This window comes from Streptomyces sp. NPDC052114 (assembly GCF_040680155.1).
In the GTDB taxonomy this organism is placed as follows: domain Bacteria; phylum Actinomycetota; class Actinomycetes; order Streptomycetales; family Streptomycetaceae; genus Streptomyces.
Genome location: NZ_JBFAWC010000016.1, coordinates 113,752 through 171,422, shown reverse-complemented (window position 1 = coordinate 171,422; position 57,671 = coordinate 113,752). Strand labels below are relative to the sequence as shown.

Here is a 57,671-nt window from a genome sequence, read left to right as displayed (position 1 = left end):
CGCCGACGCTCGCCTGCGTGGCCCTGCGCTCCCCGGCGGAGGCGTTCCCCGAGCTGCCGGGCCTCGACGACGACGTCCTCACCATGACCCGCGGCGGCGAGCTGCACCTCGTCGTCCCCGGACCCGCAGGCGACGACGACGGCGAGGGCCGCCTGAGCAGGCTGCGTGCCGTCCTCCGCGACCGGGGCGCGGTCATGGGGCCCGCCGTCCCGCCGGAGAAGGCCTGGGTCTCCCTGTACTGCGCGCGCCTCGCCCTGCACCGGCTGCCAGGCGCCACGGGCGCCGGGCCGCTCATGGCCGCGGACCATCTGAGCGAACTGCATCTGCTGGGCGGGGCACACATCGGCGAGCTTCTCGCCGAGCAGGTCCTGGCCCCGCTGCGCGCGCTGCCGGAGGGCAAGGCGGAGCGCCTGGCGGACACCCTCGACGCCCTGCTCATGTCCGCGGGGCGCACCGCCCCGGAGGTCGCGTCCGCGCTGGGCATCCATCCGCAGACGGCCCGCAACCGGCTGCGCCGCCTCTCCTCCCTGTTCGGCAAGGATCTCACCGACCCGCGCTTCCGCCTGGAGGCACTGATCGCGTTACGGACCCGCGCGTTACGGGGGACCTGAGGCGGTCGAATGCCGTCGCCCGAAGCCTCGTTCAGGCCTCGGGGGCGGGATCCCCGAGCCGGAGCCCGTTCGCCCAGATCGTGTTGAGCGTCGTGACCAGCCGCTCGTAGGGGATGCGCTGGCCGAGCACGAACACCATGTACGCCATGCGGCTCACCATCACGGACAGGGCGTGCGCGGTCACCAGCGGGTCCAGGTCCGTGTCGGCCTGGCCGTTCTCCTGGAGGGCGCGGATCAGTTTGGCGTTGCGCCGGGCGAACGCGTTGCCGCGCTCGATGCGCAGCGCCATGAACTGCTCGTCGATCTGGGCGACTTGCTCGAACAGCGCCATCAGGCGGGCGTTCTTCTTGTACGCGCGCAGGTACTCGCGGTTCGAGGCGTCGATCAGCTCGCGGGGATCGGTGATGCCGGTCCGCTCGCGCAGGTGCGGGTGGAGCATCTCCTCCTGCACCTGCGCGACGAGCGCCTGGAAGATCTCTTCCTTGCTGTTGAAGTACGTGTAGAACGACCCGGAGGCCACGTGCGCGGCCTTCGAGATGTCCGTGATGCGGGCGTCCAGATATCCGTCGCGCTCGAAGACCTCGCGGGCGGCGGCGATCAGGGCGTTGCGCGTCCGGACACCACGCGCGCTGCGGGGCGTGATCGGTTGCTTGTGGCCGCCGTCGGCGGCCGCGGCCTGGGCAGCCACTGCGATCCATTCGCTGGAGTTGAACCTGTACGTATCCGGTGGCAGCGGATGCTATCAGCCGACCGAGGAGAGGAAATCGAGGAGCACGGCGTTCACTTCGTCGGCGCGCTGCTGCTGGACCCAGTGGCCCGCGCCGTCGAGGACGACGTGCCCGCGCAGGTCGGTGAGCGTCCGGTCGAGGTCCTTGGCCGGCATGAACTGCCCGACGGGGTCCCTGGAACCGGTGAGGTACAGCGACGGCTGGGTGACGCGGCGGCCCGCCAGGTGCTCGGTGAGCGTCCAGTTGCGGTCCATGTTGCGGTAGTAGTTGAGGCCACCGGTGAATCCGGTCGCCTCGAACAGATCGACGTAGTAGGCGAGTTCCTCTTCGTCCAGCCACGGGAGGAGCGTCAACTGCTCGTCGGCGTGCTCGGGCCACGAGGCGGAGTACATCTCCCTGGTGACGAGCGTCCTGCGGACGTCGTGGCTCAGGGCGGCCTCGGCGACGCCCGGCTCCTGGAACCACACGATGTAGAAGTCGTCGCCGAGGCGCTTGCGCAGGATCGGCAGCGGCGGCGCGGGCGCCCGCGGTGTCACGGGCACGCTCATCCCGGCCACGGCCCGCACCCGCTCCGGATGGGCCAGGGCCAGCTGCCACACCACGGCGGCGCCCCAGTCGTGCCCGACGAAGACGGCGTCGTCCGCGCCCACCGCGTCCAGCACCCCGGCCAGGTCGCCGCAGAGCGTCAGGACGTCGTACGCGTCGACGTCGGCGGGCCGGGAACTGCCGCCATAGCCGCGCATGTCGGGGACCAGGACGCGGTGCCCCGCCTCGGCCAGCGCGAAGAGCTGATGGCGCCAGGAGAACGCCAGCTCGGGAAAGCCGTGGCAGAGCACCACCGGGGGCCTGCCCGGCCGCTCCTCGCCGTGGTCGAAGACCCGCAGCGTCACGCCGCCCGTCGTGATCTCGCGCGTCGCGACGCGTTCCCAGTCGGCGGTCCTGATGTGCCTCGTCATGTGCGACTCCTCTGGTCTGCGAGTACCGTCGCGACGAACTCGCGCTGGTCCAGGCGGTGTTCGAAGTATTGAACTTGACGTTGGGTTCAAATATACAGGGTCGGCCGGAGCCATCCAGGGCCGGACCGCAACCGAGGGAGGACCCGTGTTCGACCTGACCGACAGGGCCGAGGAGTACCGGACGAGGCTGCTCGCCTACATGGACGCGCACGTCTATCCCGCCGAGGCGGTGTACGAGGCGCAGATGGCGGAGTCCGGCGATCCGCACTTCCACCCGCCGGTCCTGGAGGAGCTGAAGACCGAGGCGAGGAAACAGGGCCTGTGGAACCTCTTCCACCCGCACCCGCAGTGGGGTCCGGGCCTGACCAACCTGGAGTACGCGCCCCTCGCCGAAGTCATGGGCCGCAGCGCCCACCTCGCCCCCGAGGCCACCAACTGCAACGCCCCGGACACCGGAAACATGGAGGTCCTCACGCTCTTCGGCACCGAGGAGCACAAGGAGAAGTGGCTGAAGCCGCTCCTCGCCGGGGAGATCGCGTCGGCGTTCGCGATGACCGAGCCCGCCGTCGCCAGTTCCGACGCCCGCAACATCGAGCTGCGGATGGTGCGCGACGGCGACGACTACGTCCTCAACGGCCGCAAATGGTGGACCTCCAACGCCCTGCACAAGAACTGCCGGGTGCTCGTCGTCATGGGCAAGACCGACCCCGAAGGACCGAGCCACCGGCAGCAGAGCATGATGGTCGTCCCGCTGGACACCCCCGGCGTCACCGTCCTGCGCGGCCTGCCCGTCTTCGGCTACCAGGACCGCGAGGGCCACGCGGAGGTCCTCTTCGAGGACGTACGCGTCCCGCGCACCGCCCTCCTCGCCGGCGAGGGCGACGGCTTCATGATCAGCCAGGCCCGGCTCGGCCCCGGCCGCATCCACCACTGCATGCGCACCATCGGCATGGCCGAACGCGCCCTGGACCTGCTGATCGACCGCGCCCGGTCCCGCAGCACCTTCGGCGCCCCGCTCGCCGACCGGTCCAACATCCAGGACTGGATCGCCGAGTCCCGCATCGAGATCGACATGGCCCGCCTGCTCACCCTCAAGGCCGCGCACCTGATGGACACCGTCGGCAACAAGGCGGCCCGCACGGAGATCGCCGCGATCAAGGTCGCCGCGCCCGAGGCCGCGCTCAAGGTCATCGACCGCGCGATCCAGGTGCACGGGGGTGCGGGTGTGAGCGACGACTTCCCGCTGGCTTCCATGTACGCCCATCTGCGCACCCTGCGCCTGGCCGACGGCCCCGACGAGGTGCACAAGCGGACCATCGCGCTGCGCGAGCTGCGCCGCCGCGAGACCGAGCGGAACGCCCGGTGAGCGGCCCGCTGGACGGCAGGGTCGCCGTCGTCACGGGCGCCTCGCGCGGCATCGGCCTCGCGGCGGCTGCGGCCCTGCGGGACCGCGGCGCACAGGTCGTCGTCACCTCGCGCAGCGAGGAGCGCGCCAAGGAGGCGGCCGCCGAACTGGGTCCCGGCGTCGCCGGTTTCGGCGCCCACGCCACCGACGAGAGCGCCGCACGCGCCTGCGTCGACCACGTCGTCACGACGTACGGCAGCCTCGACATCCTGGTCAACAACGCCGGTACGAACCCCGCGTACGGCCCGGTCGTCGACCAAGACCACGGGCGCTTCGCCAAGACGATGGACGTCAACCTGTGGGCGCCGATCCTGTGGACGTCGCTGGCGGTGAAGGCGTGGATGGGCGAACACGGCGGGGCCGTCGTCAACACCGCCTCGATCGGCGGCCTCTCGGTCGCCCACGACGTGGGCATCTACCACGTCTCCAAGGCCGCCCTCATCCACCTCACCAAACAGCTCGCCCTGGAACTGGGCCCGAAGGTCCGCGTGAACGCCATCGCGCCGGGCGTCGTCCGCACGAGACTGGCCGAGGCGCTCTGGCAGGAGAACGAGCAGCGGGTCGCCGCCGCCACCCCACTGGGCCGCATCGGCGAACCGGAGGACCTGGCGGAGGCGGTGGCGTTCCTGGCGGGGGACGGGGCGCGCTGGATCACGGGCGAGACGCTGGTCGTCGACGGGGGGCAGTTGCTGGGGGGTGGGCCGTTGTGAGGCGCAGGCAGGGCCGTGCGCGACGCGGCCGCCCGGTCACATGTTCCTCGCCCCCTCCCTGATCGCGTCCCGGATGCGGTTGTACGTCCCGCAGCGGCAGATGTTGCGGATCTGGTCGAGGTCGGCGTCGGTGATCTCGCGGCCTTCGGACGCGGCCTGGCGGACCTTGGCGACCGCGGTCATGATCTGGCCGGGCTGGCAGTAGCCGCACTGGGCGACGTCCAGGTCCAGCCAGGCCTCCTGCATGGGGTGGAGGTCCTTGCCGACCGTGGCGGGCAGGCCCTCGATCGTGGTGATCTCGTCGTCCGGCGCGATCCTGGAGACGGGCACCGAGCACGGGTTGAACGCCTTGCCGTTGATGTGCGACGTGCAGGCCTGGCAGACGCCGAGGCCGCAGCCGTACTTGGGGCCCGTGACGCCCAGGAGGTCCCGCAGGACCCACAGGAGGCGTACGTCGTCGTCGGCCTCGACGGTGATCTGCTCGCCGTTGAGCTGGAAGGTGTGGCGTGCCATGGCGGGGTCAGGGCTCCTCAGAAGGCGCGGTCGAGGCCGTCGGTGGGGGACTGGGGCGTGGAGGGCTCGCGGGGGAGCGGGTCGAAGCTCAGCGTCCCGTGGTTGATCGGGAAGCTCGTCGGCAGGGTGTCCGTGGCGCGCGCGTACGCGCAGGCGATCGCGGCGAACGACGGCGCGACCCCCAGCTCTCCCGCCCCGGCGGGCTTGTCGCTGTCGCTCGGCATGACGACGACCCGCAGTTCGAGGGGCGTGTTCCACTGCCGCGTATAGAAGTAGTTGTCCCAGCTGCCCTCCAGCGGGAGGCCGTCCTCGATGTGCAGGCTGGAGGTGAGGGCCATCGCCAGCGCGTCGTTGAAGCCGCCCATCATCTGGGCCTCCAGACCGCGGGGGTTGATGGCGAAGCCCGCGTCGACGACGATCAGCGCCCTGGTGACGCGCGGTCCCGTCACCGCGTCGCGGATCTTCCGGTTGACGGTCTCGGGGCGGCAGTCGATCTCGACGAGCGTGGCGACCGCGCCCCGGTACTCCGCGTGCAGCCCGATGCCCTGGGCCATTCCGGCGGGCAGCTTCCTGCCCCACTCGCCCTCCTCGACGGCCCGGTCCAGGACGGCCCGCAGCCGCTTGTCCTTGAGGAAGGCGCGGCGGAACTCCACCGGGTCCCGGTCCATCCTCGCGGCCAACTGGTCGACGACCAGTTCGCGCGCGCACGCCACGTTCGGGGAGTAGATGTTGCGCATGCTGCCCGTGTTGAACTTCAGCGGGACCTCGTTGAGGAGCTGGGTCGTGGCCCCGAAGTCGTACGGCGTGGACTGCGTCAGCTGGAAGATCGTCTCGGCGAACGTCAGGTTGCCCGCGACCGGCAGCTTGGCCGCCGTCGACGTGATCATCTCGCCGAGGCCGTGGCCGAAGTCCGTCTGCGAGCCGGTGTGCCGCTGCTCGTAGCTGAGGACGTTGCCGAGTCCGTACGTCGCGCGGATCCGGGAGACGCACATCGGATGCGTCCTGCCCTGGCGGAAGTTGTCCGTGCGCGACCACGACAGCTTGACCGGCTTGCCCATCGTCCGGGAGATCTCCGCGGCCTCGGCGGCCACGTCGTGGAAGAGGTGCCGGCCGAAGGAGCCCCCTCCCTCCACCACGTGCACGGTGACCGCCTGCTGAGGCAGGCCCAGACGCGCGGCGATGTCCTGCTGCGCGACGATCGGCACCTTCAGGCTCGACCAGATCTCGGCGCGGTCGGCCCGCACGTCGGCGATCGCGTTGTCCGGCTCCAGCGGGCTGTTGCTGGCGAACGCGAAGGTGAACTCGGCGTCGAGCTTCTTGGTGAGCAGGGGCGGCACGATCATGGGCAGCGCCGCCGCCTTGATCTTGCGCAGCACGGTGTCGTCGGACTCGCCGTCCACGGTGCCCCGCCCCCAGGTCACCTCCAGCGCCCGCAGCGCGTCGATGCACTGCCCGAACGTCTCGCCGCGCACGGCGACCCCGTGCGTGATCGTCGCGACATCGGTGATGCCGGGCATCTTCAGGACCGTCTCGCGGTTGTGGACGGCCCGCACCGTGCCGTTGATCGTCGGTGGCCTGCGCACCATCGTCGGCTTCGCGTCGGGCACGTCGTGGTCCATGCCGAACTTCTTGCGGCCGGTGACGATCTCCAGGGCGTCGACGCGGTTGCGGGGCGTGCCGAGGACCGTGAAGTCGGTACGTGACTTGAGGGTGGCCGTGGCCGCGCGGACCTTCGTGCTCGCGGCCCGCTCGGCCAGGGAGCCGTACGTCGCGCTGCGCGTGGACCCGTGCCGGATCACGCCGTCCGCGACGGTCAGTTCGGACGCCTCGACGCCCCACTGCCCGGCCGCCGTCGCGAGGAGCCGGTGCCGGGCGACGGCCGCCGCGGTGCGCACCGGCAGATACATGCTGCGCATCGAGTTGGAGCCGCCCGTGAACTGGTTCATCAGCAACTCGGGCCGCGCGTCGGCCAGATCGACCCGGACCTTGTCCAGGGGCAGGTCCATCTCCTCGGCGATCATCATGGCGACGGCCGTCGTCATGCCCTGGCCCACCTCGGCGCGGGGCACCGCGAAGGAGGCGGTGCCGTCGGTGTGCACGCGGACCGTGATCAGCCCCGCGGTCGGCGCCGCCGCCAGGTTCTGCAGATCACCGAGGTCGAAGAGGTTCTCGGGCTGCGGCGGCGACGGCACCGCCGCTTCGGCCTGCGACCCCGCGACCGCGTCGGAACCGGTGCGGACACCGACGGCGAGGGTCGGCGCGGCGAGCAGATACGCGAGCACTCGGCGCCGGCCGGGCCCTTCGTGCGCCGTCGCTGGCTCTTCGTACGCCGTCGCGGGCTCTTCCGGCGGACGGCTGGGTTCTGCCATGGGGGTCCTTTCCTCCCGAACTGGAGAGGCAAGTGTGTCGTGTTGAGCCTCCCGGGACACCCCCGAGGCCGAGAAACGTCCTTGTCAGACCGGCAGCCGCCGCCCCATGCGCGCCAGTGGGGACAGCGCCATGCAGAGCGGGGACAGCGCCAGACCGGCCGCCGCCACCAGCAGCCCGGCGCGCAGCCCCAGCGCTTCGGCCAGGACACCGCCGAGCAGGGAGCCGAGCGGGGTGAGCCCCATGCCGACGAAGTTGATCGTGGCCACGACCCGGCCCTGGACGTGGACGGGGGTGAGGGCCTGCCGCACGCTCATGACGGTCACGTTGACCAGCTGGCTGAAGACGCCGAACACGAAGTTGATGCCCATGAGCAGACAGACCGTCACGGCACCGGACCCGCGCAGCGCGGGCACGCACAGCAGCACGCCGTCGGCGAGGGCCGCCGCGGCCACGAGCACCCTGCCGTACCCGAGCCTGCCCGGCAGCCGGGCGGCGAGCAGCGACCCCACGACCGCGCCCGGTCCCGTCGCCGCGAGCGCGAGCCCCACCGCCGCCCCCGACAGGTGCAGCCCGCGCGGCAGGAAGAGCAGATACACGGTCATGACGGCCGCGAAGGAGAACTGGAAGGTGGCGGAGGCGATCCCCACGGCCCGCAGCGCGGGATCGCGGACGACCAGGCGCAGGCCCTCCTGGATCCGCCGCCCCGTGCCCGCGGCCCGCTCCGGCGCGGCGGGCAGCCGCTCCGGCCGGCGGATGCGCGCGATCGACAGGGCCGACAGCGCGAAGAAGACCGCGCTGGCCAGGGCGGCGACCGGGGCCGAGAGCAGCGACACCAGCGCGCCGCCGAGCGCGGGCCCGCCGGTCTGCGCGGCGGACCTGCTGCCCTCCAGCGCGCTGTTGGCTTGCGCCAGCCGCTCCCGCTCCACCAGGCGTACGAGGCATGCCTGGTAGGCCACGTCGAAGTACACGCCGAGCACGCCGACGAGGAAGGCGACGACCAGGAGCACCGGGAGGCCGAGCACACCCAGCAGGGACGCGAGGGCGACGGCCGCCAGGGCGAGGACCCGGCCGAGGTCGGCGAGGACCAGCACGTCGCGGGTGCGCCTGCGGTCCACCCACGCGCCGGCGAACAGGGAGAACAGCAGGATCGGGGCCTGTTCCAGCGCGCGCAGCGCGCCGAGCAGCCCGGTGGACGCGTCGAGGGAGAGGACGGCGATGAGCGGCAGGACGACCTGACCGGCCTGCGCCCCGAACTGGGAGGCGGTCTGGCCCGCCCAGAGCAGACGGACGTCACGGTCGCCGAGCACGGTGCCGGAGTAACGGGAGGAGGAAGCGGAGGCGATGCCCGGGGCATCCGGAGAGCTGGTGCGTGAAACACGCGCGCGGAACGGCACGACAACCCCTTGAAGGAGTCGGGAAAGCGGAGAAGGGCTCGCTGTGCCGCGTCCATGGGCAGCACGCGATGACGGGTCGATCGACCTACGACGTCAGCGCGTGCTCGTGCGACCGGGCATTCCGACTCCCTGAGGGGTGTGAGGTCCCGGCAGGCTACCCGGGCGGGGCCGTCAGCGTCTCGGATTTTCCGGACCGGCGCAGTGCCCGGGCGACGAAGCCCGTCGCCTTGAGCTCCTCGACGAGCCCGCGCAGGAAGGCCACGGTCTCCGGCGCGCGGTCCTTGGTCGTGCCCACCGCCTGCCGGATCTGCATGAACCGGTCCTCGATCAGCCGGAGTTCGGGGTGGGACGCGACGTACTGCGTCAGCGGCTGCCGGATGCCCGCCGCGACGTCGAGGCCCTCGGCGCGGAACACCTCGACCCCCTCGTCGCCCCGCACGACGCTCGCGTGCCGCAGCGTGCGGGTGAGGAAGAGGTCGTACGCGGAGCCACGCTTCACGCCGATGCGCACGCCCGCGCGGTCGACGTCGGCGGGCGTCGTGAAGGGCGCGTCCCGCGGCACGGCGTACACGCCCTCGATCACGACGTACGGCGCGGTGAAGGCGACCTCGGCCTCGCGGGCGGGTTCGACGGCGAGGAAGCACAGATCGGCGCGGCCGGACGCCATCGCCTCGTACGACGAGCGGGCCGCGTCGAAGCAGAGGAACTCCACGGGGACGCCGAGCCGCGCGCCGACCTCGCGCGCCAGGTCGACCGTGATCCCGGCGGGCGCCGCCGGTGTGCCCTGGGCCAGGACCGGGTTGCCGAGGTTGATGGAGGCCCGCAGCACGCCTGTTGGCGCCAGGTCCTGGACGACGGCCGTGCTCGCGATCTTCATGGGGCGGAGTCTAGGACACCCTTGCGAACGGCCCGCCGTCCCTCACGCTGTGCTGGGCGACGCCTACCCCTCCGCCGCCGTACGTCAGTACGTTCCCGAGTGTTCGCCTGGTGGTCACCTGCCGTCGTCGTGGATCGGCGATCATCTGAGGCCTGTCGACGAGAACCTCCGCGATCCGTTCGCGGTACCCCGAGGGGACGAACGTGCAACGCCCACGTCCAGGACGTACGTACCGACGCGGGCGCGTGCTCGCCGCTTCCGTGACGGCCCTGCTGTCCCTGTCCCTCGCGGGGTGCGGGCTGGTGGGCCCCGGAGAGGACGACGACCGGGCGGCGGCGGAGCCCGCCGCCGTCACGGGGATCGACTGTGCCGCCTCGGGCAAGGTCCAGGGGACCGGGTCGAGCGCCCAGCAGAACGCGATGAAGCACTGGATCAAGCAGTACCAGAGCGCCTGCCCCGGAGTGCGGATCGCCTACAACCCCATCGGATCGGGGGCGGGCGCCGCGCAGTTCCTGCGGGGCGCGACCGCGTTCGGCGGCTCCGACGGCGCGCTGAGGTCCGCGGAGGTCGAGCGGTCGAAGGACGTCTGCCGCGGCGGACGGGCGATAGACCTGCCGATGGTCGGTGGACCCATCGCGATCGGCTACGACCTGCCCGGCGTGGACGACCTGGTCCTCGACGCCCCGACGCTGGCCGAGATCTTCGACCGTCGGATCACCGTATGGGACGCCCCGGAGATCCAGCGGCTCAACCCCGGCGCGGAGCTGCCGTCCCTGCCGATCCGGCCCGTGCACCGGTCGGACGACTCCGGCACCACGCAGAACTTCCAGGCCTACCTCGCGGGCGCCGCCCCGGAGGCCTGGCCCCACCCGGTCGGCAAGGCCTGGCAGGGCAGGGCAGGGGCCTCCGCGAGCGGATCGAGCGGCGTCGCCACGGAGGTGACCTCGGGCTTCGGCGCGATCGGCTACTTCGAGCTGTCCTTCGCGCGGGCCCGCGACATCAAGACCGTCGCCGTCGACACGGGCGCGCCCGCCCCCGTCGAACCGACGCCCACGACGGCGTCGGCCGGAATCGCCGAGGCCCACGTCGCGGGCAGGGGCCAGGACCTGACGCTGAAGTTCCGCTACGGGGCCTCCACCCCGGGCGCGTACCCGATCGTCCAGGTCACCTACGAGATCGTCTGCGACCGGGGCAACCAGAAGGAGATCCTGCCGGCGCTCAAGTCGTTCCTCGCCTACACCGCGAGTGAGCAGGGGCAGAAGAACCTGTCCCGACTGCACTACGCGCCGCTGCCGGAGTCCGTCGCCGGTCGGGTGCGGGACGTGGTGCGCACGCTCGCCTGACGTGCTGCCGCCCCGGGGTACGGCTCCGGGCGTCCCCTTGACGTACGACGCCACGGGCAGGCGAGTGATCGCGCACCGAATCGCTCACAGATAGTTGCATACGACGATCAAATTGTGACCCTCTGTAGTGATCCATTCGCAGAGTGCCCGGAGTGATGTCGTTGCGCAGCTTCTTCGTTCCCCCTCGCTGGAGACGGCCGCTGCGCCGCCTCACGGCGCATCTCGTGGCACTCGCCCTCGTGGTGCCGGGCGTGGTCCTCGCGGGCGCCGTCCCGGCGGCCGCGCAGACCTGGACGGTCGAGGGGGAGGACGATCCCTCGACCTTCGGCTGCGACGGGCTGTATTACAGCAACTACCGCTCCGGCATGGAGTTCCAGAACGACGCCTCCGGCAACGCGCGGATCACCAACACGGTGATCACCAAGCGGAAGCCGACGAGCAACGGCCTGCCCGACTACTGGTCGTCGAGCATGGCGGCGGGCACGGACCCGGACACCGGGCGACCCACCGCCTTCTACGCGGACTACCGTTCCGGCAATACCAAGCTCTACAAGCACGTCTCCGGCACGAACACCGTGACCGACGAGATCTACGCCGGGCAGACCAGGAACCTGGTCGGCGGGACCAACTGGGGAGGGCTCGGCTACGACTCGGCGCGCTCGAAGCTGTACGGCGCGCAGAACCTGTCGTACCTGAAGCTGATGCAGCTCGACCTGAAGACCGGCGCCTCCCGGGTCTGGGACCGCGCCGATCTGACCACGTCCATTCCCAACGACCCGGTGATCCAGTACGGCACCACGATCCCCGACCTGTTCGTCGACTCGTCGGGCGGCGCCTACTTCGGGATGAGCTACAGCGGCACGTACATCTACCGCCTCGACCCCGACACGTCCACCGTCACCCGGGTCGTGCAGGTCAGCGGCCCCGGCGCGATCGGCGGCAACGCGTACGGCATGGCCTTCCACGACGGTGCCATCTACTTCGGGCAGTACGACGGCACCCTCTTCCGCGTCGATCCGCGCACCGGCGCCTCCACGCAGGTCGGCGGCGGCACGGCGCACACCAACCAGGTGGGCACGGTGAAGTCGGAGTCCGGCGGCAGCTGGCCGATCACCGACCTCGCCAGCTGCGCGATCGCGCCGAACCTGGCGAGCAACGTCGAGATCGAGAAGAAGGCCGACAAGCAGAGCGCCGGGCCCGGCGAGAAGGTCACCTACACCGTCACCGTGCGCAACACCGGCGCGGGCACGGCGAGCGGCGTGCGCGTCGGCGACGACCTGAGCGGCGTCGTGGACGACGCGACGTACAACCGGGACGCCCGCGCGCGGACGGACGGCAGCGACACCAGTACGCAGCCCAGCTACGACAGCGCCGCGAAGAAGCTCTCGTGGACCGGTGACATCGCGGCGGGCAAGACGGTCACGCTCACCTACTCGGTGACGGTCAAGAGCCCGCCGACGGGCGACAAGAAGCTGAAGAACGCCGTCACCTCGCCGGACAGCAACTGCGAGAGCGGCTCCGACGACGACAAGTGCGGCACCGAGACGCCGGTCGCCACCCTGAAGATCAAGAAGGTGGGCGCGCCGAAGGACCCCAAGCCCGGCGACAAGGTCACCTACACGCTGACCCTCACCAACGACGGCACGGCCGCCTGGAAGGGCGCGCAGGTCACCGACGACCTCACGGACGTCGTCGACGACGCGACGTACAACCTGGACGCGGTGGCGAAGAAGGCGGACGGCTCGCGCGCGGTGGGCTCGCTGAACTACAGCGGCGCCGACAAGAAGCTGCGCTGGGTCGGCGACGTCCCGGCGGGGCAGACGATCACCATCACGTACTCGGTGAAGGTCGACGAACCGCCGCGCGGCAACAAGCGGCTGAAGAACGCGGTCACCGGACCCGACGGCTCCACCTGCGCGCCCGGTACGGACGACCCGGACTGCTCCACCGACGAGCCCGTCAGCGGCCTGGTCATCAAGAAGACGTCCACGCCGAAGAAGGCCGGGCCCGGAGACGTCGTGACGTACACCGTCACCGCGGAGAACGTCGGCGGCGGCCGCGCCCCCGGCGTCACGGTGACGGACGACCTGAGCGGCGTCGTGGACGACGCGACGTACAACGACGACGCGACGGCGCGCACGGACGGAGCCGATACCGGTACCCAGCCGTCCTACGACCGCGGCACCAAGAAGCTGACGTGGACCGGGGGCATCGCCGCCGGCAAGAAGGTGACCATCACCTACACGGTGAAGGTCGGCGCCCCGCCCGCCGGGGACAAGAAGCTCACCAACACCGTCACCGGGCCGGACAACTCGACCTGCCCGCCCGGCGCCACCGACCCCGACTGCGGCACCGACGCCGGCGTCGGCACCCTGGAGATCAAGAAGAAGGCCGACAAGAAGGAGGTCAAGCCGGGTGGCACCGTGACCTACACGGTGACGGTGCGGAACACCGGACAGGGCGACTACCCCGGCGCCACGTTCACCGACGACCTCACCGGCGTCCTCGACGACGCCACCTGGGACGACGTGGTCACCCGCACCTCCGGCACGACCTCCTTCGACGCCGGTACCAAGAAGCTGACGTGGACCGGCGACGTCGCCAAGGGCGCCACGGTGACCGTCACCTACCGCGTCACGGTGGGCGATCCGCCGCGCGGCGACAAGTCGCTCAAGAACGCGGTGACGGGCCCCGACGGCTCGACCTGTGAGCCGGGCGGCACCGACCCCGACTGCGGCACCGAGACCGGCGTCAAGTCCCTGAAGCTGAGGAAGACGGCCACCCCGGCGAACCCGAAGGCGGGCGACAAGGTCACCTACACCGTCACCGTGCGCAACACGGGCGGCATCGCCTACCAGGACGCCTCCTTCGAGGACGACCTGAGCGACGTCCTGGACGACGCGCGGTGGAACGACGAGGTCACCAAGACCTCGGGCACCACCTCGTACGACGCGGGCGCGAAGACGTTCTCGTGGACCGGCGACCTCGCCGTCGGCGCCACCGCGACCGTCACCTACACGGTCACCGTCACCAACAACGGCGACAAGTACCTGCGCAACGCGGTCACCGGCACGGACTCCAACTGCGAGGACGACTCGCGGGACCCGGACTGCCGGACCGTGCTCCCGAAGCCGTCCCTGCAGATCAGGAAGACCGCCACGCCGGCCGTGCCCAAGCCCGGTGACGTCGTCACCTACAAGGTCACGGTGACCAACACGAGCGCGGACGCCGACTACAGCGGGGCGCGTTTCACGGACGACCTCTCCGGCGTCCTGGACGACGCGACGTGGAACGACGAGATCACCACGGCCTCGGGCACCACCTCGTACGACGCGGATACGAAGAAGCTGACGTGGCGCGGCGACGTGACCCGGGGCACCAGCGTGACGGTCACCTACACGGTCACCGTCGACAGCCCGCCCCAGGGCGACAAGAAGCTGTCGAACGCGGTCGTCGGCCCCGAGGACTCCACCTGCCCGCCCGGCGGCGACATCCCCGGCTGCGCCACCGAACCCCCCGTAGCCGTCCTGGAGATCAAGAAGACCGCGACGCCGAAGACCGCCAGGCCCGGCGACAAGGTCACCTACACCGTCACCCTGCGCAACACCGGTGAGGCCGACTACACCGGCGCCTCCTTCGAGGACGACCTGAGCGGTGCCCTGGACGACGCGACGTACGGCGACGACCACCGGGCCACCTCGGGCACCGTCACCTACGCCCGGCCCACCGTCTCCTGGAGCGGCACGGTCGCCGAGGGCGCCACGGTGACCGTCACCTACTCCGTCACCGTGGGCACCCCGCCGGCGGGCGACAAGAAGCTCAAGAACGCCGTGACCGGGCCGGACGGTTCGGGGTGCGAGGCGGGCAGCACCGACCCCGACTGCTCGACCGAGACCCCCGTCGCCGCCCTGGAGATCAAGAAGACCGCGAGCCCGAAGACCGCCAGGCCCGGCCAGAAGGTCACCTACACCGTCACCGTCCGCAACACCGGCACCGGGACGTACGCCGACGCCCGGTTCGAGGACGACCTCACGCAGGCACTCACGGCCGCGAAGTACAACGGCGATCACGCCGTGCGCGGCGGCGGCACCGTCACCTACTCCGCGCCGAAGGTGACCTGGAAGCACGACCTGCCCGCCGGGCGGACCGCGACCATCACCTACTCCGTGACCGTCGACAAGAAGGTCACCGGCGCGGCGAAGCTCACCAACCTCGTCGTCGGCCCGGACGGGTCGACCTGTGAGAAGGGCAGCAGCGACCCCGACTGCGCCACGGAGGTCGACGTCGCGCACCTCACGGTGAAGAAGCGGTCGACACCGGCCGCGCCGAAGCCGGGCGAGACCGTCACGTACACCGTCGAGCTCACCAACTCCGGCGCCGCCGACTACACCGGGGCCACCGTCACCGACGACCTCACCGGCCTCCTCGACGACGCCGTCTACAACGACGACGCCACCGCGGCCGGCGGCGGCACCCTCTCCTACCGCAAGCCCCGGCTGACCTGGACCGGAGACGTGGCGGCCGGTTCGAAGGTCACCATCCGCTACACCGCCACGGTGGACAGCCCGCCGAAGGGCGACAGGAAGCTCAAGAACGCCGTCACCGGACCCGACGACACCAACTGCCCGAGCGGCGGCACGGATCCCGACTGCGCGACCGAGACGCCGCTGCCCGCCCTGAAGATCGTCAAGCGGGGCACGCCCAAGGACGCCAAGACCGGTGACAAGGTCACGTACACCGTCTCCGTGCGCAACGTGGGCGAGGCCGCCTACCGGGGCGCCACCTTCAGGGACAACCTCGTCGACGTCCTGGACGACGCCACCTGGAACGACGACGCCACCGCGAGCACCGGGACGGTCGCCTTCACCGCGCCGACCCTGACCTGGACCGGGGACCTCGCCAAGGGCGCCGAGGCGACCGTCCGCTACTCCGTCACCGTCACGAACGACGGCGACAAGAAGCTCCGCAACGTCGTCACGGCCACCGGGTCCAACTGCGAGGCGGACTCCACCGACCCCGACTGCCGCACCGAACTTCCCACCCCCCGACTGGAGATCGAGAAGAAGCCGGCACCCGCCGTCGCCCTGCCGGGCGGCAAGGTCGCGTACACCGTCACGATCCGCAACACCGGTCAGGGCGACGCGAAGAACGCCGCCTTCACCGACGACCTCGGCGGCGTCCTCGACGACGCCGTCTACAACGGCGACGGCACGGCGGACTCCGGCACCGTCACCTACCGGCGGCCCCGCCTCCAGTGGCGGGGCGACGTCCCCGCCGGGGCGACCGTCACCGTCACCTACTCCGTGACCGTCGGCACGCCCCCGGCCGGCGACCGGCTGCTGCGCAACCTCGTCACCAGCCCCGACAACACCAACTGCCCGCTGCCGATGCCCGACAGGGCGCGGCGCGCGGTCATCGACCCCCGCTGCACGACCACGACCCCCGTCCAGTCCCTGGTCCTGCGCAAGACCGCCGCACCGCGCGGCAAGGTCAAGCCGGGCGGCAAGGTCACCTACAAGGTGACCGCCACCAACACCGGCACCGCCGTCCTGGACCCGGCCACCTTCACCGACGACCTCTACGGCGTGCTCGACGACGCCACGTACAACGGCGACGCCACCGCCGACCGGGGCACCGTCACCCGCACCGGGGCGACGCTGAACTGGACCGGCCGCCTCGGCGCCGGACAGCGCGCGACCGTCACCTACTCCGTGACGGTCAAGAAGCGCGGTGACAAGAAGGGCGGTGACAAGAAGCGCGGCGACAAGCTGCTCCGCAACGCCGTCACCACCTCGACCCGCGGCGGCAACTGCGTCACCGGCACCGAGCCCGGCTGCACGACGACCACGGAGATCACGTGGCCCGTCCTGCCGCCCACCGGCAACGACACCGCCTGGTGGGCCTCGGGTCTCGCGGCCCTGCTCGTCCTGACCGGCGGCCTTCTGTTCGGCCTGGCACGCCGCCACAGGCACTGACCTGACGGACGCCCCGAGCCCCGCCGGATCGACGACGATCCGGTGGGGCTCTCGCACGTCTTCCTTACTTCTCGCCCCAGGTGACGGGGAGTTCGTGCACCCCGTAGATGTTCATGCCGGTGCGCAGCGGTACGTCCTCGGAATCGACGGCGAGCCGCAGGGTCGGGAAGCGGGTGAGCAGCGCGGGGAAGGCGACCCGCATCTCGACGCGCGCCAACTGCTGGCCCAGGCACTGGTGGACGCCGTGGCCGAAGCCCAGATGGCCGGAGGCCCTGCGGCGCAGGTCGAGCACGTCGGGGTCGGGGAACTTGGCGGGGTCGCGGTTGGCGGTCTCCATCGAGAGGGCGACGCTCTCGCCCGCCCTGATGAGCACGCCCTCGACCTCGACGTCCTCCAGCGCGGCGCGGATCCCGGTCTGGGCGATGGTCGCGTACCGCATCAGCTCCTCGACGGCGCCGTCGGCGAGGTCCGGCTCGGCGCGCAGGGCGGCGAACTGGTCGGGGTTCCGCAGCAGCGCGAAGGTGCCGAGCGCGATCATGTTGGCGGTGGTGTCGAGCCCGGCGCCGAGCAGGAAGCCGCCGATCCCGGTGAGTTCGTCGTCGGTGAGGTCGCTCCCCGTCAGGTCGCTCAGGAGGTCGTCGGTGGGGGCGGCACGCTTGTCGCGGACCAGCTTCTCCATGAACTCCTGGATCGCGCCCATGGCGGCGGTCCGTTCCGCCTCGGTGGCGCTCAGCGTCATCATCGTCGCGGTGTGCCGCTGGAACATGTCCTCCTCGCTGGCGGGTACGCCGAGGAGCTCGCAGATCATCAGCGCGGGTATGGGGCGCGCGTACGCCTCCACCAGGTCGAGGACGGGACCGCGCCGCTCCATGGCGTCGAGGCGGTCGGCGGTGATCTGCTCGACGCGCTCGGTCAGCAGCCTCATGCGGCGCACGGTGAACTTGCCGGTGAGCAGCCGCCGGTAGCGCGTGTGCTCGGGGGCGTCGATGCCGGTCATGTCGCCGAGGGGAGCGGGCGGCAGGGGGCCGGTGAAGCCCGTCTCCATCGGCATGTGCTGGAGCTCGTAGCGCGAGGTGAAGCGGGAGTCGGCGAGGACCGAGCGGACCGCGGCGTGTCCGGTCGCCAGCCACCCCAAGTGCCCGTCGGGGAAGCGCAGTCGGGTGAGCGGCTCCCGCTCGCGGATCTGCCCCAGCTCGGTCGGCGGAGAGAAGGGGCAGCCCGAGGGCCGCTCGATGGGCAGGCGGTCCAGGGGTTCGGTCGACGGATCGTGCTGCATGGGTGAAGTCCCTCCGGTGCGGGAAGTGCCGTGACGCCAGCATGGCACACAAGTGACGCCACGCCGAGCCAAGTTGGCCCGGTATGGCGTCAAAGTGCTGCCGTGCTGGCGCTATTGATGCTGTTGGCGTCACGGGAATCACGGAGTCACGGCGTCACGGCGCCCCGTCATCACGGCGACACGGAGGGGCTGCCGGTCCGCCCTGACCGGCCGGGGGCCTCAGCCGGCGGCGCGGCCGACCAGGAGGTCGGCGAGCCTGCCGAGGCGCTTGACCGTGCGGTCCTCGGTCGCGACGGGCGCCGGGGCGACGCGCTCGGCGCGGTCGTAGTAGGCGCCGTTGACGATCTCGACGGCCGGGTCGCACAGCCGCACCACGTGCGCCGCGCCCTCCGTCGCCGTCAGACCCTCGTTGGCGTACAGCGGAAGCAGCGCCGTGTCGCACGCGCCCGGGTGCACGGAGACCGCGGTGACCCGTGGGTCGGCGGCGAAGACCGTCAGGGCGAGCTGCGACTGGGCGTACGCGGCGAGCCGGGAGTAGCGGCGGGCGCGCTGGGGGTCGCTCCACCGGATCGACGCCGTGCGGTGCAGCGAGGAGGAGACGTTGACGACGCGGCCGCCCGGCTCGCTGGTGAGGGCCGGTTCCAGGAGGCAGGTCAGCAGGTAGTGGGCGAGGAAGTTGACCTGGAAGGCGATCTCGTTGCCGTCGGCCGTGACGGTGTGCCGCTCGGGGGCGGCCGTCGCGGCGTTGTTGACGAGGACGTCCAGGTGCGGGTGTTCGCGTGCGACGCGGTGGGCCAGCGACTCGACCTCTTCGAGGTGCGCGAAGTCGGCCGCGCAGAAGCACAGTCGGGCCGTGTCGACGCCGGTGGTCGCGACGATCCGGTCGGCTGCCGCGCGGGCCTCCTCGGGGGTGCGCCCGTGCAGCAGTACGGTGGCGCCGCGCTCGGCGAGCTGTCGCGCGGTCTCGAAGCCGATCCCGGAGGTGGCGCCGGTGACCAGGACGGTGCGGCCGGACAGGTCGGCGGGGATCGGGGCGGGGGAGGGCAGGGCGGATGCGGGCATGGGGCTTCCAGGGGTAGGGGTGCGCGGCATCGCGAAGGGCCTGACGGCCGATCACGTCGCGTACGGGGGTGAGGTGGTGACCGGTGTGACACAGGGGCGCCGGTTCAGGTCACGGCGCCCCTGAGCTCGGCGGGAAGACGCGTCGGCGCGCGGCGGACGCTCCCGTCAGAGGGCAGCGGGGCAGGCGACGGACGCCCGATGAGGGGGCCGGTCGAGAAGGAGCCACTCGCTGTTCACGCCCTCCATGGAATCGGCCCCGAGGAACGTGTTCAAGGCCGGTGGCGGTTTCCATATGGGGCCCTGACACGTGCGGCCCTGACACGTGCGCCCCTGACACGTGCGCCCCTGACGCGCATGGCCCTCGGACGTGCGGCCCTGACACGTATGCCTCTGAGGCTCCCGTACCGTGCGACTCGGGTAGGTCGGCCATGCCCGTCTGAGTACCCGTACTCATGAACGCGCCGCGCGTCCGCCGCAGGCTGGGTGTGTCGGACGGGACGAGGGAGATGAGGGAGTCAATGGTGAGCAAGGCCGGTCGAGTCGGTGCGGTGGCCGTCGGCGGTGGGCGTCGGACGAGGGGGCTGCTGGGGCTCGCGCTCGCGGGAGCGGTCGTCGCGGGGCTGACCACGGGCTGCTCGATGGCGGACGCCACCTGCGGTGGGGAGGAGTATCCGGTCCTCGCGGTGGGCAGCAGCGGCAGCGCGTGCGTACCCAAGGGGGAAGAGCCGCCGAAGGGGTACGCGCGCTATCCGGAGGGGAAGGTCCCTGAGCACGTCGGGGACAAGTGGGACGAGTACTGGAGCACCCGGACCGTCGACAAGGGCGGCAGGATCGTCAAGCTGAAGGACGTCGAGTGAGGGCGTAGAGCCCCGAGGCCACGACGACGCCGACGGGCAGGGCGAGATCCACGCCGCCCAGGGCGTGCGCGACCGGGCCGGTGTACAGGGTGTTCACGCACAGCGCCGCCGCGGCCGTGCCGCCGGTCAGGGCGAGGGCGCCCGGCCAGTTCACGCCCGCCGTGTACCAGTACCGGCCACCGGGGGACTCGTCGGTGAGGGCCGGGCCGTCGTACCGGTTCCGGCGCAGCACGATGTCCGTCGCGTACACGGCCATGCTCGGGCCGAGCAGGACGACGGTCAGTTCGAGGACGTCGCTGACGGCGTCGAGGAAGTCGGAGACGAGCAGCGCGTACAGGGTCAGCGCCACCGCGAACGCGCCGTCGACGAGCACGCTCAGCGAGCGGCGGATGCGGACGCCCACGGCTTGCAGGGCCAGGCCCGCGCTGTACGCGGTCATGGCGTTGATGGAGATCGTGCCGAGCACGAGCGCGAGCAGGAAGAAGGGCGTGAACCAGCCCGGCAGGATCCCTTCGAGGGCGGTCTGCGGGTCGCTCATGTCGAGGGCGGTCGCCGCGAACGCGCCCAGGGAACAGACGGCGATGCTGGGCAGGAACCCGCCGAGCGCGGTCCAGCCCACGATCGCCTTCGGCGAGGTCGCCGCGGGCAGATAGCGCGAGAAGTCGGCGCTGTTGGTGTACGAGAGCGGGCCGGACGCGATGAGCGTGACGCCACCCGCGAGGGCCGCCCACAGGGCGCCGCCGGTGAGCGGCTCGGCGGGCGCGTAGCCGAAGTCGGCGCGGCCGATGACGTAGCACGCCACGACGGCGAAGGCCAGGGTGAGGGCGACCGTGATCGGGCGGTAGAGCCGCAGGATGGTGGCGTGCCCGTAGACGCTGATGGCGAGGGTCAGCGCGGCGATGACGGCCACGACGGCGATCTTGACGCCGGTGGTGAGCGGGATCCCGGCCCGGCCGACCAGGGAGAAGGCGGCGAGCGCGGCCGCGGCGAGGTTGAGCGCGATGTAGCAGACGCAGATCGCCCAGCCGGTGATCGCGATGTTCACGCGGTTGCCGCGGACGCCGTACATCGCCCGCATGACCACCTCGCTCGGTGTCCCGGAGGCGGGCCCCGAGACGGCGAGCAGCCCCACCGGCACCCAGAACAGATTGCCCACGACGATCACGGCGAGGGCCTGCCACAGGGTGAGGCCCATGAGGATCAGGGCGCCGCCGACGACCAGGCTCAGATAGTTGACGTTCGCCGCGGCCCACACGGCGAACAGGTCCCGGGGTCTGCCGTGGCGTTCCCGCTCGGGAATGTGGTCGATCCCGTGCACCTCGATGCGGCCCGCGGCGTCCGAGGGGCGGGTCGCCGCGTCCGGCGCCGGAGCGGCCGCGGGCACGCCGTCCCTGCCTGGACACGGGTCGGGGATCGTGGACGCCATGGGGCCCTCCGGGGTGGGTGCCGTGCTCGCCTGCTTGCTTATTGGTCGCACACTCAATAACGTTGCGGGCATGTCGTCAAGCGTTGAGCGCAAGCGAATTCGGAAATCTCCGGCCGCCCGACGTGCGGAAATCGTCGCCGCGGCCGCCGCCGTCGCCCTGTCCGAGGGGCTGGAGTGCGTCACCCTGCGGCGGATCGCCGAGGAGCTGGACGTACGGCCGGGATTGATCAGTCACTACTTCCCCTCCGCCGAGGACCTCGTCGCGGAGGCGTTCGGCAGCGCTGCGAGCGCCGAGCTCGACGGCCTCCTGCCGGCCGAGCGGGCCGACGGAACCCCGGTTCGGCACCTCGCGCGGTTCTTCGCGCGTGCGACGGGCGAGGCGTACGACGACATCAGCCGCCTCTGGATCAACGCCCGGCACCTGAGCCGCTATCGACCCGTCCTGCGCGACCGCGTGGCCGAGCAGGAGGCCGCCTGGCGCGGGCGCCTCGCCGACCTCATCCGGGAGGGCGTCGAGCGCGACGAATTCCGCACCGAGGAACCGTATGTGACGACCATTCAGATCCTGGTGGTACTCGACGGCCTCGGCGCCCACGCCAACACCGACACCGGCGACCGCCCCGCGGCGGTGACGCGGATGGCGCTCACCACGGCCGAGCGCGAACTCGGCCTCGAACACGGCACGTTGAGTGCCGACCCCGACCCTTCCGCCTCCCGCTGACTCCACCCCCCTGTACCGAGGAGCCCTCTGGTGTCCACCCCGCTCGTCCTGCTCTCCGCCCGCCTGCTCGACCCGGTCACCGGCGCGCTGCTGCCCCACACCGCGCTGGCCGTGTCCGACGGGCGGATCTCCGCACTGGGCGACGACCGTGACGTACGCGCCCTCGCGGACCCCTCGACGACGGTCATCGACCTCAAGGGCGCCGTCGTCACCCCGGGCCTGGTCGACGCACACCTCCACCCCGTCTCGGGCGCCGAGCTGACCCAGGGCCTCGACCTGTCGGGCTGCGCCGACCTGACCGCGGTGCGCGCGGCGCTGGCCCGCGAGGTCGAGACCCTCGCCCCGGGCGCGTGGCTGCACGGCTGGGGCCTCGACCCGAACGTCTTCGGGGACCGGCCCGTGGCGACCGACGCGCTCGGCCCCGTGCTCGACGGAGTGCCCGCCCTCCTCCAGCTCTTCGACGCCCACTCCATGCTGGCCAGCCCCCGCGCGCTCGCCCTCGCCGGAGTCGACGGGCCACGGACCTTCGCGCAGGCCGCCGAGGTCGTGTGCGACGACGCGGGCCGGCCCACCGGGCTGCTCCTGGAGGACGCCGCCTGCGAACTCGTCGAGCGCGCCGCCCCGCGGCCCACCCGCGCCGAGCGGCGCGCCCGGCTCGCCGGTGCCCTGCGCGCGATGGCCGCCGCCGGACTCACCGGCGGCCACGCCATGGACGCCAACGGCGAAAGCCTTGAGCTGTACGCCGAGTTGGACGCGGCCGGCGAGCTGCCGGTGCGGCTGCGCGTCGCGCCGTGGTGCCAGCCGGGCACCGACGGCGACGCGCTGCGCGCGCTCATCGACCAGCAGGGCACCGGCGGCGCGCTGTGGCACACCAGGGGCGTCAAGCTCTTCATGGACGGCACCATCGACAACGGCACCGCCTGGCTCGAACACCCCGACTGCCACGGCGAGTCCACGCACGCCTTCTGGCCCGACCCGGCCGCGTACACCGACGTCATCGGCGCGCTCCACCGGGCGGGCGTGCCCACCGCCACCCACGCCATCGGGGACGCCGCCGTGCGGCACGCCCTCGACGCCGTCGAGAAGGCGCGGGCCGCGGGCGACAGTGGCGTACGACACCGGATCGAGCACATCGAGACCGTGCCCGACGACACTCTCGGCCGCTTCGCCGAACTCGGCGTCATCGCCTCCATGCAGCCCACCCACTGCTGCGACTTCACCCGGGCCGACCACACCGACAACTGGTCGCGCCGCCTCGGCGAGGAGCGCGCCGCGCGCGCCTGGCGCTGCCGCGACCTGTGGGACTCGGGCGCCACCGTCGTCCTCGGCTCCGACTGGCCCATCGCCCCCTACCCGCCGCTCGGCGTCATGGCGGGCGCCCGCCACCGCCGTCCGAGCCGCGACCTGACCCAGGACCCGCACGGGCCCGAGCAGGCGCTCACCGCCCTTGAGGCCCTCCAGGGCATGACCGTCAACGCCGCCCGCGCGGCGGGCGAGGAGCACGAGGCGGGCCGCATCGAGGTCGGTCACCGCGCCGACCTCACGGTCCTCGCGGACAACCCGCTGACCACCGCGGCCGTCGAGCTGCCGGAGCTGCCCGTGCTCCTGACGGTCCTCGACGGGCGCCCCACCCACCGGGACGCGAGCGTGTGACGCCGTACTCGGGGTGAGGCGGGGCCGGCGGCGCGGGGGCCGGGGAAGTGCCGGCGGCACCTGCGGTACGACTACTCACCGGTGCGGGTGATGCTGTGTCTACCTGCGAGAACACCTGGGAAAGAAGCGCATGCATCGCACGCCTGCCACCCCGGGAGTCCCCTTGCGCCACCCTGTCGCCGCCCTCGCCGCCGCCTTCGCCGCGGTCGCCCTGACCGCCCTCGGCGGCGCCTCCGCGACCGCCTCGCCCGCCGCTCCGTCCGCCCCGGCGGCGGCCGGTCCGGGCGAGGTCTGCTTCTGGCCCGAGCCCGGCCAGATGGGCGGCGGAGGCTGGTGCTACAGGCCCGGCGGGTACGCCGAGGCCGAGGACCGCGTCCACCGGCACGCCGGTTCCTTCCGCTCCGACTACAACGGCAGCGTCTTCGCCATCCACTTCCCCAGCTGGGGCGGCTGCGTCTACCGCGAGATCCGCGCCTATGACACCTCCGACAACTGGGACTGGGGCGGCAAGCTCGACGGCGTCGACAGCGCGAAGCGCGACTGCCAGCCCGGGTGAGGCCGACCGCCGTGCCACGTCGATACGGATATGGATACGGTCGATACGGATATGGGCACGGGGGCCGGGACCGGCACGCGGACCGGCACGTCGACCAGTCCGTCGACCGGCACCGGCACCGGAACCGACGTCGGCCCGCCCGTCCGGGCATCGCCGCCCTGCTCGCCGCCGCCTGCCTCCTGAGCGGCCTCACCGCGCTCACCGGCTGCGGCGCGCCCAGACAGCCGACCGTCTCGCTGAACCCCAGCGACACCGTCAAGGCTGCCCAACTCCTGCTCACCGACCGCTGCCTGACCCATCGGGGCCTCACACCGCCCCGCCGGGGCGAGCGGCCCGCGAGCGAGGCCGAGGGGCGGCGCGTCGACCACGCGCTGTTCGGCACGGGCCGGGCCGAGCTCGAGCTCACCCTGCCCAGCGGTCACGTCGTCAGCCAGCACACCGACGGCTGCCTCGCCGAGGCGCAGCGGCGGCTCTACGGCGACCAGCGGCGCTGGTTCCAGGCGTCGACGACCGTCAACAACCTCCACTCCAAGGCGCCGTCACGCGACCGCGCCGCCTACCGGGAGCTGCGGGACCGCGCCCTCCAGCGCGCGCGGACCCTGCTCACCGCCGAGACCCGCACCACCGCACAGCGGTAGCGGAAGCACCACCGCACCCACGCGTCACACGAAAGGCAGTCATCCATGAAGCAACCCCTCGCTCTGCTCGCCGCCGTCCTCCTGGCGGCGGGCGGCGCCCTCGCCACCACCACGCCCGCCGCGGCGGCGGAGTGCCCGAGCGGCCACTTCTGCGCCTGGACGGAGGCCAACTTCGCGGGTCAGCGCGCCAACTGGTCGGGCGACGACGAGTGGTGGGAGAGCTGGATCGCCGACGAGGACTCCTCCTGGGCGAACCACGGCATCTCGGGTCCCGGCGTGAAGGACCACGTCATCGTCCACGAGGACGCCGTCCAGTGGCCGTCGACCGGCGGCGCCGCGACGATCTGCCTCTCGCCCGGCCAGGAGGTCGGCTACAACGGCGTCGCCAACGACCGCGGCGACTCCCACACCTGGGCCATGGGCTGCTAGACGCCTGCCCGCCGCCGGTCCCCGCGACCGGCGGCCATCGGCCGTCGGCCGGAATCGGGCACTGGGCCGGTACGTGCGGCCCGGTGCCTTTTCGCGTTCCGCCGTGGATGCGCAGGATGCGCAGGTGAGGGGCGCGTGCGTGTGGGCGTCCGCGGGGCGCGAGTGCCTTCGTACGCACACAATGAGGGGCGCCGTCCGCGGACAGAGTCCGCGTACAGGAAGGGGCATCACGCGTGAGCGACCGTCACGATCTCGGCCATGAGCACGGCCATGAGCATCCTCACTCCGACCGCCATCCCGATACGCCCCATGAACCCGACACATCTCACGCCCCCGACGCGCCCCACGGCCATCACCACCCCCACGGCTCCGGCCTGTGGCACCGACTCCGGCATCGGGTCACGCCGCACTCCCACGACAGCGTCGACAAGGTCGATGCCGCGCTGGAGAGTTCGGCGCGCGGGATGCGGGCGCTGTGGGTGTCGCTCGCCGTGCTCGGGGCGACGGCCCTCGCCCAGGCCGCGGTCGTCGTGGTGTCCGGCTCGGTCGCCCTGCTCGGCGACACCGTGCACAACGCCGCCGACGCCCTGACCGCGGTGCCGCTCGGCATCGCGTTCGTCCTGGGCCGGCGAGCGGCGACGCGCCGCTTCACGTACGGGTACGGCCGTGCCGAGGACCTCGCCGGGATCGTCATCGTGCTCACCATCGCCGCCTCGGCGGCCTTCGCCGCCTGGACGGCCGTCGAACGGCTGCTTGAGCCACGGGACATGCGTCACGTCCCGGTGGTGGCGGTCGCCGCCGTCATCGGATTCGCCGGCAACGAAGCCGTGGCCCGGTACCGCATCCGCGTCGGCCGCGAGATCGGCTCGGCCGCGCTGGTCGCCGACGGACTGCACGCCCGTACGGACGGGTTCACCTCGCTGGCGGTCCTCCTGGGTGCGGGCGGCGCGGCCCTGGGCATCCGGCTCGCCGATCCCGTGGTCGGCCTGCTCATCACGGCGGCGATCCTGCTGGTCCTGCGCGACGCGGCCCGCGAGGTGTTCCGGCGTGTCATGGACGCCGTCGACCCCGCGCTCGTCGACGCGGCCGAACGGGCGCTCGTGGGCGTGCCCGGCGTACGGGGCGTCGGCGAGCTGCGGATGCGCTGGATCGGCCACCGGCTGCGCGCCGAGGTCGCGGTGGTCGTGGACGGCTCGCTGAGCGTGGGCGCGGCGCACCGGGTCGCGGTCGAGGCGGAGCACGCGCTGCTGCACGCGGTGCCCCGGCTGACCGCGGCCCTGGTGCACGCGGATCCCGCGCCCGAGGCCGGTGAGCGGGACCCGCATCTGGCCCTCGCCCATCACGCGCGGACGCGGCCCGCGCCGCCCGTCACTGCTCCCGCAGCTGCTGGAGCAGGCCGAGGCGGTCGATGACGGCGTGGCGCTCGCTGATGCGGTCGCCGACGAAGCGGAACAGGGCGAACGCCTCGGTGCTCACCTCGCGGCCGGTGGCGGGCACGCCCATCAGCTCGCCGGTGTGGCGGGCCCGCATGCGCCAGCGCACCACGACCGCGTCGCCCTCGCCGACGAGGTCGAGGATCTCGAAGGAGGGGTCGGTGTACGCGTCGTGCACCGCGCTGATGGCCTCCTTGAAGCCCCGAGGGCCCCGGACGTTCTGGTGCTTGCCCTCCGAGGTGACGAAGTCGTCGGTGAACAGGCCGTCGGCGACGCCGGTGTCGCCGGCCTCCAGTGCCGCGTACAGCTTGCGGATGGCGTCCTTGCGCGCTTCCCGTGCGGGAGCAGTCATGGGATCTTCCCTCCGGATCATTTACTGAGTGATGTGTCAGTAAGTTAACCTTCTTCTGAGCGATTACTCAATAAAGAAGTGACCGCTCGACAGGGATCGGCGACGAAAGGGGACATGAGGTGACGCAGGCGCGGCGCGGAAGGCCGTCGACCGGGGTGCGGGAGGCGGTCCTGAAGAGCACCGTCGAGGTGCTCGGCGAGGCGGGCATCGCCCTGTCCACCAAGGAGATCGCGCGCCGGGCGGGCGTGGCGGAGTCGAGCATCTTCTACCACTTCGGCGACCGGCTCGGCCTGCTGCAGGCGGTCATCGGGCAGCATCTGCCGGTGTTCTCCGACGCCACGGTCGTGCTCGGGCGGCGCGAGCCCGACGGGGACGCGGCTCCCGAGGGCGATGCGGCCTCTGCGGGGGCCGGGGAGGACCTGCGGTCCGACCTGGTGGCCGTGGTGAGCGGCCTGGAGCGCTTCTACCTGGGGATCATGCCGATCCTCGGCACCCTGCAGTCCGACCGCCAGCTGCGCGAACTCCTCGTGGGGCGCGAGGGTGCGGTGGGCCCGCACCTGGCGCACGGCGTGGTCGCCGACCTGCTGCGCACCGAGCAGGGGGCCGGGCGGGTGCGCGCGGGCCTGGACCCGGCGGCGGGCGCGCTGCTGCTCATCGGGGCCGCCCACCAGCGGGCCATGCACCGCTATCTGCTCGGGTCCGGCGCCGAGGCGTTCCTGCCGCCGGTCGACACGGTGGTGGACGCGCTGCTGCCGTCGTTCGCCTGACGGGACGCGGCACGACGGCGCACGTTCCGGGCACCGCTGGTGCCCTTGCCGGAGCGGCGACCCCCTCAAGTGGCCGCCCCGGCAAGGGGATCGGGGTCAGGCGGTGCGCTCGGGCAGCTCCGCCCGCACCTCACGGGCCGCGGCGACCAGGCTCGCCAGCGATGCCTTGGTCTCCGGCCAGCCGCGCGTCTTGAGACCGCAGTCCGGGTTCACCCACAGCCGGTCGGCGGGAATGGCTTCAAGTCCCTTGCGCAGCAGGGCCGCCGACTCCGCCGTGCTGGGCACGCGCGGCGAGTGGATGTCGTAGACGCCGGGCCCGACCTCGCGGGGATAGCCGCCCGTGGCCAGCTCGTCCGCGACCTGCATGTGCGAGCGGGCCGCCTCCAGACTGATGACGTCGGCGTCGAGTTCGTCGATGGCGCGCAGGATGTCGCCGAACTCGGCGTAGCACATGTGGGTGTGGATCTGGGTGTCCGGACGTACGCCGCTCGTGGAGAGGCGGAACGACTCCGTAGCCCAGGCGAGGTACGCGGCCTGGTCGGCGGCGCGCAGCGGCAGCGTCTCGCGCAGCGCGGGCTCGTCGACCTGGATCACCGAAGTGCCCGCCGCCTCCAGGTCGTTCACCTCGTCGCGCAGCGCGAGGGCGACCTGGCGCGCGGTGTCGCCGAGCGGCTGGTCGTCGCGGACGAAGGACCAGGCGAGCATCGTGACGGGACCCGTGAGCATGCCCTTGACCGGACGGGCGGTGAGGGACTGGGCGTAGGACGTCCAGCGCACCGTCATCGGCTCGGGCCGCGAGATGTCGCCCGCGAGCACCGGCGGGCGCACATAGCGCGTGCCGTACGACTGGACCCAGCCGTGCTGCGTGGCCAGATATCCGGTGAGCTGCTCGGCGAAGTACTGGACCATGTCGTTGCGTTCGGCCTCGCCGTGCACCAGGACGTCCAGGCCCGCCTTCTCCTGGAAGGCGATCACCTCCTGGATCTCGGCCCTGATGCGCTCCTCATAGCCGTCGGTGTCCACCCGTCCGGCGCGCAGGTCGGCGCGCGCGGTACGCAGTTCGGTCGTCTGCGGGAAGGAGCCGATGGTGGTCGTCGGCAGCTGCGGCAGGCCGAGGCGGCCCCGCTGGGCGGGCGCGCGCTCCGGGTAGGCGTGCGCGCGGCGGGCGTCGGCCTCGGTGACGCCCGCGACGCGGGCGCGTACCGCCGGATCGTGGGTGAGCGCCGAGCCGGCCCGGGAGGCCAGGTCGGCCCGGTTGGCGGCCAGTTCGGCGGTGATGGCGCCGGGTCCCTGGGCCAGGCCGCGCGCCAGGACGGCGATCTCGGTGGTCTTCTGCCGGGCGAAGGCCAGCCAGCGGGCGATCTGCGGGTCGATGTCGCGCTCGGCGGTCGCGTCCAGCGGGACGTGCAGCAGCGAGCAGGACGCGGAGACGTCGACCCGGTCGGCGAGCCCGAGGAGGGTGCCCAGCGTGGCGAGCGACTTCTCCAGGTCGTTGAGCCAGATGTTGCGGCCGTTGACCACGCCCGCGACCAGCCGCTTGCCGGGCAGTCCGCCGACGGCCGCGAGGTCGTCGAGCTGGCCCGCGGCCGACTCGGTGAAGTCGAGGGCGAGCCCCTCGACCGGCGCCTTGGCGAGCACGGGCAGCGCCTTGCCGAGCCTGCCGAAGTAGGAGGCGACGAGCAGCCTGGGCCGGTCGGTGAGGGCGCCGAGGTCGCGGTAGGCGCGCGTGGCCGCGTTCAGCTCGGCCGGGGTGCGGTCCTGGACCAGCGCGGGTTCGTCGAGCTGGACCCAGTCGGCGCCCGCGGCCCGCAGGTCGGCGAGCACCTCCGCGTACACGGGGAGCAGCCGGTCCAGGAGCGTCAGCGGCTCGAAGTCCGGGGCCACGCCGGGCGCGGGCTTGGCGAGCAGCAGATACGTGACCGGGCCGACCAGGACCGGGCGCGCGGTGTGCCCCTGCGCGAGCGCTTCCCTGAGCTCGTCGACCTGCTTGCCGGAGTCTGCGGTGAAGACGGTGTCGGGACCCAGCTCGGGCACCAGATAGTGGTAGTTCGTGTCGAACCACTTGGTCATCTCCAGCGGCGCCACGTCCTGGGTGCCGCGGGCCATCGCGAAGTACCCGTCCAGGGCGTCGGCGGTGACGGCGTCGCGGTGCCGGGCGGGGACGGCGCCGACCATCACGCTGGTGTCCAGGACGTGGTCGTAGTACGAGAAGTCGCCGGTCGGCACCTCGTGGAGGCCGGCGTCGGCGAGGTGGCGCCAGGCGGTCCGGCGCAGCGTCGCGGCGGTCTCCCGCAGCTCCTGGGCGGTGACCCGGCCCTTCCAGTAGCCCTCGACGGCCTTCTTCAGTTCGCGGTTCTGGCCCTGGCGGGGGTAGCCGTACACGGTGGCGTGCACTGCCGCGGCTGCGGACTTGGATGTCACGGAACTCTCCTTCGCGAGCGTGTCGGTGCCGATCCCGGCGGCGACGGGGGCGCGAAGGGTGTGACGCATCGGGAGGAGCGGACCGGCGCCGTGCGCGCGGTCGTCCGCCTGATGTGTACGCCGACCCGCCCTCGAGGTCACCGAGATCTCCGTGCGCGATCGGTCGCGCACGGGCAACGGGCAGGTCTTCGGACTCGCGGGCCCGTCCACCGCCTTCGTGAGAAGGCGCGGACACCTACTGGCCGTCGCTTCCCAGGACCGGCTCTCCGGTCCCAGTGCGTGTGACGGCGGTCGTTCCCGCTCACCGCTGCGGGGCAGTCCCGGATTCCCACCGGGTTCCCTCTTGCGACGCGCCTGCCTGGCGGGCAGGGCGAACCAGCTGCAGTGGTCAGCGTATACCCGCCGAAGGTCACGCAGGTGGCCCGCGGATGTCGACCCGGTGCCGGGGAGGGTGGGGTGGACTTACTAGGACGTCCAACTATATGTTCGTGAGCAGAGCCCGCGGTGCAGGGAAGCCGGTGTGAATCCGGCGCGGTCCCGCCACTGTGACCGGGGAGTGCGTTCTCGCCGAGCGATACGCCACTGACGGACAAGTCCCGTCGGGAAGGCGGGAGAACGCGCGTTGATCCGGGAGTCAGGATACCGGCCGCGGGGTGTTCCGTGTTGTCCACGAGGATGGAGCAGACACGCATGGCACCGGTCCGTACCCACGACCCAGGTGATCCGGCGGAGCGCGCGGCGGTCCCCGCCCGCGCTCAACTCCCCGACGGCCCCTAGGCCTTCGCGTCCCACGGCTGCCCCGGCCACGCCCCCCGACGGGCGCTGTCGGCGGTCTGCCGTGCCATCCCCGGATCCCACCTGACGAGAGCAGGCTCCCATGGTCCGTGAACTGACCCATCTCATCTCCGGCAAGCACGTGCGCGGGGCCTCGGGGCTCTACGCCGACGTGTACGACCCCAACTCCGGCTCCGTGCAGGCCCAGGTGCCGCTGGCCGGCCGCGCGGAGACGGCCGAGGCGATCGCCGACGCCGAGGAGGCGCAGCGCGCGTGGGGCGAGTGGAACCCGCAGCGGCGCGCCCGCGTCCTGCTGCGCTTCCTCCAACTCGTCGAGGGCGAGCGGGACTCGCTGGCCCGGCTCCTGTCCGGCGAGCACGGCAAGACCGTCGCCGACGCCCACGGCGACCTGCAACGCGGCCTGGAGGTCGTCGAGTTCGCCGCGGGCATCCCGCATCTGCTGAAGGGCGAGTTCACCGACAACGCGGGCACCGGCATCGACGTGTACTCCTTGCGCGTACCCCTCGGCGTCATGGCCGGGATCACCCCGTTCAACTTCCCCGCGATGATCCCGCTGTGGCAGCTGGCGCCCGCGCTCGCCTGCGGCAACTCCTTCGTCCTCAAGCCGTCCGAGCGCGCGCCGTCCGTACCGCTCAGGCTCGCCGAACTGTTCCTGGAGGCGGGCCTGCCGCCCGGCGTCCTGAACGTCGTCAACGGCGGCAAGGAAGCCGTGGACACCCTCCTGGAGGACCCGCGCGTCCAGGCGCTCGGCTTCGTCGGCTCCACCCCGATCGCCGCGCACATCTACGCCACCGCCGCCGCGCAGGGCAAGCGCGCCCAGTGCTTCGGCGGCGCCAAGAACCACATGATCGTTATGCCGGACGCCGACCTCGACCAGGCCGTGGACGCCCTGATCGGCGCCGGGTACGGCTCCGCGGGCGAGCGCTGCATGGCCATCTCGGTCGCCGTCCCGGTGGGGGAGGAGACCGGTGACGCACTCGTCGCCCGCCTCAAGGAACGCGTGGCCGACCTGCGCATCGGCCGCTCCGACGACCCCGAGGCCGACTTCGGCCCGCTGGTGAGCCGCGAGGCGCTCGACCGCGTCCGCCGCTACGTCGACATCGGGGTCAACGAAGGCGCCGAACTCGTCGTCGACGGACGTGACTTCACCCTGGAAGGACACGAGAACGGCTTCTTCGCCGGGGCCACCCTCTTCGACCGGGTCTCGCCGCGCATGCGGATCTACCGGGAGGAGATCTTCGGGCCGGTGCTGTGCGTGGCCCGCGCGGCGGACTACGAGAGCGCGCTGCGCCTGCCCACCGAGCACCCCTACGGCAACGGCGTCGCGATCTTCACCAGGGACGGCGACACCGCACGCGACTTCTCGCGGCGCGTCGGCGCCGGCATGGTCGGGGTCAACGTCCCCATCCCGGTCCCGGTCGCGTACCACACCTTCGGCGGCTGGAAGCGGTCCGGCTTCGGCGACCTCAACCAGCACGGCCCCGACGCCGTCCGCTTCTGCACCCGCACCAAGACCGTCACCTCGCGCTGGCCCGCCGGAGCCAGGGAAGGCGCGAACTTCACCATCCCGACGATGGGATGACCGCGATGACATCGCTCACCGGCACCCTCACCAAGGACCAACTCGCCCTCGCCGAGGTCACCCTGGACTTCGCCGAGGAACACCTCGCCCCGCACGCCGTCGCCTGGGACCGCGACAAGCACTTCCCCGTGGACGTGCTGCGCAAGGCCGCGGCGCTCGGCCTCGGCGGCGTCTACGTCCGTGAGGAGCACGGCGGCTCCGGCCTCGGCCGCACCGACGGCACCCTCGTCTTCGAGGCCCTGGCCACCGGCTGCCCCTCCATCGCCGGATACCTCTCCATCCACAACATGGTCGCCTGGATGATCGACCGCTACGGCGACGAGGGCCAGCGCGCCCGCTGGCTGCCCGGCCTGTGCGCGGCCGAGACGCTGGGCAGTTACTGCCTCACCGAGCCCGGCGCCGGATCCGACGCGGCGGCCCTGCGCACCCGCGCGGAACGCGACGGCGACCACTACGTCCTCACCGGCGTCAAACAGTTCATCTCCGGGGCGGGCGCCTCGCACGTCTACGTGGTCATGGCCCGCACCGGCGAGGACGGGCCCGGCGGCGTCACCGCGTTCGTCGTCGAACGGGACGACCCCGGCCTCTCCTTCGGTGCCGACGAACGCAAGATGGGCTGGAACGCCCAGCCCACCCGCCAAGTGCTCCTCGACGGCGTGCGCGTCCCCGCCGACCGCCGTCTCGGCGCGGAGGGCGAGGGCTTCCGCATCGCCATGAACGGCCTCAACGGCGGCCGCCTCGGCATCGCCGCCTGCTCGCTCGGCGGCGCGCAGAGCGCCCTGCACCGCAGCGTCTCCTACCTCGCCGACCGCGAGGCATTCGGCGCGCCGCTCCTGGACGCGCAGGCGCTGCGGTTCCGGCTCGCCGACATGGCCACCGAACTGTCCGCCGCCCGCGCGCTGGTGCGTCAGGCCGCCGATGCCCTCGACCGGGACGACCCCCGGGCCCCGCAGCTGTGCGCCATGGCCAAGAGGTTCGCCACCGACACCGGCTACTCCGTCGCCGACCGCGCCCTGCAACTCCACGGCGGCTACGGCTACTTGAGCGAGTACGGCATCGAGAAGATCGTCCGGGACCTGCGGGTCCACCAGATCCTGGAAGGAACGAACGAGATCATGCGCCTGATCGTGGCCCGCGGCCTGACCGAGGCCGTCCGATGACCATGGCCGACGACCCCGTCCTCCTCCATGTCGAGGGCCGCGCGGCCCGCATCACCCTCAATCGTCCCCAGGCCCTCAACGCCCTCACCCACACCATGGTGCGCCGCATCGACGAGGCGCTGACCGCCTGGGAGGACGACCCCGCCGTCGAGACCGTCGTCCTCACCGGCGCGGGGGAGCGCGGCCTGTGCGCGGGCGGTGACATCAGGTCCATCCACGGCGACATCACCGCGGGCGGCGGTGAGGCGACGCGCGCCTTCTGGCGCGACGAGTATCGTCTCGACGCCCGCATCGCCCGCTATCCCAAGCCGTACGTCGCCGTCATGGACGGAGTCGTCATGGGCGGCGGCGTCGGCATCTCGGCGCACGGCAGCGTCCGCGTGGTCACCGAACGCTCGCGCGTGGCCATGCCCGAGACCGGCATCGGCTTCGTCCCCGACGTCGGCGGCACCTACCTCCTGGGCCTCGCGCCCGGCGAGATCGGCACCCATCTGGCCCTGACGGGTGCGCAGGTGACGGCCGGTGACGCGCTCAGATGCGGGCTCGCCGACCACTTCGTGCCGTCGTCCTCGCTGCCCGGCCTGCTCGCCGACCTCGCCGGGGCGCCCGTGCACGACGTGCTCGCGCGGCACGTCCAGGACGCGCCGCCAGGACCGCTCGCCGACGAACGGTCCTGGATCGACCACTGCTATGCCGCCGGATCGATCGAGGAGATCATCGCCCGGCTCCTCGCGGACGGCTCGCGCGCGGCGAAGGAGGCCGCCGAGGCGCTGTTCTCCCGGTCTCCTCTCGCGCTCAAGGTGACGCTGGCCGCGATCCGCCGGGCAAGACAACTGGCGTCGCTGGAAGCGGTGTTGGACCAGGAGTACCGCGTGTCCTGCGCGGCCCTGGCCGCCCCCGACCTGGTCGAGGGCATCCGCGCCCAGGTCATCGACAAGGACCGCGCGCCGCGCTGGAACCCCGGCACGTTCGCCGAGGTCGCCGACCGTGACGTCGACCGCTGGTTCGCGCCGCTCGGCGACCGGGAACTCGGGCTGGCCGCGGGCCGCGCGGGAGAAGAGGAGGCATGGTGAGCACGACCGACGACACCACGGCGGAGGCCACGGGCGCCGCGCACCGCACCATCGCGTTCATCGGCCTCGGCCACATGGGCGGGCCGATGGCCGCGAACCTCGCCGCGGCCGGCCACCGCGTCCTCGGGCACGACCTGTCCGCGGAAGCGCTGACCGCCGCGGAGAAGGGCGGAGTCGTCCCCGCCGCCTCGGCCGCCGAGGCCGCCGCCGGGGCCGACGTGGTGATCACGATGCTCCCCGCGGGTCGGCACGTCCTCGCGCTCTACCGAGACGAGGGGCTGCTCGCCGCGGCCGCCCCCGGCACGCTGTTCGTCGACTGCTCCACCATCGACGTCGCCGACGCCAGGCTCGCCCACGAGGCCGCGGGCGCCGCCGGTCACCGCGCCCTGGACGCCCCGGTCTCCGGCGGGGTGGTGGGCGCCGAGGCGGGCACGCTCACCTTCATGGCGGGCGGCGGCACGGCCGAGTTCGCCGAGGCGGAGCCCCTGCTCGCCGTCATGGGGAAGAAGGCCGTGCACTGCGGGACCGCCGGGGCCGGTCAGGCGGCGAAGATCTGCAACAACATGATCCTCGGCATCTCCATGGTCGCCGTCAGCGAGGCCTTCGTCCTCGGCGAGAGCCTCGGCCTGTCCGCGCAGGCACTGTTCGACGTGGCCTCCACCGCGTCCGGGCAGTGTTGGGCGCTCACCTCCAACTGTCCCGTGCCGGGCCCCGTCCCCACGAGCCCCGCCAACCGCGACTACCGCCCCGGCTTCGCCGCCGCCCTCATGGCCAAGGACCTCGGCCTCGCCGCCGGTGCCGCGCGCGCCGCCGGAGTCGACGCGGAACTCGGCCTGCGGGCAGCCCAGTTGTACGAGGAGTTCGCGGCGGGCGAGGGCGCGGCGCGGGACTTCTCGGCGATCGTCGAGACGATCAGACGGCGGTCGGGGGTGGCGGCCACGGACTGAGGGGGCACCCATCCCGCCATTTCCTGTGGCGTACGTCACAGGAAATGGCGGGAACTCGGTGGGTGCGGTGGCCGACTCCTGGACCGGTCCGGCTGAAACCGGACCGTGGCCCGTCGATCCAGCAGAGCCAGGAGACCGCCCCATGCCCGCCGAACCCACCGTCCTCGCCGAAGGCGACGGGCAGCACCCAGCAGAGCCGACCGGTCCTCCGGAGCACGACGACCGGGCCCCGGAGGACCGGCCCGCGCCACGGCGCTCCGGCTGGGCGTCGCTGCGCCCGCTGGTCCTGCGCCTGCACTTCTACGCCGGTGTGCTGATAGCGCCGTTCCTGCTCGTCGCCGCCGTGACCGGCCTCCTGTACGCGGGCTCGTTCCAGGCCGAGAAGATCGTGTACGCCGATGAACTCCGCGTGCCCGTCGCCTCGGACGGGCACGAACTGCCCTTGTCCCGGCAGATCGCCGCGGCCCGCGCGGCGCACCCCGAGGGCACGATCAGCGCGGTCCGTCCCGCGCCGGAGGACGGCGACACCACGCGCGTCCTGCTGTCCGGGGTGCCCGGCGTGGACCCCGACCGCACCCTCGCCGTCTTCGTGAACCCGTACACGGGCGAGGTGCGCGGGGCGCTGGAGCAGTACGGCTCGGGCGGCGCCCTGCCGCTGCGGACCTGGATCGACGAACTCCACCGCGATCTGCACCTCGGCGAGCCGGGCCGGCTCTACAGCGAACTCGCCGCCAGCTGGCTGTGGGTGATCGCGGGCGGCGGCCTCGTCCTGTGGTTCGCGCGGCGCGGGGCGCAGCGGAAGGTGCGGGGCACGACGGGCCGCCGTCGCACGCTCTCGCTGCACGGCTCGGTCGGCGTATGGGCGGCCCTCGGTCTCTTCGTCCTGTCGGCGACCGGCCTGACCTGGTCGACGTACGCGGGCGCGAGCATCGGCGACCTGCGTGAGGCCGTCGGCCAGACGACGCCCGCCGTCTCGGCGAGCGTCACGCCCGGCGCCGAGGCCGGTGCGGGCTCCGGCGGGGAGCACGCAGGCCACGGCGGGGCGGGAGGCCCGGGGGCCGGGCCCGCGGGGGCCGGGGACGCGGCCGACGTCGGATTCGACGCGGTCCTGAAGTCCGCTCGCGAACAGGGCCTTTCGAACCCGGTGGAGATCGTGCCGCCCGCCGACGCGTCGTCCGCGTACGTCGTCCGGCAGATCGGGCGCAGCTGGCCGGAGAAGCAGGACTCCGTCGCCGTGAACCCGGCGAACGGCGAGGTCACCGACGTCCTGCGGTTCGACGACTTCCCCCTGCTCGCCAAGGTGACCCGCTGGGGCATCGACGCGCACACCGGCACGCTCTTCGGTCTGGCCAACCAGATCGTGCTCGCCGCGCTGGCCCTGTGTCTCGTCCTGCTGATCGTGTGGGGCTACCGGATGTGGTGGCAGCGCGGACGCGGCTCGTCCTTCGGGCGCCCGCTGCCGCGCGGAGCGTGGCGCGACGTGCCGCCGTACGTCCTCGTGCCGGCGATGGCGGCGATCGCCGTGCTCGGCTACTTCGTGCCGCTGCTCGGCATCCCGCTCGCGGTGTTCCTCGCGGTGGACATCGCGCTCGGCGAGATCGCGTACCGCCGGGGGAAGCGGAGTTACGCCTGAGGGGCCCGCGCTGTCAGGCGGGCGGCTTGTCCGCGGCGACGCAGAACTCGTTGCCCTCCGGGTCGGCCATCACGACGTGGTGGCCGTCGAACACGGCGAGGACGCTGCCGCCCGCCGCGACGAGCCGCGCGGACTCCGCCCTGATCCGGGCCCAGCGCTCGTCGGCGCCGCCGTGGCCGGGCACGCGGACGTCGATGTGCAGACGGTTCTTGGCCGTCTTCGGCTCGGGGACTCGGAGGATGGACAGGCGCGGCCCGATGCCCTCCGGGTCGCAGAGCCAGGCCCCGCCGTCCGCGGTGTCGTCCTCGGGCAGGTCGAAGCTAGCGAGCCACTCCTCGCGGGTGGTGAAGGGGGCGGGCGGGGGCTCGTCGACGTAGCCGAGCGCGGTCTTCCAGAACGCGCCCAGCAGCCGCGCGTCCGCGCAGTCGAGGGTGAGATCGATACGGGGTGCCATGACCGGACCGTACTGCGCGGCACTGACAGGACCGCGTGGGACCTGCGGACGGCGACGGGATGTAATGGCGCGATGAACACAGGGGGCGCCATGGTGGCGCGCACATGGGACGCGCTGCCGCAGACCGTGCGGGAGCGTGTGGACGAACTGGTGCTCGCGGACCGCATGGCGGGGGCCATGAAGGAGATCTGGGACGCGTTCGGAGAGGGCGGGGCGGCCGAGGGAGGCCCTGTGGGCGGCCCAGGCGGACCAGGCGGCTCGGGTGGTGAGCTTGGTGCGCGCGGCGCGGGTGCCACGGCCGGGTCCGTCTCCGGCGTCCCGCGTCCCGGACTGCGGGACTGCCAGGACGTGGTGGCCGCGCGCTACGAGGCCCTCGCCGACCGCATCGTTCCGCCGACCCGCCCCACGGTGGCCGAACTGGCGGATCTGATCAGGACGGAGCCGGAGCCTCCGCTGGCGGTCGAGGCGCTCTGGGACGGCGACACGCGGGGCTGGATGGTGGACGTCGTCGCGGTGTTCCCCGTCGCGCCCGCCTCGCCGGGCGCCCCCGCTTCCGCAGCGACACCCCGCGATCTGCCTCTCGTCACCCTTCGCGAGGGCGGTGACCTGCGGATCTTCAACGGTCAGGTGCCGCCCTGGCCGGAGGCTGCGGAGGCGCGTCTGATCGGCGGGGAGCTGGCCGAACTGTTCGGCGTTCCCTTCCACTTCGCGAGCCCCGACGAACCCGACGACCGGGCCCCTCGATGGTGGGACAGGCGCTGAACGCGGGCCCATTCGCAAAGAGGTGCGACACGTGAGTGTGACCCGCGCCAGAGCGGGCACCTGATGGGTGAGTCCCGCCGTGTCTCCCCCGTCGCGGCGGGGCTCCCTCGTGGGGCGGGCGCGCCCACCGGCTCTCGGGGCAGGTATCAGGGTCTGCTCCGCCTCACGGGTGATGTCCTTCCCGGACGCGGAATCCGGGACGGGCCACCCCCGCGCACGACGCGGGCCGCAGGGCCGGTCATGTCTCCTGTGGGCCATGGGCATCGGCAGGGGCATGGACCGGCGTACGAGCATGAAGGCGGGCCTGGGCGTCGCGGCGGCGACCGTGGTGGTGGGTACCGGGGCGGGACGCGCCAGGGCGCGCGGGCGGGGGAGTGGGGCCGCGATCACCGTGCAGGCCGAGGCGGCGGTCCGTACGAACATCCCCGTCGCCGCCGACCGCAGGGCGGGGAACGGCAGGTACCTGGCGCTGCTGTCCACCGAACGGCCCCCGGAAGAGGGCTGGTTCGCCACGTACGCGATCGACGCGCCCGCGGCAGGCACCTACGAACTGACCGCGGTCGCCACCGCGCCCGTCGAGCTCCCGCACACCGAGGCGGTCGCCTCCTACCTCGACATCGACGTCAACGGCGGGCCGTCGAGGGAAGCGGGCAGGTCCCAGCCCTACTGGTACGAGTCGAAGGCGGCGTGGGGCGATCTGAGCGTCCTCGCTCTCGGTGACGTGGAACTGCGGCGTGGCGCCAATGAGGTGACGCTCAAGGTGAGCGAACGGACGGTCGTCGACGACGTCGTGGCCTACGCCCTCGCCCTCGACCGTCTGACGCTCACACCGCTCAAGGACACCGTGGTGCGCGACGCGTACGCAGGTGATCCACGGACCGGTCTCGGCACCTACCGCCAGGGCGAACGAGCCCGCCTGCACGTCCGGACCGCCGGACCGGACCGCCGCGCGACACACCGTGTGCGCTACACGGTCACCGACTACTTCGGAGAGCGCGTCGCCGACGGCGTCGCGACCGTCCCCGCAGGGCGGCGTTCCGCATCGGTGGCGCTGCCCCCACTGCCGCCCGGCAACTACCGGGTGGCGGCCGAGATCGCCGACGGCGGCGGCCCCGCCCTGATCCGGCACTTCGCCTGCCTGCCCGAGCGGCGCGCGGTGACCGGCCGCGCCAACCGCTTCGGCGTGAACGCCTTCGTCTTCTCCCTCGTCCCGCCCTCCCGCCTCGACGCCTTCGCCGCGGGGATGCGGGACATGGGCGTGGGGTGCGTACGCGACGGGAACACCTGGCCGGCGGCCGAGCGGCGGCGCGGCGCGTACGCCACCGCGCACTACGACCGCATCACCCGCACGCTGCGCCGCCACGGCCTGACCTCCCTGGAAGTCGTCTCGCCCGCCCCCGAGTGGGCGATGACCGACGCCTCGCTGCCGCTGCCCGCCGACCTGCGCGACGCCTACCGCTACACCCGCCGTCTCGCCTCGGGCCGCGCCGCGTCGGCCACTCCGGAGGCGGTGCAGCTGTCCAACGAACCGGACGTCGACGTCACCCGCAGCACCGGCGACGCGCATGCCGCGTACGTGAAGGCGGCGGCGCTCGGCATCGCGGACGCGCCTCGGGTGCCGCACGCGGAACGGCCGCTCACGGTGCTGCCGGGCATCGCTCAGGCGGGGCACTTCCAGCGGCTGATGCTGGAGAACGACGTCGTGCGGTACGCGGACGTCTGGGCGTTCCACGGCTATCCGCACCCCGCCGAGCAGGACGAGCCGGCGTTCCCGGGCGCCGCCGACGAGCAGCACGCGCTCGCGCGACAGTACGGGAACCGGTGCGGGAGGGGCATGCCGCTGTGGATGACGGAGTGCGGGGCCTTCTTCGCCGCGCAGCCAGGCAGCGACCTGGACACCGCCCAACAGGCCGTACAGGCACGCTACTTGGTGCGCTCCATGGTGGAGGGGCTGGCGGCGGGGAACCAGCGGCAGTTCTGGTTCGCGGGACCGCCCATCCACGACGAGGGCGTGTACTTCGGGCTGCTCAGCCGGGAGTTCCAGCCCTGGCCCGCCTACAGCGCGTGTGCCGCGCTGACCTCACTGCTGGGCGAGGCGCACCACGTCGCCGCCGTGCAGGGGCTGCCCGCAGGGGCGGTCGGGCACGTCTTCGACACGGGGGAGCGGGACGGTGCGGGGCGGCCCGTGACGGTGACGGTGGCGTGGGCCCCGGAGTCCGTGCGGGTGGAACTGCCGCAGCCGGGGCGGGTGGTGGCCGTGCACGACATCATGGGCAGGCGGATGGAGGAGAGCGACCGGACGGCGGCGGGAGAGGTCGTGCTCTCGCGGGACCCTCTGTACGTGGTCTCCGCGGGCGGTGACGAAACCGCGCGGAGGACGGCCGAGCGCGGGCGCGCGCACCCTGGTGGGCCGGGACGGCGGGTGCTCTCCGCCGCCGAGCACATCGTCCTCGGCCAGCGGTACGCCGCGCGCAACGCGGCTCCCGGCAAGGAGGACGGGGACGCCGCGCCGCCGCTCGGCTACCGGCTCGGCACCCGTACCCGGATGGCGCTGGACGTCTACAACTTCACCACCGCGGTCCGCACGGTCACCGTCACCGCCCGTCCGGCCGCCGGGTGGACGGCGCGTGCGGCGGGGAAGGAGGGGGCACGGCGGGTCCGGGTGCGGGTGCCTGCGATGGGGCGTACGAGCGTGGGGTTCACGCTCACCGCCGACCGGACGGTGCGACGGCGGGTCGACCACCGCCTGGCCTTCACCGCGACTCTGGAGGGTGCCGAGGAAGGGGCGGGCGCCGTGCCGCCGTCGGTGGCGCTGATCCACCTCAAGTCGACGGCGGGGCGGCGCGCCCGGGGCCGCAGCGCCTGACGGACGCGCGGACGCGTGGCTCGGCAGATCGGTCACGTGCGCAAACCGGTCACGTGCGCAAACCGGTTACGTGCGTAATCCGCTCGCGCGCGTCAGCGGGTCACGCGCGTTCGCGGTACACGAGCGCCGTCGCCGCGACGATCAGCGTGGTCAGCAGCAGGGGCCAGGCGATGCCGTGGTGGAGGACGAGCCAGGCGCCGGGGATCGCGCCCGCGACCATCGCGCCCACGGCGACGATCCGGCGCGCGGCCCGCCGGTCGGTGCCGCCCGCGAGCCGCGACTCGGCGGCGAGCGCCGCCAGGGTGCGGGTGAGCACCGTCGTGGTCATGTCCGGTACGGCCAGTCTGCCGACGGTGCCGTTGCGCAGCCCCATCGCCAGGGCGACCGGGACGATCACGGCATACGGCGGCGCACCGCCGGTCGCGAACGCGACCGCCGTGGCCACCGCGAGGAGCAGCGCCTCGCCCCAGACCGCGGTGCGGACCCAAGGGACGCGGTGCCGCCCGCGGAAGGCGAGGGCGAGCCGTCCCGCCGCCACGGCGCCGACGAGGAAAGCCAGGAGGGACACCAGGGAGCCGGTGACGGAGAAGCCGGGCGCCCCGGCCAGGGCGAAGCCGATGACGACGACGTTGCCCGTCATGTTGGCGGTGAAGACGTGGCCCAGGCCGAGATAGCAGATGGCGTCGACGAGGCCGCTCACGGCCGTGAGGGTGATGAGGGCGAGGGACAGCGGGTGGCGGTCGCCGATCTCCGCCGTGGGCACGGAGCGGCTCCCTCGCCCATGGTGCCCGTGAGGCCCGCAGGGCTCATGGTGTCCGTGATGGGTCGTCATGTCGCCGTTCTACCGTTCGGGGGCGGACTGAACGGGGTGCGACGCCAACGGGGCGTGACGCGGGGGAGGGGAGCGGCGACAGGACCGCTCCCCTCCCTGCCTCGGTACTTTCCGGCCGCGCGCTTCGGCGTGTTTGGGCCGATCGACGGGGGGCTACCCGTGCGGGAGCGAAGGGAGGGGCCCGTGACACCCAGGCCACCCACGACCCCCGGTACACCCATGACCGTCGAGCCACCCCCGACCTCACCCCTGGCGGGCACCGCGCCCGGGTTACCCGTGGCGGCGACGATGCCCGTGCCGGCGATGCCCCCCGCGCCCGGGGAAGAACTGGGCCACCAGGACCTCGTCCGCTACCTGGAGGACCGCTTCGCGTGTGCGCAGGCCTGCGACGACTGCGTACGCGAGTGCGCCAAGCGGCAGGGCCCCGCAGAGTCCGGCGCCGGGCCCCGCCTCAACAGCGCCTGCGCGGACGTGTGCGACGCGACGGCCCGCGTCCTGGCCGACCAGGGCGACCAGGACGAAGAACGCGTGCGCATGCAGGTCGAATGGTGCCGCGCCATCTGCCTGCGCTGCGCCTGCCTGTGCGACCTGCGCGCGGCCTCGGCCGGCTGCGCCGAGGCCTGCCGCCGCTGCGCGAAGGCGTGCGACGACTTCCTGGCGACGATGGGCCGAGAGCCGGACGCACCGGACCGGGCGGGACGGAGGTGACGCGGGGCGGTGCTCAGGCGGGGAGCGCGTCGACGGTGGCGACGACGGGGCCGAACCGGTCCGTGATGGTCGTCAGGGCGGCGGCCTGCAACGTCTCGGCGGAGACGACGGCGCCGTCCGGGGCGGTGAGGGCGCGCGTCGCGGTGGCCTCGGCGACGACGGTCGGCCGGTAGCCGTGGTTGACGGCACCCTGGGCGGTGAACGTGACGCACATGTGCGTCATGAAGCCGGCCAGCACGAGATCCTTCTCGCCGCCGGGGGCGAAGCCCAGCCCGGTCAGGACCTTCTCCAGGTCGGTGCCCTGGAAGGAGTCGGGCAGCGTCTTGACGACCACCGCCTCGCCCTCGACGGGCGCGACCTCGTCGCAGATCGCGCCGATGTGGGCCCGGATGTCGTACGGGGTGTTCTCGCCGCTGTCGTTGACGACGTGGACGACCGGGGTGCCCGCGGCACGGGCCCGCTCCAGCAGCCGGGCGGCGGCCGCGGCGGCCTCGTCGGCGCCGGGCAGCGCCATCACGCCGGTGCGGTAGGTGTTCTGGATGTCGATCAGGACCAGGGCGGACTCGGCGAGCCGCGGCGGCTCGTTGTCCAGACCGAAGACGTCGCGCAGGGCCTGGGACGGGGTGGGCGTGCTCATCAGGTGCCTCTTTCAAGGGAATCGGGCATGGCGAAGCCGTCTGCCTCGCATGCGGAAAGGGATGGTCCGGCGGTGGGGCCGGTGAGGATCAGGCGGTCCGCTCGGCTCGCCTGTCGTACGGGGGCGACGGTCTGTCGTACGGAGCCGACTCCCGTCGTTGGCAAGCGAATCGGCTGTCGTACGGATCCGACCGCCTGACATAGGGAAGCGATCGGCTGTCGTACCGAGCCGACCGCCCGTCGTGAGGCGCCGGTCGCCCGACGCGGGCCGTCAGTCGCCCGTCAACCGGCCGCCGTACGGAACCGCCGTCGATACGCGACCGGCGTCGTCGCGACCTGCCGCCGGAACGCCCGGTGCAGCGTCTCGACCGAGCCGAGTCCGGCCGCCGCCGCGATCCGGTCGAGCGGATGGTCGGTCGTCTCCAGCAGCCGCCGGGCGACCTCGATCCGCGCGGCCTCGACGTACGCGGCGGGACTCGTCCCCGTCTCCTGGGTGAAGACGCGGGCGAAGTGCCGCTCGCTCAGGCACATCCGGGCGGCCAGCGCCCCGGCGGTGAGGTCGCCGTCGAGGTGGTCCGCGATCCACAGACGCAGCTCGTCGATGTCGCGCCGGGTGGTGGCGGACCGGCTGAGCGGTACGGAGAACTGGCTCTGTCCGCCCTGCCGTTTGAGGTAGAGGACCAGCTGCCGGGCGACCGTGAGTGCCGTCTGCTCGCCCTGGTCCTCGGCGACCAGCGCGAGCGCCAGGTCCAGACAGGCACTGATGCCCGCCCCGGTCCACAGCCGCCCGCGGTCGGTGCGTACGAAGATGGGGTCCGGGTCGACCGTGACGTCCGGGTGGTCGGCGGCGAGCTGGGCGGCGGTCGACCAGTGCGTGGTCGCCGTCTTCCCGTCCAGCAGCCCCGCCGCGGCGAGCAGGTGCGCCCCCACGCACACCGAGGCCACGCGCCGCGCGTACCGGGCGGTGTCCTTCACCCAGGCGACGACGTCCGGGTCGACCCGGGCCACGGGCCCGTCGTCGGTCATGTCGACCGCGCCCGGCACGAGCAGGGTGTCCACGTCCTCGCCGACCTCGTCGAAGGAGAGGTCCGCGAGGATCCGCACGCCGGCGGACGTACGGACCTCGCCGGCCGTCGGCCCGGCGAGGCGTACCTGGTATCCGGCCCGACCGGCGGTCTCGCGGTTGGCCAGCGCGAAGACCTCGGCGGGGCCGGTGACGTCGAGGAGATCGACATCGGGGAAGACCGCGATGACGACCCGGTGCGGAAGGGGCATGACCCCATCCTCGTCCCGGGCCTCCATGGCCGCAATGACGATTCCCTGTCACATCCGGACACGCCCCCGTCCGGATCCGCCCCGCCGCCTCCCCGCCGCTTCTGTCCCCGACGGTCCTGCCGTCACCATTCCCTATTTCTGAAACGAGTTCTACTGTGTCCGCCGTCGAACCCCGGACCGAGCCTGGAGGGGCCGTGCACCTCGAATACACGCCCGAGCAACAGCGGCTGCGCACCGAGCTGCGTGCGTACTTCGCCGAGCTGGTGCCGGACAACGTCTACGCGCGGTACGCCGACCCCGCCGCGCAGAAGCGGTTCTACCGCGAGACCGTGCGCCGTCTGGGCACGGACGGCTGGCTCGGGGTCGGCTGGCCCAAGGAGTACGGCGGGCGCGGGCTCAGCCCCATGGAACAGTTCATCTTCTTCGACGAGGCCGCGCAGGCCGGCGTGCCGCTGCCGCTCATGGCCCTCAACACGGTCGGCCCGACGATCATGCAGTTCGGCACGGACGAGCAGAAGGCGTACTTCCTGCCGCGGATCCTCTCCGGCGAACTGGACTTCGCCATTGGCTACAGCGAGCCGGACGCCGGCACCGACCTCGCCGCCCTCAAGACCAAGGCGGTCAGGGAAGGCGACGAGTACGTGGTCAACGGACAGAAGATCTGGACCACCAACGGCGACACCGCCGACTGGGTCTGGCTCGCCGTCCGCACCTCCGTGCCCGACGAGGGCGTACCGCTCCACAAGGGCATCACCATGCTCCTCGTCCCGACGAGCGACCCCGGCTACTCCTGCACCGTCATCAACACGCTCGCCTCCCACGACACCACCGCCAGCTACTACGAGAACATCCGTGTCCCCGTCTCCCGCCGGGTCGGCGAGGAGAACAAGGGCTGGCGCCTGATCACCAACCAGCTCAACCACGAGCGCGTCACGCTCGCCGCCCACGGCACGATGGCGATCCGGGCCCTGCACGACGTGCAGCGCTGGGCCATGGACACCAAGCTCGCCGACGGCCGCCGCGTCATCGACCTGAGCTGGGTCCGGCGTCGCCTGGCCCAGACCCACACCCGGCTCGACGCGATGAAGCTCCTCAACTGGCAGATGGTGAACGCCGTCCAGGAAGGCACCCTCACCCCGCAGGACGCCTCCGCCGTGAAGGTCTACGGCTCCGAGGCCCGCCGCGACGCGTACGCCTGGCTGATGGAGGTCGTCGGCGCGGCCGGCGCCCTGAAGGAGGGTTCGGCGGGCGCGGTCCTCCACGGCGACCTCGAGCGCGGCTACCGCTCGGCGGTGATCTTCACGTTCGGCGGCGGCAACAACGAGATCCAGCGCGAGATCATCTCCTGGATCGGCCTGGGAATGCCGCGCGTGCGGCGCTAGCCGGGTGTGACGCGGATGTGGAGGGTGCCTCACCTGGCAAGTTCCGCGAGCTTCTTGTGGCCGGGCGGGGCGGGGCGGGGTGGGGCGGCCGCCGGGGCCGCGGCCCCGGCCGTGAAGCGGCGTGGGGCAGCCTCTAGGTCTTGATCGGTGCGGCCGACCCGGCGGCCTGCTCGATCTTCGCGCGGTACGCCGCACGGGCTTCCTCGTCGATCCGCTGCTCGTGTTCGGGGCGCACCCCGGTCCGGCCGTCGAGGCCCTCGCGCAGGATGTCGGCGTGCCCGGCGTGCCGGTTCACCTCGCCGAGGACATGGACCATGATCGCGAACAGGTTCGTGTTCGGACAAGGCTCCGGCCACCACGGCACGTGACCGGGGGCGTCGAGGGGAAGCTCGTCGATCGTCGCGTCCGCGTGTTCCCACGTGCGCCGGTAGAACCCGATGATCTGATCGCGGGTCTCGTCCTCGGCCGCCCACAGATCACTGCCGTCGTGGTCCTGCCACCGCGGCAGCGGTTCCGGGGAAGGGCGGTCGAAGACCTCGCCGAAGTACCTGGCCTCGACGGTGGCCACGTGTTTGACCAGGCCGAGGAGGTTGGTCCCGGTCGCCGTCAGAGGCCGGCGGGCGTCGTATGCGGACAAGCCGTCGAGTTTCCAGAGCAGCGCCGTGCGGTCCCGCCGCAGTCTGCCGTGCAGGTTGTCCTTCGCGAACTCATCGATCATGCGGCGTGAGCCTGCCATGGGCCGCCCGTGGCCTCAAGATCCCGTACGTGGTCCGCGACGACCGGCAGACCCGATCCTGGCGATGGCCGCCAGGATCAGGCCCACCGTCAAGGCCGATGAGGGAGTCGGCCGTGATCGGCCGCCCCCCGGGCCACGCCGGAACCGTCAGGCCCCGACGTACTCCGCGAGGTGCTCACCGGTCAGCGTCGCGCGCGCGGCGACCAGTTCGGCGGGCGTGCCCTCGAAGACGATCTTTCCGCCGTCGTGGCCCGCCCCGGGCCCCAGGTCGATGATCCAGTCCGCGTGCGCCATGACCGCCTGGTGGTGCTCGACGACGATGACGGACTTGCCGGAGTCGACCAGCCGGTCGAGCAGACCGAGCAGCTGCTCGACGTCGGCGAGGTGGAGACCGGTCGTCGGCTCGTCGAGGATGTAGACGCCGCCCTTCTCCGCCATGTGGGTGGCCAGCTTGAGGCGCTGGCGCTCGCCGCCGGACAGGGTGGTCAGCGGCTGCCCGATGGTGAGGTAGCCGAGCCCCACGTCGACGAGCCGCTCCAGGACCTTGTGCGCGGCCGGGGTGCGGGCCTCGCCCTCGGCGAAGAACTCCTCCGCCTCGCTCACCGACATCGCCAGCACCTCGCTGATGTCCCGGCCACCGAGGCGGTACTCCAGGACCGACGCGTCGAACCGCTTGCCCTCGCAGTCCTCGCAGGTGGTGGCCTCACCGGCCATGATCACCAGATCGCTGTAGATCACCCCGGCGCCGTTGCAGGTGGGGCAGGCACCCTCGGAGTTGGCGCTGAAGAGCGCGGGCTTGACGTCGTTGGCCTTCGCGAAGGCCTTGCGGATCGGGTCGAGCAGCCCGGTGTACGTCGCCGGGTTGCTGCGCCGCGAGCCGCGGATGGGGCTCTGGTCGATGGAGACCACACCCGCCTCGGACGGCATCGAGCCGTGCACCAGCGAGCTCTTGCCGGAGCCCGCGACACCGGTGACGACGGCGAGTACGCCGAGCGGGATGTCGACGTCGACGCCGCGCAGGTTGTTCGCCGTCGCACCCCGGATCTCCAGCGCGCCGTTCGGCTCGCGCACCTCGTCCTTGACGGCGGCCCGGTCGCCGAGGTGGCGGCCGGTGACCGTGTCGCTCTGGCGCAGCCCCTCGACCGTGCCCTCGAAGCAGACGGTGCCGCCCGCCGTACCGGCGCCGGGTCCGAGGTCCACGACGTGGTCGGCGATCGCGATGACCTCCGGCTTGTGCTCCACGACGAGCACCGTGTTGCCCTTGTCCCGCAGCTTGCGCAGCAGGTCGTTCATCCGCTCGATGTCGTGCGGGTGCAGGCCCGCGGTGGGCTCGTCGAAGACGTACGTGACGTCGGTGAGCGAGGAGCCGAGGTGGCGGATCATCTTGACGCGCTGCGCCTCGCCGCCGGACAGCGTGCCCGACGCCCGGTTGAGCGAGAGGTAGCCGAGGCCGATCTCCACGAACGAGTCGAGGGTCTGCTGCAGCGCGGCGAGCAGCGGCGCCACCGACGGCTCCTTGAGCCCGCGCACCCACTCGGCCAGGTCCCTGATCTCCATGGAACAGGCGTCGGCGATGCTCTTGCGCTTGATCTTCGACGACCGGGCGCCCTCGCTCAGCCGCGTGCCGTCGCACTCGGGGCAGGTGGTGAAGGTGACCGCACGCTCCACGAACGCCCGGATGTGGGGCTGCATCGCCTCCTTGTCCTTGGACAGGAAGGACTTCTGGATCTTGGGGATCAGGCCCTCGTAGGTGAGGTTGACGCCGTTGACCTTCACCTTGGTCGGCTCGCGGTAGAGGAAGTCCTGCATCTCCTTCTTCGTGAACCGGCGGATCGGCTTGTTCGGGTCGAGGAAGCCCGACTCGGCGTACAGGCCCACCGTCCACACGTTGTCCGACTTCCAGCCGGGGATGGTGAAGGCGCCCTCGGAGATCGACTTGGAGTCGTCGTAGAGCTGGGTGAGGTCGATGTCGGAGACGTTGCCCCGCCCCTCGCAGCGCGTGCACATGCCGCCGACGCGGTTGAACGTCGCCTTCACGGTCTTCGTCCTCGCGGCGCCGCGGTCGACGGTGATGCCGCCGCTCGCCCGCACCGTGGCGGTGTTGAAGGAGTACGCGCTGGGCGGGCCGATCGTCGGCCTGCCCAGGCGGCTGAAGAGGATGCGCAGCATCGCGTTGGCGTCGGTCGCGGTGCCCACCGTGGAACGGGGGTCGCCGCCCATCCGCTGCTGGTCGACGGTGATCGCGGTGGTCAGGCCGTCGAGGACGTCGACCTCGGGCCGCGCCATGTTCGGCATGAAGCCCTGCACGAAGGTGCTGTACGTCTCGTTGATCAGCCGCTTCGACTCGGCGGCGATCGTGTCGAACACCAGGGAGCTCTTGCCGGAGCCGGAGACTCCGGTGAACACCGTCAGACGCCGCTTGGGGATCTCGATGCTGACGTCCTTGAGATTGTTCTCGCGGGCGCCGTGCACACGGATCAGGTCGTGGCTGTCGGCGGCGTGCGGTGCTGGCGACTGCGGGTTCGTGCTCTTGGCCATGGCTCTCGGTCTCCCTCTGTCGGGCGGGACCGGTCACACGGTCGCCGTCGTTGTCGCCTGGCTGGATCCGGCCGGCCCGGAGCAGTATCTCCGTCCCGCGGGAAAATGTCCGGCGGTGGCGCTCACGCACGTCACGCTAGGCGGGGGCAGGGCCCCGGCGCTTCTCGAATCCTGATCGATGGCGGGGCCGGTTCCGGACGGCGGGCGGTGCCTGGTGTCCGGCGCGCATCCTGGTCACACTTCGACGGTCAGGAAAACGCGCCAGGAGGGGGCCGCACCATGACCGAGCACATACCCGCGCCCGACCCCGGTCTCTTCGGCCCGGACTCGGTGACCTGGCAGGCCCACTCCGACCCCATGATGTGGATCGCCGGGATCCGCGCCCTCTACCTCCAGGCCCTGCATCCCCGGGCCGTCCGCGGCGTCATGCAGAACTCCGACTTCCGCAACGACGCCTGGGGCCGCCTCATGCGGACGGCAGGCTTCGTGGGCACCACCACCTACGGCACCACCGAAGCCGCCGAGAAGGCCGGCGCGCGCGTACGCAGGATTCACACGATGCTCAAGGCCACCGACCCGGAGACGGGGGAGCGCTACGGCGTCGACGAGTCCGCGTTGCTCCTCTGGGTGCACTGCGCGGAGATCGACTCCTACCTCCAGGTCGTACGCCGCTCCGGGTTCCCCCTCACCGACGCGCAGGCCGACCGCTACGTCGCCGAGCACCGGCAGAGCGCCCGTCTGGTCGGGCTCGACCCCGCGGGCGTCCCCGCGTCGACGGCCGGGCTCGCCGCGTACTTCGAGAAGGTGCGGCCCGAACTCGCCGCCGGGCCCGAGGCCCGCGCCGTCGACGACTTCCTGCGGCGCCCGCCGGTCCACCCTCTGCTCGTCCCGGCGCGCGCCCTGCTGTGGCGGCGTGTGGCCGATCTGGCGTACGCCTCCCTGCCGCCGTACGCCCACGAGCTGTACGGCAGGGCCGCCCCGCCGCCCGCCGAGGCCACCCGCCGGCTCGCCCGCGCCGGCACCCTCCTGCGCCGCGTCCCCGCGCGTGCGCGCTGGCAACTTCCGCCCAAGCACATCCTGCGCGCGGTGGCCCGGCTCGGTCCCGGCAGCCGCCCGGCACCGTACAAACTCGACAGACGGGACGCCATACTGGACGGGCCGGGGAGGGCGCAGCGAAACAACGGGGGCGACAGCACGCGATGGCGGACACCAGGCTGATCCAGAGCCGCTACCGACTCCTGGATCTGATCGGGCGCGGCGGCATGGGAGAGGTGTGGCGGGCGCGCGACGAGTCGCTCGGCCGCCAGGTCGCCGTCAAGTGCCTCAAGCCGATGGGGCCCCAGCACGACCAGTCCTTCACCCGTGTCCTGCGCGAGCGCTTCCGGCGAGAGGCGCGGGTCGCCGCCGCGCTCCAGCACCGCGGCGTCACCGTCGTCCACGACTTCGGCGAGTACGAGGGCGTCCTCTACCTGGTGATGGAGCTCCTCGAAGGCAGCAACCTCAGCCAGCTCCTGGAGGACAACAAACAGCACCCCCTGCCCGTCGCCGACGTCGTGGAGATCGCCGACCAGGTCGCCGCCGCCCTCGCGTACACCCATGAACAGGGCATCGTGCACCGCGACCTGAAGCCCGCGAACATCATGCGGCTCGCCGACGGCACGGTGAAGATCTGCGACTTCGGCATCGCCCGTCTCGGCGCCGACATCGGCTTCACCTCCCGCCTGACCGGCACGGGCATCGCGATGGGCACCCCGCACTACATGTCGCCCGAGCAGATCAGCGGCGACCCCGTCGACCAGCGCAGCGATCTGTACTCCTTCGGCTGCGTGCTCTACGAGATCGCCACCGGCGCCCCGCCGTTCGACCTGGAGGACGCCTGGGCCGTGCTCGTCGGGCACCGCGACACCGCGCCCGAGCCGCCCCGCAGGCACCGTGCCGAGCTGCCCGCCTACCTCGACCGGATCGTCCTCGACCTGCTCGCCAAGGACCCCGCCGACCGGCCGGACGACGCCCGCGAGCTGGGCCGCCGCATCGCCACGGGACGCAGCTCGTCCTCGTACGTGCCGACGGTCGCCACGCCCCCGGTGCGGCGCCCCGAACCGCTGCCGTCCCACGAGCCGCGCCTGCCCTCCTGGACCCGTGGCATGACCACAGGGCACAAGGCGGCCGGCGCGTCCGACCTGCGCGCCACCCCGCCCGACACGGCGGCGGGCCTGACCGGCGAGTGGATCCCGCGCAGGGACGCGCGCCGGTCCGCGGCCCCCCGGGGCTCCGAACGTCCCACGCCGCCACCGGAGCTGATCGCCACCCTCACCAGCAGGCACAACGCGGGCCTGAGCCTGGGCAGGCTCGGCCGGTGGGACGAGGCGGGCGAAGTGCACCGCGCGGTGGCCGCCGAGCGCGAACACGCCCTCGGCCCCGACCACCCCGACACGCTCGCCAGCCGCTACGAGGTCGGCTTCACGCTCAGCCGCACCGGCCGCGCCGCCGACGCGCTGCGCGAGTACGGCCGCGTCGCCCAGGGCCGCGAGCGCACGCTCGGCCCCGAGCACGCGGAGACGCTCGCCGCCCGCCAGGAGATGGCGTACGTCCTCGGCCAGCTCGGGCGGCACTTCGAGGCCCACCAGACGTACACCTCGGTGCTCGCCGTCCGCGAGCGCACCGTGGGCCCCGACCACCCGGACACGCTGCGCTGCCGCCACAACCTCGCGTACAACCTGAGCCGCCTCGGCCGCCTGGAGGACTCCTACCGCCTCGCGGAGCAGGTGGCCGCGGCCCGCGCACGCGTGCTCGGCGCGACGCACCCCGACACCCTCGTCACGCGCTATGAAGTCGCCTACGCCCTCGGCCAGTTGGGGCGCTGGCCCGAGGCCCTGCAGACCTATCGCGAGGTGGCCGACGCGCGGGTGCGGGCGCTCGGTCCCGACCACCCCGACACGCTCGCCGCCCGCTACGAGGTCGGCATCAGCCTCGGCAGGCTCGGCCGCAGCGGCGAGGCCCTGGAGCTGTACCGCGACCTGATCGACGACCGCACGCGCGTGAACGGCCCCGCCCACCCCGAGACGCTGCGGGCCCGGCACGGCCTCGGCGTGAACCTCGGGCGGCAGGGGCGCTGGGAGGAGGCCCTCGCGGAGGCGCGGGACGTGTGCGCCATCCGCGAGCGGGTGCTCGGCGTCGACCACCCGGACACCCTGGTGAGCCGCCGCGAGGTCGCCGTCGGCCTCGGCTGGCTGGGCCGCTGGGCCGACGCGCTCACCGAGTACCGCAGGGTCGCCGCGGCCCGCGAACAGGTCCTCGGCGCCGACCACCCCGACGCGCTGGCCAGCCGCAACGACGAGGCGCACTGCCTGGAGCAGTTGGGGCGCGGCACGGAGGCGGTGGAGCTGTACCGCCGGGTCGCGGCGCTGCGGCAGCGGCGGGCGACCGGGGGGCACTGAGCGAGCACGTGGAGGCTCGCTGGGCCGCGCGACGCGGTCGAGGGGGCCGCGCAGGGGGCGAGGTGACCGCGCCCGGCGCCACGCCCTGTCCGCGCCGGGCGTACCCTGTATGCTCTCCCGGCTCGCGGCCTTGGGTGTCCTTGTTGACCGGCGACTTTTCGTCGGTCTCAAGTCGAGGACACTGGCGGCCTGTCTCACGACTGCGGCACTTCCTCGATCGCTTCGTGGTGTTTGGTCGAGGTCTAGCGGGCCTGTACTGAGTCACTGCGCGAGGCAGGTAATCCGTTGCTGATCATGGTTGCGCCGGAGAGCTTCGCAGGGTGACCGTCTCAGGCCCCGGCAGGCCGGTGACGGTACGGGTGTCTACCGGGGATAACTGGCGGTCAGGCGAGGTCACTCCCGTTGACGTTGAGCGCGGTCTTCAGCGACGCCGATCCGACGACCATCTGTCACGGGAGGACTGCGTCTCGACTCAGCCTTGCTCCTTCGACGCGTTGCCCTCGATGGCCTGGATGACCTTCTTCGCTGTGGCCTTGGCCGAGCCCGGGTTCTGGCCGGTGACGAGGTTGCCGTCGGTCACGACGTAGGGGACGAACGGGAGTGTCGCCTTCTCGTAGAGCGCGCCGCGCTGCTTGGCCTGCTCCTCAGCGTTGTAGGGGACCAGCTTGTCGACGCGGGCGAGGACCTCCTCGGTCCAGGCGAAGCCCGTCATCCTGCGGCCGGCGATGAGGTAGGAGCTGTCGGAGAGCCGGGTGTTGAGCAGGCCGCAGTAGCCATGGCAGACCGAGGAGACGATGCCGCCGCGCTCGTGGATCTCGCGGGTGATGCGCTGCAGGCCCTCGCTGTCGGGGAAGTCGTACATCACCGCGTGACCGCCGGTGAAGTAGATCGCGTCGTACTCGGCCGCGTCGATCTGGTCCGGGCTCGCGGTTCTCTCGAGCAGCGCCATCTTGTCGGCGTCGGCACGCCACGCCTTGGCGGTCTTGTCGTAGTTCGGGAACTTCAGCGCACGCGGTTCGAGCGGCACCGCGCCGCCGGCAGGGCTGACGAGCGTCTGCTCGTAGCCGTGCTCCTCGAAGACGTGCCAGGCGTGCGTGAGTTCGGAGAGCCACAGGCCGGTGGCGTGGGACGGGTCGGCGTAGTGGCCGACGTTGGTGACGACGTTGAGGACGCGCTTGGGCATGGCTGATCTTCTTTCATGCGGACCGGGACGGCGAGGTGGCGGGCCGCCGTGGCTTCTGGTCGGTCAGCGGACGCCCAGGGCGCGCAGTGTCTTGAACGCCCGGGTCAGGATCCGCGCCCACTGCTCGTGCCCGATCCCGCGGGGCGGGGTGAAGCCCTGGAGGCGCTGGTGGGCGACGGTCTGGGCTTCGGTGTACTTGAGCAGCCCGTCGGCGCCGTGCCGTCGGCCGATGCCGGAGTCGCCCATGCCGCCCATGGGGGCGTCGATGCTGCCCCAGGCGGCGGCGAACGCTTCGTTGACGTTGACGGTGCCGGCGTGCAGCCGTGCCGCGACCGTGCGGGCCTGGGCGCCGTTGCGGCCCCAGACGCTTGCGTTGAGGCCGTACGGTGTGGCGTTGGCCATCGCCACCGCCTCGTCGACCGACCGGTAGCGGTAGATAGACACCACCGGGCCGAACGTCTCCTGGTCGAACAGCGTCATCTCCGGCGTCACATCGGCCAGGATCGTCGGCTCGTAGAACAGCGGCCCGAGGTCGGGCCGGGCCTTGCCTCCGACCAGTACCGTCGCGCCCTTCGACACCGCGTCATCGACGTGCGAACTGACGGTGCCGAGCTGGGAGGGCGTGGTCAGCGATCCCATGTCCATCGAGAAGTCGTAGGCCGCGCCCAGGCGCAGGGCCCGGGTGCGTTCGACGAACGCGGTGACGAAAGCGTCGTAGATCTCATCGGCGAGGTAGAGCCGCTCGATGGACACGCACAGCTGCCCGGCCGAGGGGAAGCAGGCGGCGACCGCGCCGGCGGCGGCTTTCTCGATGTCGGCGTCGGCGAGGACGACCATCGCGTTCTTGCCGCCGAGCTCCAGGGACGCGCCGATCAGCCGCTCACCCGCCTCACGCGCGATCCGGCGCCCGCTGGCGGTCGAGCCGGTGAACATCATGTAGTTCCCGCCGGCCATGAGCGCGTCTCCGATGGAGCTGCCACGGCCGACCACCATCTGCCAGACATCGGTGGGCAGTCCGGCCTCGCGCATCAGGGCCAGCGCCCACAGCGCGGTCAGCGCGGTCTGGGTGTCGGGCTTCTGCACGACGGCGTTGCCTGCCATCAGGGCCGGGATGGCGTCGCCGGCGGCCATGCTGAGCGGGTAGTTCCAGGGAGAGATGACGGTGACGACGCCCTTGGGGTGGCGCAGCTCGGTGGTGTGGGTCAGCACCGGGATCGCGCCCTTGCGGCGTTTGGGTGAGAGCAGAGCCCGCGCGCTGCGCGCGTAGTAGCGGGCGGTGATCGCGATGTCGCTCACCTCGAGGAACGCGTCCCGGCGGGTCTTGCCGCTCTCGGCCTGCATCAGGTCGAGGGCTTCCGCCTGCCGCTGGAGGACGAGGTCGTGGAAGCGCAGCATGATGCGTTTGCGGTCGGCCACCGGGGTGGCCGCCCAGCCGGCCTGGGCGGTACGTGCCCGGGTGAAGGCGTCCTCGACGTCGTCGGGGGTGGAGACCGGCAGGTGTGCGAGCGGGGTGCCGGTGTACGGCGAGGTCGTGGTGATGTGCTGAGCGCGGGCACCGGCGGCCACCAGGTTGGAGAGGCGGGCGAGGCGGTCCGGCGTCAGCGAGGTCGGCAGGGCGGCCTGGAGACGGCCGGTGTCCGTGGTGGTGGTCATCGCGGTCTCAGCTCCGGTCCTGGATGGAGGTGGGCACGGGCATGTGCAGGGCCAGCTGGCCCTCGGTGGTGACGTCGAGCTGGATCGTGCGGATCGGCTTCAGGGAGCGCAGGTCGTCGCTCACCTGGCCCTGGCCGAGCTGGAGGTCGAGGCCGCGGGGGAAGCGGATGGTTCCCGAGGAGAGCATGTTGATCTGGCTGGTGGTGGAGTGCCAGGCGCCGTCGATCGTGGTGTAGGAGGTCAGGGTCGAGACGTGTTCGCCGCTGGGCCGGGTGGTCTGCTTCGGGGTGGGCGCCGACAGTGCGAGGTCGAGGCCGCCCTGGTCGTTGGCGATCCTGGCAAAGGTGCGGTTGTTGTCGATGTCGACGTCGAGGTGGGTGACCCACTTGGGGAACCCGTAGCCGTCGTGGCCGCGTACCTGCGCGATCTCGGTGTTGACCGGGAGCGAGAGGACGTAGGAGTGCAGGGAGTCGTTCTTGAGCCCGGTGACCAGGTCGAGCAGGCCAAGGCCGCCGTGCCTGGCCGGCTTTACGGCGATGCCGACCGCGGCCTCGGTGTAGAAGTCGATGTCGCACACGTCGTACCGGAAGGTCATCACGGAGACGATCCCGAGCCCCGGGGCGATCTCGAGCGGGTCCAGTTCCCGGGGCAGGCGGGCCCGGATCGCTTTGGTCGGCGCGAGCATCGTGAGCCGGGCCGTGGAGATGCGGTAGTAGAAGTTGGGCGTCAGCGTGGGCCCGATGCGGGAGTCCACGCGGCTCTTCGGTATCCGGCGGAAGAAGTCGACGTTGCTGACCCGCGGGTCCCGCTCGACCTCGTCGAGGTCGGTGTCCATGCGGAACCGGTCGTAAAGGCCGCCTTCTGGGACGGTGACGAGATGCCCTCCGAGATCGACCTCTACGGTCCGGTCGGTCGGCTTGCCGGGGGATGCCATGGGCCCTCTCCTCCAATGTGAGCGGTGTAAACACCGACGATTGCACGGGATGTGAGCACCGTCAACAATGGAGGCGTGAGGGGCGCGACGGGCGGACGGTCTGCGTCAGGAGCCGACCGACGTGATGGCGAGGAAGGCGCCGCGTACCCGGCAGGCGACCTCCTCGCCCGACGCGGCCTGCAGCTTGCCGTCGAGATACAGGCAGGCCAGCCCGTGGGCGAGCCCCCACCCGGCCGACGCCAGGGCCGAGGCGTCCGCGTCGGGGAAGACGTGATCGAGCGCTTCGGTCAGCAGTTCGTGCAGGGCCTCGGCGGCCTTGATCCGCTCGTCATCGGCGTCATCGCACGGCTTGCCGAACATCACGCGGAACAGGGCCGGGCGACGCAGGGCGAAGGCGACATAGGCGACGGCGAACTCGGCCAGGTCCGGAAGTGACGCGGGCAGATCGCTTCCGCCGCCCAGGTCGGCCAGCAAATCCCGGAAACCTTCGACGGCCAGCGCGGACTCCAGGGCGTCGCGGTCCTTGAAGTGGCGATAGGGGGCGGTCGGCGACACGCCGGCCCGGCGTGCGACGGCACGCAGAGAGAAGGGCTCGCCGCCCTCCAGCATCTC

At 72.3% G+C, this 57,671-nt stretch carries 45 protein-coding genes and 2 riboswitches (2 of these 47 only partly in view); of the genes, 24 read left to right on the top strand and 21 right to left on the bottom strand.

Features of this window, described 5'->3' with window-relative positions; all coding sequences use genetic code 11:
• Positions 1-611 carry the 3' portion of a helix-turn-helix domain-containing protein gene (locus AB0L89_RS31185; RefSeq protein ID WP_365148318.1) on the top strand. 601 nt of this gene lie to the left of the window's left edge, so 611 of the gene's 1,212 nt are visible here — the last part of the coding sequence; its start codon lies off the left edge, out of view; it ends in the stop codon at positions 609-611.
• Positions 612-642: 31 nt separating this feature from the next.
• Here the strand turns inward: AB0L89_RS31185 and AB0L89_RS31180 are convergent, their stop codons facing one another.
• Together AB0L89_RS31180 and AB0L89_RS31175 are read right to left on the bottom strand one after the other, a co-directional pair.
• Positions 643-1,299 (bottom strand): TetR/AcrR family transcriptional regulator, encoded by a 657-nt coding sequence (locus AB0L89_RS31180; protein ID WP_365148315.1) that lies wholly within the window; start codon positions 1,297-1,299, stop codon positions 643-645.
• Between the two features lie 54 nt (positions 1,300-1,353).
• Positions 1,354-2,295 (bottom strand): alpha/beta hydrolase, encoded by a 942-nt coding sequence (locus tag AB0L89_RS31175; RefSeq protein ID WP_365148312.1) that lies wholly within the window; start codon positions 2,293-2,295, stop codon positions 1,354-1,356.
• Positions 2,296-2,440: 145 nt separating this feature from the next.
• Here AB0L89_RS31175 and AB0L89_RS31170 point away from each other — a divergent pair, with 145 nt between their 5' ends.
• Entirely contained in the window at positions 2,441-3,661 is a 1,221-nt protein-coding gene (locus AB0L89_RS31170) for an acyl-CoA dehydrogenase family protein (protein ID WP_365148309.1), read from the top strand.
• Positions 3,658-4,410, top strand: a complete 753-nt coding sequence (locus AB0L89_RS31165; protein WP_365148306.1) for an SDR family oxidoreductase — start codon at positions 3,658-3,660, stop codon at positions 4,408-4,410. Before AB0L89_RS31170 ends, AB0L89_RS31165 begins: the two co-directional genes overlap by 4 nt.
• Before the next feature lie 36 nt (positions 4,411-4,446).
• Here the strand turns inward: AB0L89_RS31165 and AB0L89_RS31160 are convergent, their stop codons facing one another.
• From AB0L89_RS31160 to AB0L89_RS31145, 4 genes are all read right to left on the bottom strand, one after another.
• Positions 4,447-4,923, bottom strand: a complete 477-nt coding sequence (locus AB0L89_RS31160) for a (2Fe-2S)-binding protein (protein ID WP_365148303.1) — start codon at positions 4,921-4,923, stop codon at positions 4,447-4,449.
• A 17-nt stretch (positions 4,924-4,940) separates the two neighbouring features.
• On the bottom strand, positions 4,941-7,292 hold the full coding sequence (locus AB0L89_RS31155) for a molybdopterin cofactor-binding domain-containing protein (protein WP_365148300.1): 2,352 nt from the start codon (positions 7,290-7,292) through the stop codon (positions 4,941-4,943).
• An 84-nt stretch (positions 7,293-7,376) separates the two neighbouring features.
• Positions 7,377-8,600, bottom strand: coding sequence for an MFS transporter (locus AB0L89_RS31150; RefSeq protein ID WP_365148297.1), 1,224 nt, complete (start codon positions 8,598-8,600; stop codon positions 7,377-7,379).
• 241 nt (positions 8,601-8,841) lie between these two features.
• The gene (locus AB0L89_RS31145; RefSeq protein WP_365148294.1) at positions 8,842-9,564 is read right to left on the bottom strand and encodes a transporter substrate-binding domain-containing protein; all 723 of its coding nucleotides are present in this window, start codon (positions 9,562-9,564) and stop codon (positions 8,842-8,844) included.
• Between the two features lie 245 nt (positions 9,565-9,809).
• On the opposite strand from AB0L89_RS31145, the gene pstS reads away from it, so the two are divergent.
• Together pstS and AB0L89_RS31135 are read left to right on the top strand one after the other, a co-directional pair.
• Complete coding sequence (gene pstS / locus AB0L89_RS31140) at positions 9,810-10,907, top strand: phosphate ABC transporter substrate-binding protein PstS (RefSeq protein WP_365148291.1); 1,098 nt, start codon at positions 9,810-9,812, stop codon at positions 10,905-10,907.
• A gap of 224 nt (positions 10,908-11,131) precedes the next feature.
• Entirely contained in the window at positions 11,132-16,882 is a 5,751-nt protein-coding gene (locus AB0L89_RS31135) for a DUF11 domain-containing protein (RefSeq protein ID WP_365148288.1), read from the top strand.
• A gap of 64 nt (positions 16,883-16,946) precedes the next feature.
• Here the strand turns inward: AB0L89_RS31135 and AB0L89_RS31130 are convergent, their stop codons facing one another.
• On the bottom strand, positions 16,947-18,158 hold the full coding sequence (locus tag AB0L89_RS31130) for a cytochrome P450 (protein ID WP_365148285.1): 1,212 nt from the start codon (positions 18,156-18,158) through the stop codon (positions 16,947-16,949).
• A 219-nt stretch (positions 18,159-18,377) separates the two neighbouring features.
• Positions 18,378-19,220: an SDR family NAD(P)-dependent oxidoreductase gene (locus AB0L89_RS31125; RefSeq protein WP_365148282.1), complete on the bottom strand. Its 843-nt coding sequence runs from the start codon at positions 19,218-19,220 to the stop codon at positions 18,378-18,380.
• Positions 19,221-19,801: 581 nt separating this feature from the next.
• Between AB0L89_RS31125 and AB0L89_RS31120 the strand changes: the two genes are divergently transcribed.
• Positions 19,802-20,077, top strand: coding sequence for a hypothetical protein (locus AB0L89_RS31120; RefSeq protein ID WP_365148397.1), 276 nt, complete (start codon positions 19,802-19,804; stop codon positions 20,075-20,077).
• On the opposite strand, the gene AB0L89_RS31115 is transcribed toward AB0L89_RS31120, so the two are convergent.
• A complete protein-coding gene (locus AB0L89_RS31115; protein WP_365148279.1) occupies positions 20,055-21,503 on the bottom strand; it encodes a cytosine permease in 1,449 nt (482 codons plus the stop codon). The two genes, AB0L89_RS31120 and AB0L89_RS31115, sit on opposite strands and share 23 nt — an antisense overlap.
• Positions 21,504-21,573: 70 nt before the next feature.
• Here AB0L89_RS31115 and AB0L89_RS31110 point away from each other — a divergent pair, with 70 nt between their 5' ends.
• The 6 genes from AB0L89_RS31110 (at position 21,574) to AB0L89_RS31085 (ending at position 26,912) form a co-directional block, all read left to right on the top strand.
• Positions 21,574-22,224, top strand: a complete 651-nt coding sequence (locus AB0L89_RS31110; RefSeq protein ID WP_365148276.1) for a TetR family transcriptional regulator — start codon at positions 21,574-21,576, stop codon at positions 22,222-22,224.
• Between the two features lie 30 nt (positions 22,225-22,254).
• A complete protein-coding gene (locus tag AB0L89_RS31105; RefSeq protein WP_365148273.1) occupies positions 22,255-23,877 on the top strand; it encodes an amidohydrolase in 1,623 nt (540 codons plus the stop codon).
• 163 nt (positions 23,878-24,040) lie between these two features.
• The gene (locus AB0L89_RS31100; protein ID WP_365148270.1) at positions 24,041-24,433 is read left to right on the top strand and encodes a hypothetical protein; all 393 of its coding nucleotides are present in this window, start codon (positions 24,041-24,043) and stop codon (positions 24,431-24,433) included.
• Positions 24,434-24,444: 11 nt separating this feature from the next.
• Positions 24,445-25,071 carry a hypothetical protein gene (locus tag AB0L89_RS31095; protein WP_365148267.1) on the top strand — a complete coding sequence of 209 codons (627 nt, stop codon included), beginning with the start codon at positions 24,445-24,447 and terminating at the stop codon, positions 25,069-25,071.
• A gap of 45 nt (positions 25,072-25,116) precedes the next feature.
• Entirely contained in the window at positions 25,117-25,500 is a 384-nt protein-coding gene (locus AB0L89_RS31090; protein WP_055701828.1) for a peptidase inhibitor family I36 protein, read from the top strand.
• Positions 25,501-25,733: 233 nt separating this feature from the next.
• The gene (locus tag AB0L89_RS31085) at positions 25,734-26,912 is read left to right on the top strand and encodes a cation diffusion facilitator family transporter (RefSeq protein WP_365148263.1); all 1,179 of its coding nucleotides are present in this window, start codon (positions 25,734-25,736) and stop codon (positions 26,910-26,912) included.
• Here AB0L89_RS31085 and AB0L89_RS31080 read toward each other — a convergent pair.
• Positions 26,869-27,285 (bottom strand): ester cyclase, encoded by a 417-nt coding sequence (locus AB0L89_RS31080; RefSeq protein WP_365148260.1) that lies wholly within the window; start codon positions 27,283-27,285, stop codon positions 26,869-26,871. The two genes, AB0L89_RS31085 and AB0L89_RS31080, sit on opposite strands and share 44 nt — an antisense overlap.
• 119 nt (positions 27,286-27,404) lie before the next feature.
• Here AB0L89_RS31080 and AB0L89_RS31075 point away from each other — a divergent pair, with 119 nt between their 5' ends.
• Positions 27,405-28,052 (top strand): helix-turn-helix domain-containing protein, encoded by a 648-nt coding sequence (locus AB0L89_RS31075; protein ID WP_365148257.1) that lies wholly within the window; start codon positions 27,405-27,407, stop codon positions 28,050-28,052.
• 96 nt (positions 28,053-28,148) lie between these two features.
• Here the strand turns inward: AB0L89_RS31075 and metE are convergent, their stop codons facing one another.
• Positions 28,149-30,473, bottom strand: coding sequence for a 5-methyltetrahydropteroyltriglutamate--homocysteine S-methyltransferase (gene metE / locus AB0L89_RS31070; RefSeq protein WP_365148394.1), 2,325 nt, complete (start codon positions 30,471-30,473; stop codon positions 28,149-28,151).
• Between the two features lie 161 nt (positions 30,474-30,634).
• Positions 30,635-30,868: riboswitch (cobalamin riboswitch) on the bottom strand.
• Positions 30,869-30,958: 90 nt separating this feature from the next.
• Positions 30,959-31,139, top strand: a riboswitch (cobalamin riboswitch).
• Between the two features lie 211 nt (positions 31,140-31,350).
• Here metE and AB0L89_RS31065 point away from each other — a divergent pair.
• The 5 genes from AB0L89_RS31065 (at position 31,351) to AB0L89_RS31045 (ending at position 37,663) form a co-directional block, all read left to right on the top strand.
• Positions 31,351-32,850, top strand: coding sequence for a CoA-acylating methylmalonate-semialdehyde dehydrogenase (locus AB0L89_RS31065; protein WP_365148254.1), 1,500 nt, complete (start codon positions 31,351-31,353; stop codon positions 32,848-32,850).
• Positions 32,851-32,855: 5 nt separating this feature from the next.
• Positions 32,856-34,010 (top strand): acyl-CoA dehydrogenase family protein, encoded by a 1,155-nt coding sequence (locus AB0L89_RS31060; protein ID WP_365148391.1) that lies wholly within the window; start codon positions 32,856-32,858, stop codon positions 34,008-34,010.
• Positions 34,007-35,083 carry an enoyl-CoA hydratase/isomerase family protein gene (locus AB0L89_RS31055; protein WP_365148251.1) on the top strand — a complete coding sequence of 359 codons (1,077 nt, stop codon included), beginning with the start codon at positions 34,007-34,009 and terminating at the stop codon, positions 35,081-35,083. The genes AB0L89_RS31060 and AB0L89_RS31055 overlap by 4 nt, the downstream gene beginning before the upstream one ends.
• Positions 35,077-36,030 (top strand): 3-hydroxyisobutyrate dehydrogenase, encoded by a 954-nt coding sequence (mmsB, locus tag AB0L89_RS31050; protein ID WP_365148247.1) that lies wholly within the window; start codon positions 35,077-35,079, stop codon positions 36,028-36,030. The genes AB0L89_RS31055 and mmsB overlap by 7 nt, the downstream gene beginning before the upstream one ends.
• A 142-nt stretch (positions 36,031-36,172) precedes the next feature.
• A complete protein-coding gene (locus AB0L89_RS31045) occupies positions 36,173-37,663 on the top strand; it encodes a PepSY domain-containing protein (RefSeq protein WP_365148244.1) in 1,491 nt (496 codons plus the stop codon).
• A gap of 13 nt (positions 37,664-37,676) precedes the next feature.
• Here AB0L89_RS31045 and AB0L89_RS31040 read toward each other — a convergent pair whose 3' ends face one another.
• Positions 37,677-38,117: a VOC family protein gene (locus tag AB0L89_RS31040; protein ID WP_365148241.1), complete on the bottom strand. Its 441-nt coding sequence runs from the start codon at positions 38,115-38,117 to the stop codon at positions 37,677-37,679.
• Positions 38,118-38,189: 72 nt separating this feature from the next.
• Here AB0L89_RS31040 and AB0L89_RS31035 point away from each other — a divergent pair, with 72 nt between their 5' ends.
• Both AB0L89_RS31035 and AB0L89_RS31030 read left to right on the top strand, forming a co-directional pair.
• Positions 38,190-38,879 (top strand): hypothetical protein, encoded by a 690-nt coding sequence (locus tag AB0L89_RS31035; RefSeq protein WP_365148238.1) that lies wholly within the window; start codon positions 38,190-38,192, stop codon positions 38,877-38,879.
• A gap of 256 nt (positions 38,880-39,135) precedes the next feature.
• A complete protein-coding gene (locus AB0L89_RS31030) occupies positions 39,136-41,745 on the top strand; it encodes a hypothetical protein (RefSeq protein WP_365148235.1) in 2,610 nt (869 codons plus the stop codon).
• A gap of 100 nt (positions 41,746-41,845) precedes the next feature.
• Here the strand turns inward: AB0L89_RS31030 and AB0L89_RS31025 are convergent, their stop codons facing one another.
• Positions 41,846-42,508, bottom strand: coding sequence for a YoaK family protein (locus AB0L89_RS31025; protein WP_365148233.1), 663 nt, complete (start codon positions 42,506-42,508; stop codon positions 41,846-41,848).
• Positions 42,509-42,796: 288 nt separating this feature from the next.
• On the opposite strand from AB0L89_RS31025, the gene AB0L89_RS31020 reads away from it, so the two are divergent.
• Entirely contained in the window at positions 42,797-43,285 is a 489-nt protein-coding gene (locus AB0L89_RS31020; protein WP_365148230.1) for a ferredoxin, read from the top strand.
• 13 nt (positions 43,286-43,298) lie between these two features.
• Here AB0L89_RS31020 and AB0L89_RS31015 read toward each other — a convergent pair whose 3' ends face one another.
• Complete coding sequence (locus AB0L89_RS31015) at positions 43,299-43,922, bottom strand: isochorismatase family protein (RefSeq protein WP_365148227.1); 624 nt, start codon at positions 43,920-43,922, stop codon at positions 43,299-43,301.
• Positions 43,923-44,203: 281 nt separating this feature from the next.
• Positions 44,204-45,196 (bottom strand): DJ-1/PfpI family protein, encoded by a 993-nt coding sequence (locus AB0L89_RS31010; protein WP_365148224.1) that lies wholly within the window; start codon positions 45,194-45,196, stop codon positions 44,204-44,206.
• A gap of 194 nt (positions 45,197-45,390) precedes the next feature.
• Between AB0L89_RS31010 and AB0L89_RS31005 the strand changes: the two genes are divergently transcribed.
• Positions 45,391-46,578: an acyl-CoA dehydrogenase family protein gene (locus AB0L89_RS31005; RefSeq protein WP_365148221.1), complete on the top strand. Its 1,188-nt coding sequence runs from the start codon at positions 45,391-45,393 to the stop codon at positions 46,576-46,578.
• A 133-nt stretch (positions 46,579-46,711) separates the two neighbouring features.
• Here AB0L89_RS31005 and AB0L89_RS31000 read toward each other — a convergent pair whose 3' ends face one another.
• Together AB0L89_RS31000 and AB0L89_RS30995 are read right to left on the bottom strand one after the other, a co-directional pair.
• Positions 46,712-47,296, bottom strand: a complete 585-nt coding sequence (locus tag AB0L89_RS31000; RefSeq protein ID WP_365148218.1) for a DinB family protein — start codon at positions 47,294-47,296, stop codon at positions 46,712-46,714.
• 165 nt (positions 47,297-47,461) lie between these two features.
• Positions 47,462-49,852, bottom strand: coding sequence for an excinuclease ABC subunit UvrA (locus AB0L89_RS30995; protein WP_365148215.1), 2,391 nt, complete (start codon positions 49,850-49,852; stop codon positions 47,462-47,464).
• 279 nt (positions 49,853-50,131) lie between these two features.
• Between AB0L89_RS30995 and AB0L89_RS30990 the strand changes: the two genes are divergently transcribed.
• On the top strand, positions 50,132-51,070 hold the full coding sequence (locus tag AB0L89_RS30990; RefSeq protein ID WP_365148212.1) for an oxygenase MpaB family protein: 939 nt from the start codon (positions 50,132-50,134) through the stop codon (positions 51,068-51,070).
• Positions 51,052-53,289, top strand: a complete 2,238-nt coding sequence (locus AB0L89_RS30985; RefSeq protein ID WP_365148209.1) for a tetratricopeptide repeat protein — start codon at positions 51,052-51,054, stop codon at positions 53,287-53,289. The genes AB0L89_RS30990 and AB0L89_RS30985 overlap by 19 nt, the downstream gene beginning before the upstream one ends.
• Before the next feature lie 472 nt (positions 53,290-53,761).
• Here the strand turns inward: AB0L89_RS30985 and AB0L89_RS30980 are convergent, their stop codons facing one another.
• The 4 genes from AB0L89_RS30980 to AB0L89_RS30965 form a co-directional block, all read right to left on the bottom strand.
• On the bottom strand, positions 53,762-54,472 hold the full coding sequence (locus tag AB0L89_RS30980; protein ID WP_365148206.1) for a type 1 glutamine amidotransferase domain-containing protein: 711 nt from the start codon (positions 54,470-54,472) through the stop codon (positions 53,762-53,764).
• A 63-nt stretch (positions 54,473-54,535) separates the two neighbouring features.
• On the bottom strand, positions 54,536-56,125 hold the full coding sequence (locus tag AB0L89_RS30975) for a succinic semialdehyde dehydrogenase (RefSeq protein WP_365148203.1): 1,590 nt from the start codon (positions 56,123-56,125) through the stop codon (positions 54,536-54,538).
• A gap of 7 nt (positions 56,126-56,132) precedes the next feature.
• Complete coding sequence (locus AB0L89_RS30970) at positions 56,133-57,059, bottom strand: acetoacetate decarboxylase family protein (protein ID WP_365148200.1); 927 nt, start codon at positions 57,057-57,059, stop codon at positions 56,133-56,135.
• Positions 57,060-57,164: 105 nt separating this feature from the next.
• A protein-coding gene (locus AB0L89_RS30965; protein WP_365148197.1) for a TetR/AcrR family transcriptional regulator crosses the window boundary here: on the bottom strand, positions 57,165-57,671 show its 3' portion. Its footprint extends 69 nt past the window's final position; only the last 507 of its 576 coding nucleotides appear in the window; its start codon lies beyond the right edge, outside the window; its stop codon occupies positions 57,165-57,167.

Bases quoted from the DNA above. Each gene is read 5' to 3' on its own strand.
- AB0L89_RS31000 (WP_365148218.1), bottom strand. From the start codon at position 47,296: ATGATCGATGAGTTCGCGAAGGACAACCTGCACGGCAGACTGCGGCGG.
- AB0L89_RS31155 (WP_365148300.1), bottom strand. From the start codon at position 7,292: ATGGCAGAACCCAGCCGTCCGCCGGAAGAGCCCGCGACGGCGTACGAA.
- AB0L89_RS31045 (WP_365148244.1), top strand. From the start codon at position 36,173: ATGCCCGCCGAACCCACCGTCCTCGCCGAAGGCGACGGGCAGCACCCA.
- AB0L89_RS31080 (WP_365148260.1), bottom strand. From the start codon at position 27,285: ATGACTGCTCCCGCACGGGAAGCGCGCAAGGACGCCATCCGCAAGCTG.
- AB0L89_RS30980 (WP_365148206.1), bottom strand. From the start codon at position 54,472: ATGCCCAAGCGCGTCCTCAACGTCGTCACCAACGTCGGCCACTACGCC.
- AB0L89_RS31010 (WP_365148224.1), bottom strand. From the start codon at position 45,196: ATGCCCCTTCCGCACCGGGTCGTCATCGCGGTCTTCCCCGATGTCGAT.
- AB0L89_RS31145 (WP_365148294.1), bottom strand. From the start codon at position 9,564: ATGAAGATCGCGAGCACGGCCGTCGTCCAGGACCTGGCGCCAACAGGC.
- AB0L89_RS31090 (WP_055701828.1), top strand. From the start codon at position 25,117: ATGAAGCAACCCCTCGCTCTGCTCGCCGCCGTCCTCCTGGCGGCGGGC.
- AB0L89_RS31040 (WP_365148241.1), bottom strand. From the start codon at position 38,117: ATGGCACCCCGTATCGATCTCACCCTCGACTGCGCGGACGCGCGGCTG.
- AB0L89_RS31160 (WP_365148303.1), bottom strand. From the start codon at position 4,923: ATGGCACGCCACACCTTCCAGCTCAACGGCGAGCAGATCACCGTCGAG.
- AB0L89_RS31015 (WP_365148227.1), bottom strand. From the start codon at position 43,922: ATGAGCACGCCCACCCCGTCCCAGGCCCTGCGCGACGTCTTCGGTCTG.
- AB0L89_RS31175 (WP_365148312.1), bottom strand. From the start codon at position 2,295: ATGACGAGGCACATCAGGACCGCCGACTGGGAACGCGTCGCGACGCGC.
- AB0L89_RS31060 (WP_365148391.1), top strand. From the start codon at position 32,856: ATGACATCGCTCACCGGCACCCTCACCAAGGACCAACTCGCCCTCGCC.
- AB0L89_RS31130 (WP_365148285.1), bottom strand. From the start codon at position 18,158: ATGCAGCACGATCCGTCGACCGAACCCCTGGACCGCCTGCCCATCGAG.
- AB0L89_RS30985 (WP_365148209.1), top strand. From the start codon at position 51,052: ATGGCGGACACCAGGCTGATCCAGAGCCGCTACCGACTCCTGGATCTG.
- AB0L89_RS31020 (WP_365148230.1), top strand. From the start codon at position 42,797: ATGACCGTCGAGCCACCCCCGACCTCACCCCTGGCGGGCACCGCGCCC.
- AB0L89_RS31115 (WP_365148279.1), bottom strand. From the start codon at position 21,503: ATGGCGTCCACGATCCCCGACCCGTGTCCAGGCAGGGACGGCGTGCCC.
- AB0L89_RS31055 (WP_365148251.1), top strand. From the start codon at position 34,007: ATGACCATGGCCGACGACCCCGTCCTCCTCCATGTCGAGGGCCGCGCG.
- AB0L89_RS31110 (WP_365148276.1), top strand. From the start codon at position 21,574: ATGTCGTCAAGCGTTGAGCGCAAGCGAATTCGGAAATCTCCGGCCGCC.
- AB0L89_RS30975 (WP_365148203.1), bottom strand. From the start codon at position 56,125: ATGACCACCACCACGGACACCGGCCGTCTCCAGGCCGCCCTGCCGACC.
- AB0L89_RS30970 (WP_365148200.1), bottom strand. From the start codon at position 57,059: ATGGCATCCCCCGGCAAGCCGACCGACCGGACCGTAGAGGTCGATCTC.
- AB0L89_RS31065 (WP_365148254.1), top strand. From the start codon at position 31,351: ATGGTCCGTGAACTGACCCATCTCATCTCCGGCAAGCACGTGCGCGGG.
- AB0L89_RS30995 (WP_365148215.1), bottom strand. From the start codon at position 49,852: ATGGCCAAGAGCACGAACCCGCAGTCGCCAGCACCGCACGCCGCCGAC.
- AB0L89_RS31125 (WP_365148282.1), bottom strand. From the start codon at position 19,220: ATGCCCGCATCCGCCCTGCCCTCCCCCGCCCCGATCCCCGCCGACCTG.
- AB0L89_RS31035 (WP_365148238.1), top strand. From the start codon at position 38,190: ATGAACACAGGGGGCGCCATGGTGGCGCGCACATGGGACGCGCTGCCG.
- mmsB (WP_365148247.1), top strand. From the start codon at position 35,077: ATGGTGAGCACGACCGACGACACCACGGCGGAGGCCACGGGCGCCGCG.
- AB0L89_RS30990 (WP_365148212.1), top strand. From the start codon at position 50,132: ATGACCGAGCACATACCCGCGCCCGACCCCGGTCTCTTCGGCCCGGAC.
- AB0L89_RS31030 (WP_365148235.1), top strand. From the start codon at position 39,136: ATGGGCATCGGCAGGGGCATGGACCGGCGTACGAGCATGAAGGCGGGC.